General features: G+C 40.8%; 49 protein-coding genes and 1 pseudogene (1 of these 50 running past the window's edge). 17 read left to right on the top strand and 33 right to left on the bottom strand.

The genetic code is table 11. The features are described 5' to 3' along the window. From PSI23_RS06180 to pntA, 5 genes are all read right to left on the bottom strand, one after another. On the bottom strand, positions 1-1,063 hold the 5' portion of the coding sequence (locus PSI23_RS06180) for a tryptophanase (RefSeq protein WP_273554263.1). 341 nt of this gene lie to the left of the window's left edge; 1,063 of the gene's 1,404 nt are visible here — the first part of the coding sequence; the start codon lies at positions 1,061-1,063; its stop codon lies off the left edge, out of view. 99 nt (positions 1,064-1,162) lie between these two features. Next, positions 1,163-1,267, bottom strand: coding sequence for a tryptophanase leader peptide (gene tnaC, locus PSI23_RS23165; RefSeq protein WP_370688843.1), 105 nt, complete (start codon positions 1,265-1,267; stop codon positions 1,163-1,165). Between the two features lie 284 nt (positions 1,268-1,551). Then, positions 1,552-1,791, bottom strand: coding sequence for an SPASM domain-containing protein (locus PSI23_RS23160; protein ID WP_373567286.1), 240 nt, complete (start codon positions 1,789-1,791; stop codon positions 1,552-1,554). A 491-nt stretch (positions 1,792-2,282) separates the two neighbouring features. Continuing rightward, positions 2,283-3,671 carry a Re/Si-specific NAD(P)(+) transhydrogenase subunit beta gene (pntB, locus tag PSI23_RS06175; protein ID WP_273554262.1) on the bottom strand — a complete coding sequence of 463 codons (1,389 nt, stop codon included), beginning with the start codon at positions 3,669-3,671 and terminating at the stop codon, positions 2,283-2,285. Between the two features lie 10 nt (positions 3,672-3,681). Beyond that, positions 3,682-5,217 (bottom strand): Re/Si-specific NAD(P)(+) transhydrogenase subunit alpha, encoded by a 1,536-nt coding sequence (gene pntA / locus PSI23_RS06170; protein ID WP_273554261.1) that lies wholly within the window; start codon positions 5,215-5,217, stop codon positions 3,682-3,684. Positions 5,218-5,607: 390 nt separating this feature from the next. Here pntA and ydgH point away from each other — a divergent pair, with 390 nt between their 5' ends. The 6 genes from ydgH to PSI23_RS06140 all read left to right on the top strand — a co-directional run bounded on the left by ydgH (position 5,608) and on the right by PSI23_RS06140 (position 14,398). Continuing rightward, the gene (ydgH, locus tag PSI23_RS06165; RefSeq protein ID WP_273554260.1) at positions 5,608-6,576 is read left to right on the top strand and encodes a DUF1471 family protein YdgH; all 969 of its coding nucleotides are present in this window, start codon (positions 5,608-5,610) and stop codon (positions 6,574-6,576) included. A gap of 359 nt (positions 6,577-6,935) precedes the next feature. Continuing rightward, positions 6,936-8,327, top strand: coding sequence for a basic amino acid/polyamine antiporter (locus PSI23_RS06160; RefSeq protein ID WP_273554259.1), 1,392 nt, complete (start codon positions 6,936-6,938; stop codon positions 8,325-8,327). 949 nt (positions 8,328-9,276) lie between these two features. Next, complete coding sequence (locus PSI23_RS06155) at positions 9,277-9,807, top strand: fimbrial protein (protein WP_273554258.1); 531 nt, start codon at positions 9,277-9,279, stop codon at positions 9,805-9,807. A 153-nt stretch (positions 9,808-9,960) separates the two neighbouring features. Beyond that, on the top strand, positions 9,961-10,686 hold the full coding sequence (locus PSI23_RS06150) for a fimbrial biogenesis chaperone (protein ID WP_273554257.1): 726 nt from the start codon (positions 9,961-9,963) through the stop codon (positions 10,684-10,686). A 98-nt stretch (positions 10,687-10,784) separates the two neighbouring features. After that, the gene (locus PSI23_RS06145; protein WP_273554256.1) at positions 10,785-13,346 is read left to right on the top strand and encodes a fimbria/pilus outer membrane usher protein; all 2,562 of its coding nucleotides are present in this window, start codon (positions 10,785-10,787) and stop codon (positions 13,344-13,346) included. 53 nt (positions 13,347-13,399) lie between these two features. Continuing rightward, positions 13,400-14,398: a fimbrial protein gene (locus tag PSI23_RS06140; protein ID WP_273554255.1), complete on the top strand. Its 999-nt coding sequence runs from the start codon at positions 13,400-13,402 to the stop codon at positions 14,396-14,398. Positions 14,399-15,770: 1,372 nt separating this feature from the next. Here PSI23_RS06140 and PSI23_RS06135 read toward each other — a convergent pair. Then, positions 15,771-15,854: pseudogene (locus PSI23_RS06135) on the bottom strand (IS200/IS605 family transposase); the annotation flags it as partial. 262 nt (positions 15,855-16,116) lie between these two features. Next, on the bottom strand, positions 16,117-20,031 hold the full coding sequence (hrpA, locus tag PSI23_RS06130; RefSeq protein WP_273554254.1) for an ATP-dependent RNA helicase HrpA: 3,915 nt from the start codon (positions 20,029-20,031) through the stop codon (positions 16,117-16,119). Between the two features lie 369 nt (positions 20,032-20,400). Here hrpA and PSI23_RS06125 point away from each other — a divergent pair, with 369 nt between their 5' ends. Beyond that, positions 20,401-21,039: an FMN-dependent NADH-azoreductase gene (locus PSI23_RS06125; RefSeq protein WP_273554253.1), complete on the top strand. Its 639-nt coding sequence runs from the start codon at positions 20,401-20,403 to the stop codon at positions 21,037-21,039. A gap of 60 nt (positions 21,040-21,099) precedes the next feature. On the opposite strand, the gene PSI23_RS06120 is transcribed toward PSI23_RS06125, so the two are convergent. From PSI23_RS06120 to PSI23_RS06110, 3 genes are read right to left on the bottom strand one after another with little or no spacing between them, the layout of a single operon-like run. After that, entirely contained in the window at positions 21,100-21,420 is a 321-nt protein-coding gene (locus PSI23_RS06120; RefSeq protein WP_273554252.1) for a YdbL family probable chaperone protein, read from the bottom strand. Between the two features lie 10 nt (positions 21,421-21,430). Next, positions 21,431-21,616 carry a YnbE family lipoprotein gene (locus tag PSI23_RS06115; RefSeq protein WP_273554302.1) on the bottom strand — a complete coding sequence of 62 codons (186 nt, stop codon included), beginning with the start codon at positions 21,614-21,616 and terminating at the stop codon, positions 21,431-21,433. A 35-nt stretch (positions 21,617-21,651) separates the two neighbouring features. Further along, positions 21,652-24,288, bottom strand: a complete 2,637-nt coding sequence (locus tag PSI23_RS06110) for a YdbH family protein (RefSeq protein ID WP_273554251.1) — start codon at positions 24,286-24,288, stop codon at positions 21,652-21,654. A 247-nt stretch (positions 24,289-24,535) separates the two neighbouring features. Here PSI23_RS06110 and PSI23_RS06105 point away from each other — a divergent pair, with 247 nt between their 5' ends. Next, a complete protein-coding gene (locus tag PSI23_RS06105; protein WP_273554250.1) occupies positions 24,536-25,531 on the top strand; it encodes a 2-hydroxyacid dehydrogenase in 996 nt (331 codons plus the stop codon). 620 nt (positions 25,532-26,151) lie between these two features. Here the strand turns inward: PSI23_RS06105 and ghoS are convergent. The 5 genes from ghoS to PSI23_RS06080 all read right to left on the bottom strand — a co-directional run bounded on the left by ghoS (position 26,152) and on the right by PSI23_RS06080 (position 29,365). Continuing rightward, positions 26,152-26,463, bottom strand: a complete 312-nt coding sequence (gene ghoS, locus PSI23_RS06100) for a type V toxin-antitoxin system endoribonuclease antitoxin GhoS (protein ID WP_273554249.1) — start codon at positions 26,461-26,463, stop codon at positions 26,152-26,154. Positions 26,464-26,765: 302 nt separating this feature from the next. Further along, entirely contained in the window at positions 26,766-27,200 is a 435-nt protein-coding gene (gene ycgN / locus PSI23_RS06095; RefSeq protein ID WP_273554301.1) for a cysteine cluster protein YcgN, read from the bottom strand. 18 nt (positions 27,201-27,218) lie between these two features. Continuing rightward, entirely contained in the window at positions 27,219-27,875 is a 657-nt protein-coding gene (locus tag PSI23_RS06090; protein WP_273554248.1) for a fumarylacetoacetate hydrolase family protein, read from the bottom strand. Between the two features lie 67 nt (positions 27,876-27,942). Continuing rightward, a complete protein-coding gene (locus tag PSI23_RS06085; protein WP_273554247.1) occupies positions 27,943-29,040 on the bottom strand; it encodes a lytic murein transglycosylase in 1,098 nt (365 codons plus the stop codon). Between the two features lie 43 nt (positions 29,041-29,083). Continuing rightward, positions 29,084-29,365, bottom strand: coding sequence for a YcgL domain-containing protein (locus PSI23_RS06080; protein WP_273554300.1), 282 nt, complete (start codon positions 29,363-29,365; stop codon positions 29,084-29,086). Positions 29,366-29,525: 160 nt separating this feature from the next. Here PSI23_RS06080 and minC point away from each other — a divergent pair, with 160 nt between their 5' ends. From minC to minE, 3 genes are read left to right on the top strand one after another with little or no spacing between them, the layout of a single operon-like run. Beyond that, the gene (gene minC, locus PSI23_RS06075) at positions 29,526-30,209 is read left to right on the top strand and encodes a septum site-determining protein MinC (RefSeq protein WP_273554246.1); all 684 of its coding nucleotides are present in this window, start codon (positions 29,526-29,528) and stop codon (positions 30,207-30,209) included. A 23-nt stretch (positions 30,210-30,232) separates the two neighbouring features. Next, the gene (minD, locus tag PSI23_RS06070; RefSeq protein WP_273554245.1) at positions 30,233-31,045 is read left to right on the top strand and encodes a septum site-determining protein MinD; all 813 of its coding nucleotides are present in this window, start codon (positions 30,233-30,235) and stop codon (positions 31,043-31,045) included. Positions 31,046-31,048: 3 nt separating this feature from the next. Further along, positions 31,049-31,318 (top strand): cell division topological specificity factor MinE, encoded by a 270-nt coding sequence (gene minE / locus PSI23_RS06065; RefSeq protein ID WP_045970705.1) that lies wholly within the window; start codon positions 31,049-31,051, stop codon positions 31,316-31,318. Positions 31,319-31,539: 221 nt separating this feature from the next. Here the strand turns inward: minE and rnd are convergent, their stop codons facing one another. From rnd to yoaA, 5 genes are all read right to left on the bottom strand, one after another. After that, complete coding sequence (gene rnd / locus PSI23_RS06060; RefSeq protein ID WP_273554244.1) at positions 31,540-32,667, bottom strand: ribonuclease D; 1,128 nt, start codon at positions 32,665-32,667, stop codon at positions 31,540-31,542. A 176-nt stretch (positions 32,668-32,843) separates the two neighbouring features. After that, positions 32,844-34,535: a long-chain-fatty-acid--CoA ligase FadD gene (fadD, locus tag PSI23_RS06055; RefSeq protein WP_273554243.1), complete on the bottom strand. Its 1,692-nt coding sequence runs from the start codon at positions 34,533-34,535 to the stop codon at positions 32,844-32,846. A 454-nt stretch (positions 34,536-34,989) separates the two neighbouring features. Beyond that, a complete protein-coding gene (locus PSI23_RS06050; RefSeq protein WP_273554242.1) occupies positions 34,990-35,580 on the bottom strand; it encodes a Slp family lipoprotein in 591 nt (196 codons plus the stop codon). A 131-nt stretch (positions 35,581-35,711) separates the two neighbouring features. Then, a complete protein-coding gene (gene tsaB, locus PSI23_RS06045) occupies positions 35,712-36,407 on the bottom strand; it encodes a tRNA (adenosine(37)-N6)-threonylcarbamoyltransferase complex dimerization subunit type 1 TsaB (RefSeq protein ID WP_273554241.1) in 696 nt (231 codons plus the stop codon). A gap of 107 nt (positions 36,408-36,514) precedes the next feature. Beyond that, on the bottom strand, positions 36,515-38,431 hold the full coding sequence (gene yoaA, locus PSI23_RS06040; protein WP_273554240.1) for a DNA repair helicase YoaA: 1,917 nt from the start codon (positions 38,429-38,431) through the stop codon (positions 36,515-36,517). Between the two features lie 101 nt (positions 38,432-38,532). Here yoaA and PSI23_RS06035 point away from each other — a divergent pair, with 101 nt between their 5' ends. Next, entirely contained in the window at positions 38,533-38,877 is a 345-nt protein-coding gene (locus tag PSI23_RS06035) for a RidA family protein (protein ID WP_273554239.1), read from the top strand. 103 nt (positions 38,878-38,980) lie between these two features. On the opposite strand, the gene mdtI is transcribed toward PSI23_RS06035, so the two are convergent. From mdtI to zwf, 3 genes are all read right to left on the bottom strand, one after another. Continuing rightward, entirely contained in the window at positions 38,981-39,313 is a 333-nt protein-coding gene (gene mdtI, locus PSI23_RS06030; RefSeq protein ID WP_273554238.1) for a multidrug/spermidine efflux SMR transporter subunit MdtI, read from the bottom strand. A gap of 1 nt (position 39,314) precedes the next feature. Further along, entirely contained in the window at positions 39,315-39,710 is a 396-nt protein-coding gene (mdtJ, locus tag PSI23_RS06025) for a multidrug/spermidine efflux SMR transporter subunit MdtJ (RefSeq protein WP_273554237.1), read from the bottom strand. Positions 39,711-40,776: 1,066 nt separating this feature from the next. Beyond that, entirely contained in the window at positions 40,777-42,252 is a 1,476-nt protein-coding gene (zwf, locus tag PSI23_RS06020; protein ID WP_273554236.1) for a glucose-6-phosphate dehydrogenase, read from the bottom strand. Positions 42,253-42,711: 459 nt separating this feature from the next. Here zwf and PSI23_RS06015 point away from each other — a divergent pair, with 459 nt between their 5' ends. Continuing rightward, positions 42,712-43,563 carry a MurR/RpiR family transcriptional regulator gene (locus tag PSI23_RS06015; RefSeq protein WP_273554235.1) on the top strand — a complete coding sequence of 284 codons (852 nt, stop codon included), beginning with the start codon at positions 42,712-42,714 and terminating at the stop codon, positions 43,561-43,563. Positions 43,564-43,859: 296 nt separating this feature from the next. Next, a complete protein-coding gene (gene pyk, locus PSI23_RS06010) occupies positions 43,860-45,302 on the top strand; it encodes a pyruvate kinase (protein WP_273554234.1) in 1,443 nt (480 codons plus the stop codon). A 114-nt stretch (positions 45,303-45,416) separates the two neighbouring features. On the opposite strand, the gene lpxM is transcribed toward pyk, so the two are convergent. From lpxM to znuA, 3 genes are all read right to left on the bottom strand, one after another. Continuing rightward, the gene (gene lpxM, locus PSI23_RS06005) at positions 45,417-46,385 is read right to left on the bottom strand and encodes a lauroyl-Kdo(2)-lipid IV(A) myristoyltransferase (RefSeq protein WP_273554233.1); all 969 of its coding nucleotides are present in this window, start codon (positions 46,383-46,385) and stop codon (positions 45,417-45,419) included. Positions 46,386-46,524: 139 nt separating this feature from the next. Beyond that, positions 46,525-47,853: a murein DD-endopeptidase MepM gene (mepM, locus tag PSI23_RS06000; RefSeq protein ID WP_273554232.1), complete on the bottom strand. Its 1,329-nt coding sequence runs from the start codon at positions 47,851-47,853 to the stop codon at positions 46,525-46,527. Between the two features lie 20 nt (positions 47,854-47,873). Then, positions 47,874-48,833, bottom strand: a complete 960-nt coding sequence (znuA, locus tag PSI23_RS05995; RefSeq protein ID WP_273554231.1) for a zinc ABC transporter substrate-binding protein ZnuA — start codon at positions 48,831-48,833, stop codon at positions 47,874-47,876. 52 nt (positions 48,834-48,885) lie between these two features. On the opposite strand from znuA, the gene znuC reads away from it, so the two are divergent. Together znuC and znuB are read left to right on the top strand one after the other, a co-directional pair. After that, positions 48,886-49,668 (top strand): zinc ABC transporter ATP-binding protein ZnuC, encoded by a 783-nt coding sequence (gene znuC / locus PSI23_RS05990; protein ID WP_273554230.1) that lies wholly within the window; start codon positions 48,886-48,888, stop codon positions 49,666-49,668. Beyond that, a complete protein-coding gene (gene znuB, locus PSI23_RS05985) occupies positions 49,665-50,450 on the top strand; it encodes a zinc ABC transporter permease subunit ZnuB (protein ID WP_273554229.1) in 786 nt (261 codons plus the stop codon). Before znuC ends, znuB begins: the two co-directional genes overlap by 4 nt. A 141-nt stretch (positions 50,451-50,591) precedes the next feature. On the opposite strand, the gene ruvB is transcribed toward znuB, so the two are convergent. The 6 genes from ruvB to aspS all read right to left on the bottom strand — a co-directional run bounded on the left by ruvB (position 50,592) and on the right by aspS (position 56,002). Beyond that, on the bottom strand, positions 50,592-51,602 hold the full coding sequence (gene ruvB / locus PSI23_RS05980; RefSeq protein WP_273554228.1) for a Holliday junction branch migration DNA helicase RuvB: 1,011 nt from the start codon (positions 51,600-51,602) through the stop codon (positions 50,592-50,594). Between the two features lie 16 nt (positions 51,603-51,618). Next, positions 51,619-52,236: a Holliday junction branch migration protein RuvA gene (gene ruvA, locus PSI23_RS05975; RefSeq protein ID WP_273554227.1), complete on the bottom strand. Its 618-nt coding sequence runs from the start codon at positions 52,234-52,236 to the stop codon at positions 51,619-51,621. A gap of 79 nt (positions 52,237-52,315) precedes the next feature. Then, on the bottom strand, positions 52,316-52,837 hold the full coding sequence (ruvC, locus tag PSI23_RS05970) for a crossover junction endodeoxyribonuclease RuvC (protein ID WP_273554299.1): 522 nt from the start codon (positions 52,835-52,837) through the stop codon (positions 52,316-52,318). 179 nt (positions 52,838-53,016) lie between these two features. After that, positions 53,017-53,760, bottom strand: a complete 744-nt coding sequence (locus tag PSI23_RS05965) for a YebC/PmpR family DNA-binding transcriptional regulator (protein WP_273554226.1) — start codon at positions 53,758-53,760, stop codon at positions 53,017-53,019. Positions 53,761-53,798: 38 nt separating this feature from the next. After that, positions 53,799-54,233 carry a dihydroneopterin triphosphate diphosphatase gene (nudB, locus tag PSI23_RS05960; protein WP_273554225.1) on the bottom strand — a complete coding sequence of 145 codons (435 nt, stop codon included), beginning with the start codon at positions 54,231-54,233 and terminating at the stop codon, positions 53,799-53,801. After that, positions 54,233-56,002: an aspartate--tRNA ligase gene (gene aspS / locus PSI23_RS05955; RefSeq protein ID WP_273554224.1), complete on the bottom strand. Its 1,770-nt coding sequence runs from the start codon at positions 56,000-56,002 to the stop codon at positions 54,233-54,235. The genes nudB and aspS overlap by 1 nt, the downstream gene beginning before the upstream one ends. A gap of 765 nt (positions 56,003-56,767) precedes the next feature. Here aspS and PSI23_RS05950 point away from each other — a divergent pair. Further along, positions 56,768-57,322 (top strand): Ail/Lom family outer membrane beta-barrel protein, encoded by a 555-nt coding sequence (locus PSI23_RS05950; protein WP_273554223.1) that lies wholly within the window; start codon positions 56,768-56,770, stop codon positions 57,320-57,322. 54 nt (positions 57,323-57,376) lie between these two features. Here the strand turns inward: PSI23_RS05950 and PSI23_RS05945 are convergent. After that, positions 57,377-57,671: phage tail fiber protein (locus PSI23_RS05945; RefSeq protein ID WP_444876148.1), on the bottom strand; the 295-nt coding region annotated here is incomplete at its 5' end.

The following is a 57,671-nucleotide window of genomic DNA, read 5'->3' as shown; positions in this document are numbered from 1 at the left end:
CAGCATGTCCTCCAGTAGGATACTGAATAGGAATGCCTTCTTCCCGCAGGCGATCTCCCAAATATTTCACCTGACCGATACGATAATGCAGATATTCTTCCTTCGTTCCTTCTTCTAATCCTTGAACCATTGCTGCCATATCACGCCCAGCGAGTCCACCGTAGGTGACAAATCCTTCCATAGGAACACAACGTTGTCTTGCTAAAGTAAAGATATTTTCATCATTTTTAATACATACCAATCCGCCGATGTTTAGTAATGGATCTTTTTTCGCCGACATGGTTAATGCATCAGCATATTTGTACATATCAAGAATAATTTCTTTAATTGTTGCGTTTTTATATTGAGGATCGCGCTCTTTAATAAAATAGGCGTTTTCACAGAAACGGGCAGAATCCATGACTACAAAAATATTATGTTGTTTGGCTATTTCATAGATTTCTTTTAAATTACTCATTGCGATCGGTTGACCTCCTGCACTATTACAAGTCACCGTTGATACAATGGCAACCACATTATCTTCACCGTGTTCAGCAATAATGGCCTTTAATTTTTCAATATCAAAATCGCCTTTCCAATCATAATAATTTTCAGAGTCAAATGCTTTTTCAGTGACAATGTTAATTGCCTTACAACCATTTAATTCTACGTGTGCAGCGGTTGTATCAAAGTGGAAATTAGAAATAAAAACGGGATTTTTTGCTTTACCTTCTTGTTGTTTTGTCTTTAACAATATTGGAAAAAGAATATTTTCCGCTCCACGTCCCTGATGAGCGGGAATTACATAATCGTAATCAAATAATTCTTTTACCTTATCTTTTAAATCGTAATAATTTCTGGAACCCGCATAAGCTTCATCACCCGTCATCATCGCAGCCCATTGCTGGTCACTCATCGCATTTGTGCCGGAATCGGTTAATAAATCAATATATACCGCACTGCTAGGAAGTAAAAATGGATTATAACCGGCTTCTTTTAATGCGGCTTCACGCTCTTCTCTTGATGGAATACGGATATTTTCTACCATTTTAATGCGGAACGGTTCTACGATTCTTTTAGCCATAACAATACCTTTAATATGAAATTAAATAAAAATTTCCGACTCTTTTTGCATGAACAAAAAAAGCGAAATCAAAATAGATAGAGTAAAATAAAACAGGTATTATTTCTGAGGGAAAAAGAAGGCAAGTTCAGTGTCAATATTAAACCATTTCTTCATATTGAAGAAACCTCTTAATACTATTAATACATCATAAGATGAGTACATACTTTTATCCTTCCACTCTGGAATCAGTATACTATTCATAATAATGTATATAACAGTTAAGACTATTTAGTAATAGTATCAATGTATAAATTGGACAATAATCACATTATTGGTAAGTTTTTCATAAATAAATTAGATATTCGTCACATTAATTTTACTGATGATTACTCCTGTTTATTGATAGTGATGAATTCAAAAGTAAGTTGGCTATACACTACAGCGAGAGATTGACCAGCAATCGAGGCTGACCCGATTCGCGGTAGGAGAAGCGAAATGGGACAGCTTTAAAGCCCGGTTTTACCGGGCGGTGAATCAGGAACACTCCCGTCAGGTAGCTGCATCCCTGCCCTTTTCGGCCACACTGCTATCCTATACAAAGTAGCCCGTGTCCCAGTCATTAATTCTAGAATGGAGTTATTCTGAAGATTGCCATATTTCATATCAGGTTGGGTAGAAAAGCTTGCACATAGATATACATCTCCTATAGGATCAACAGAGAAAGTAGTGTTACCGCATTGAGATATTCCTAGACAATCTGCGGCTCTTCCTGCTAATATTGTCTGAGTTTTTCTTACAAAATCAGAAATAAATATACAGTTCTCAGGGGCTGCATAAAACCATTTGTCGTATAATTTACTCCAAGGTATATAGTATTCATCAGGATCTAATCCTAGATCTGTATAATTATCTACAACGTTCCCTGATTTATTTAATGGGATAACAATAAATGGTAACTTGTTTTTTTAGCATGAAATTGTATATTTCATCTATGTAACCTAGGCTTGATTTTCTATATAAATATGCCACAAAATATCATATGCGAGCTGAGTTATAACCCGGAACTGTATACATAAGAGACAATTAACGATCTAGCTAAAATCCATTTTATATGGCATGGCGGTGAACCAATGTTACCAGGCATTAAGTTTTATGAAAATATAATAAAAAAGAGCCTCGCGTTATAACATGAAGCTCTTGGTTATTTAGAATGCTTAAAATCTATTAGGCATAGCAGTTATAAAGCTTGAAGAATTGCTTCTACACTCTCTTTAGCATCACCAAACAACATTTGTGTATTCTCTTTGAAGAATAATGGGTTTTGTACCCCAGCATATCCTGTATTCATAGAACGCTTAAACACGATGACGTTTTGGGCTTTCCAAACTTCCAATATCGGCATTCCAGCAATAGGGCTTGAAGGATCTTCCTGAGCGGCCGGGTTTACGGTGTCATTTGCTCCGATGACTAAAACCGTATCGGTTTCAGAAAAATCATCATTAATTTCATCCAGTTCTAAGACAATATCGTAAGGAACTCTAGCCTCTGCAAGCAGTACGTTCATATGCCCCGGCAAACGTCCCGCAACAGGATGAATACCAAAGCGAACTTTGATACCTTTATCACGCAATTTCGCTGTGATGTCATGAACGGGATACTGCGCTTGTGCAACTGCCATGCCGTAGCCTGGTGTAATAATTACTGATGTGGAGTTTTTCAGCAGTTCAGCAACGTCTTCCGCTGTTGTTTCACGATGCTCTCCTATATCGTGTTCATCACTGGATGAAGCACCATCTGTACCGAAACCGCCAGCGATGACGCTGATAAAAGAACGGTTCATCGCCTTGCACATAATATAAGAAAGAATTGCTCCCGAAGACCCCACTAATGCACCAGTGACTATCAGCAAGTCATTACTTAGCATGAAACCTGCCGCAGCCGCCGCCCAGCCTGAATATGAGTTCAGCATGGAAATAACGACAGGCATATCCGCCCCACCAATGGAAGCAACTAAATGCCAGCCAAAAGCGAGTGAGATGGCTGTCATCACCAGTAAAGTGAAAACTTGTAGGCCAACACTTTCTGTTTTTATAAAAGTGAACATTAATATCAGAGATACAATCAATGCTGCCAGATTAAGTTTATGGCGGTGTGGCAACATCAATGGCTTAGAAGAGATTTTTCCACGCAATTTACCGAATGCCACAACCGAGCCAGTAAATGTTACGGCACCAATAAATACCCCAAGGAAGACTTCTGTCAGATGAATATTTTCCATAATGGGAGTGGCGAAAATATCATGGGTAATGAAGCTATTGAAACCAACCAAAACCGCTGCCAAACCGACAAAACTGTGCAGGATAGCAACTAATTCTGGCATTTCGGTCATTTCGACTTTTTTGGCGAGGCGAATACCAATGACCGCACCGATGACCATCGCTAAAATAATCCAACCCATTTTACCCGTATCAGGCCCTAAAATAGTGGCAATCAAAGCAATCGCCATACCAACGATGCCAAAAATGTTACCGCGTTTGGCGCTTTCGTGGCGGGAAAGCCCGGCAAGACTGAAAATGAACAAAATGGCGGCAACAATATATGCTGCTGTAACTATTCCGTTTGACATAAGTTACCCCTTATCCTTTACGAAACATTTTCAGCATACGTTGGGTGACAGTAAAGCCACCAAAAATATTGATGCTGGCAATTAACACGGCAATGAATGAGAAGAAACTCACCCATCCCCCTTCACCAATTTGTAGTACGGCCCCAACCACAATAATTCCGGAAATAGCGTTGGTGACAGACATCAATGGTGTGTGCAATGAATGGCTGACATTCCAGACAACGTAATATCCCACCACACAAGACAAGGCAAAAACGGTAAAATGAGATAAAAATTCTTTCGGTGCAACATGTGCCAACCAGCCATACAGGATTATTGCTAGCGCGAATATTCCATACTTCAGCCACGAAGATTTGGGCTTTTCTGTCGGTTTTTCCTCTTTTTTTGCTGATGTCGGTTTGGCCGTTGCTGGCTGAGCTGAAACTTGGATCGGTGGCGCGGGCCATGTGATTTCACCTGCTTTAATGACAGTGACACCGCGAATAACGACATCATCAAAATCAACAACGATTTCTCCATTTTTCTCTTTGCACAGTAGTTTCAACAAATTGACGAGGTTTGTTCCATAGAGTTGTGATGATTGAGTGGGTAGTCGGCTAGGCAAGTCGGTATAACCGATAACTTTCACGCTATTTGGTGTCACGATTAGCTTATCAGCCTCCGTATATTCACAGTTGCCTCCATTTTGGGCAGCCAGATCAACAATCACGCTGCCAGGTTTCATGGAATCAACCATTTCTTTTGTAATAAGCCGTGGTGCAGTTCTTCCCGGAATCAAGGCAGTTGTAACGATAATGTCGACTTCTTTTGCTTGTGCAGCAAACAATTCCATTTCTGCTTTGATAAAGGCTTCTGACATCACTTTTGCGTAACCGTCGCCACTGCCTGCCTCTTCTTTGAAATTCAATTCCAAAAACTCAGCTCCTATGCTTTGTACTTGTTCCTTAACTTCCGGACGTGTATCAAAAGCACGGACAATCGCACCAAGGCTGCCTGCTGCCCCAATGGCAGCCAATCCAGCAACACCTGCTCCAATAATCATCACCTTGGCTGGTGGTACTTTGCCTGCTGCTGTAATCTGCCCCGTGAAAAAACGACCAAACTCGTGAGCAGCTTCAACAATGGCACGATAACCAGCAATATTCGCCATTGAGCTAAGAGCATCTAAAGATTGAGCACGAGAAATTCGTGGAACTGCATCCATGGACAAAGCAGTAATCTTGCGCTCTGCAAGTTTTTCCATTAACTCCGAATTTTGCGCTGGCCAGATAAAACTAATCAGCGTAGCACCTTCTTTCATCAATGCAATTTCATCATCTTCAGGGGCGTTTACTTTTAAAATGATATCTGATTGCCAAATCTGGTGGCTTTCTGCTATATCAGCCCCTGCTTTTTGATAAGCCATATTATCAAAACTGGCAAGTTGCCCTGCTCCCGTTTCAACTGTGACGTTAAATCCCAATTTACGCAATTGCTCCACGGTCGATGGTGTGGCAGCAACGCGTGCTTCGTTGGAAAGTCGCTCTTTTGGTACACCAATGTGCATAATGTTTCCTTCTTTAAGAATGAAATATTACTGATTATTACCTTGTTGAAGCCTATTTAACGATTAGATTGATTTTATTTCTACTATCAGCAAAACCTATCAATAGAATATAAAATAGTAACGTAATGAAAATTATATTCACGAATTATCATGATAAAGTCAGAAAAATCAAAATAACCTGTTAATGTAAACAATTATTCAGCTCGTATAACTTACTATATTTATTAAAATTCTCAGTGTCATATACTAAAAATTAGTAATCGTTTCTTTAGAAGGCATAATTTCTTGCGACAATTAGCATTATTACATGTAATAATTGCGATCTATGTGATGCATAACAATGTTCAGCACGTTATAAATATTTTAATGCGCAAGGCGAAAGGATTTTTTATGAAGCTGAAGACAACGATCATCGCTACTGCGGTGTTCTCGTTAACTACTATTTTAACTACTACTATTACTGCTGCACATGCGGCTAAAGAATTGACTCCAAAACAAGCCGAAGAGCTTAAACCCTTTGAGCGGATCGCAGTCACTGGGCGTTTTAATGCAATTTATGAAGCTGCTGATGCGGTTTCCCGTCAGGCGGATAAAAAAGGCGCTGAGAGTTTTTACATCCAAAGTCTCGACGATCTCAATGGACGTGGTAATTTACGTGTTGTAGCCGATTTGTACCATAAAGATGCAGAAAAAGCAGATAAAACACCTAATTATCGCATCTATCGTGGCATCAAAGAGTTACCTAAGACAGAAGCAACCACTTTGGAACCTTTCGATACTGTAACAGTAAATGGTTATTTCCCTACTGATCCTGACCTGAAAGAAGCCATCGCTAAAGCGGCGAAAAAGAAAGATGCAGCATCTTTCTTTATTGTTCGTGATATCGCACCAAATAATGGCGGCAACCAAATAGTCACAGCATATGTTTATAAAGAAGATGCGCCAAAACGTAAGGTTCAATCTAATAAAGCCGTGATTCCGGCCGATTCTGAATCAGGGCGCCAAGCTTTGGCACAAGGTGGAGAAGAAGCCAGGAAAGTCGAAATTCCGGGCATTGCTTCTTCGACTTCAACAAGCAATGTGGTTGGTCAATTTTTTGAAACCCAGTCATCAAAAGGTGGACGTTACACGGTAACTTTACCTAATGGTATAAAGATTCAAGAGTTAAATAAGGCATCAGCAGCTCAGATGGTTCCATTTGACTCTGTTACCTTCTCTGGTTATTACACTACCGCACCTGAGGTTTCTTATCAGATTGCTAAGCGTGCCGCAGAGAAAGGAGCAAAATACTACCATATCACTAGAGAATGGCAGTCTAATGGTGGTAACGTTACCATCAGTGCAGATTTATTCAAATAATCACAATCGTGTAGTTCAGCAGTTCATAAAGAAGGCATAAAGAACATTTGTGCCTTCTTTATTGGTTTTTTTTGAATTTTCCATGTTTATTAAGGTAATAGTACGCATTTGGAAAATTATTTTTAATTTGTTTTCTCAGTGACAAACACAATCTTATGCATAAAATTTATGTTTTTTTGCATAGTCAACCATTGCATACAATCCTTTCACTCCGTAGAATCGCCCTGTTTTTAGATTTATCTACTAAATCTTTCCTGCAATCCATAGCATGGATGCAATAAATGTCCAATATGTATTCGATATTCAGGACAACTGTTCTGGCTAATCGTGTTGATTATATTATTTTTAGGAACGTATCTTTGGAAAAGAAATTAGGCCTGACGTCTCTGACAGCACTGGTACTCAGTTCTATGGTCGGTGCCGGTGTATTCAGTTTGCCGCAAAATATGGCACAGGTAGGTAGCCCTGCTGCATTAATGATTGGTTGGGGAATAACAGGCATAGGTATTCTCTTTTTAGCCACTTCCTTACTTTTACTTTCACGACTTCGCCCTGATTTGGATAGCGGCATTTTTACTTATGCAAGAGAGGGTTTTGGAGAGTTAGTTGGGTTTTGTTCTGCATGGGGATATTGGTTCTGTGCCATTATTGCCAATGTTTCTTATTTGGTTATCGTCTTTGCTGCATTAAGTTTTTTCACTGATACCGAACACTCCATAATTTTTGGTGATGGCAATACTTGGCAATCTTTGATAGGTGAATCCATCTTATTGTGGTTTGTTCACTGGCTGGTACTGCGTGGTGTACAGACGGCTGCAGGAGTCAATCTGCTGGCTACAATGGCAAAATTATTGCCATTGGGCATGTTTATTATCTTAGCTGTCATCGCCTTTAAAATGGATGTGTTCTCTTTTGATTTCAGTGGCATTGAAATGGGCATTCCTGTCTGGCAGCAAGTTAAAGACACAATGTTAATTACGCTATGGGTTTTCATTGGTGTTGAAGGCGCAGTTGTTGTTTCAGCCAGAGCCAAAAAACGCAAGGATATTGGTATTGCAACCGTATTGGCTGTTATCTCTGCATTAGGGGTATATGTGCTGATTACTCTGCTTTCATTAGGATTGGTTTCCAGACCTGAATTAGCAGCCATGCGCAATCCTTCAATGGCAACGCTGATGGTAGGATTAATGGGTTCCTCTGGTCAAATTGTGATTATTACGGGTTTGATCATTTCTGTTTGTGGTGCATATCTGAGTTGGACAATCATGGCGGCAGAAGTATCATTCATTGCTTCCTTACATGGTTCATTCCCCAAAGTGTTCAATAAACAAAATAGTAAAAAAGCACCTGAGTCATCACTTTGGATCACAAACAGTGCAATTCAACTTTCTTTGATTTTAATTTGGTTAAGTAGCTGCAATTACAATACATTGCTTTCCATAGCGTCAGAAATGATTCTTGTGCCCTACTTTCTTGTCGGTGCATTTTTAATGAAGGTTGCTTTTCAGCGTAGTAGTCGAGCTTTATTTACTATTGCCTTAGGAGCTTGTGTTTATGGGTTATGGTTACTGTATGCTTCTGGTTTAATGAATCTTATGCTGTCAGTTGTGCTATATGTCCCCGGATTGTTGGTTTTTTTGTATGCACGCAAACAAGATCAGGAAAAACCCCCTTTGGATGTAGTGGAAAAATCATCCATGGTGGTTTTGTTTCTGATAGCGATTCCATCTATGTGGTTGTTAATACACTGATAGTAATTCACATCATCAGATTGTTTTGATAAAGAAAAACAGCTTTAATCTTAATTTAGTTTACACTCAAGTGGGTAGTTTAAGAGGAGAAACGTATTTCTCCTCTATTTACTAAAGATATATCACATTTATCTTTAGATAGCCTTTTTCTTGACAAAACCCCCTTCTTTTTAGCCTGAATTATTCTTATGGAAAGTGGTTTATTAGTAAATTTTTTGAGTTTGGGTGAAGTGTGATAGTTTAGAGTTGGAGATAATGATTACAAGTATGTTGTAACTAAAATAAGAAATATAGATCATTACATGATCAATACATAAGAATTAATTCTATTTTTACGGGGTCGGTATTTTTGGGTGAAATGATAATTCTTCTGTGAATAGGTGTTTATCTGAAAAGTGTTAATAATATTAAGTTAACTTTGTATGGATTAAAATTTCCTTAATTTGATTTAAGGATAGATTTAACAACCGACATAATCAGAATGATTGATATAAAACCATGCAAACAAATATCGGTTACAAATAAACAACATTTAGTTAAAGATATAGCAAAAAAAACAAAACACATATATATGTGTAGCTTACATCATCTTTATTTTTACAGGATATCATCAATTAATAGTAAATCTTATAAAACAGAATAAAAGTTCATTAGCATTCGAAAAAAACCATACCTTATGCATAACAATTCTATTAATAATAGCTTAACAATTTAAAAACTCTGAATAATGAGATTAGTCGAGTTATTATTTTAATCTTTGTTAATTACTCGCTACTATATTCTTTACCTTATCCTTAATAAGGAAATAGGAATTATTGTTATTTATTTGTTGTTTTTTCAGATGTAAACCTAAGCAATCCACTTGCTGTATTAACGTACAGCCTTAACGTTAACTTAATAATTTATTTCTCTGTCGAATAAGTTCGTCTGAGATGGGATGTATTAAAAAATGAAAACAAAATTACTTATTTCATCTTTATTTGTATCATCTGTATTTATGTCCACAGCACACGCTGCCGATGGACAAATCAAGTTTACGGGAAAGATTACCGATATTGCGTGTAAGATTGATTCAAGCTCAGCTAATCAAACCGTAAATATGGGGACTATCAGCTCAAATGCATTCAATGGGACTTATAGTACCTCCGCCCCTACCCGTTTTAGTATAAAATTGTCCGACTGCCCAGCAAATGTTAAACATGCACAGGTCAAGTTTGATGGTCAAACGGATAGAGCCAGTAGTTATCTTTTGGCATTAAACAATAGTAATGGTGAGAGTGTTGCGCAGGGTGTCGCTATTGCTCTTTATGAAAATGATGGTAACACAAGAATTAATATGGCTGAAAATTCTCGTCCTCAGAGATTGAGCGGCCAAAAAGTTGATGAGATGAATTTTGTTGCCAAGTATATAGCGACAGCTGATAAAGTGACTCCTGGTTCGGGTGATGCAGTAGCTAACTTCACTATCACCTATAACTAAGTTACCTAGTTATCTATATAGTTAAGGCACTATTTAGTTTAAGTACTATTAACTAAGTTATTATAACCAATGGAATTCACGGCAAGGAAGCCAAAACAATATATAGACAATCTAAATATGCCTGTTTGTTAATAAATATAAAAACAAAGTGCATTGGAAAAAATTTTATTGTTTGGAGCAACCATTTTGAAATACTTTCGAATTTTAATTCTTATTTTTATCTGCATTTTCAGTACCAATATTGCTCTTGCGGGTGTTGTCATTGGTGGTACACGCGTTGTTTATATTAGTGATCAAAAAGAAGCATCCATCTCTATTAACAACCCAGAAACTGATATTTCTTATCTCATTCAATCGTGGGTTCAAGGCAAACATGATGAAACTGAAACTAAAGTGCCTTTTATTATCACTCCCCCGCTTTTTAAATTAACCGCTGGAAATGAGAACATTTTACGCATTGTTAAATCTGGAAATGATTTACCAAATGACAGAGAGTCCTTGTTCTGGCTTAACATAAAATCTATTCCTGCTACAACCAAATCAGAACAAAACCAGTTGCAAATCACAGTGAAATCTCGGTTTAAATTATTCTATCGTCCAGCCAATTTAGCGGACAACGCCAGCATGGTTTATAAAGAACTGAAGTTCAAAACTGATGGACATAAACTGATCGCCGAAAACCCAACACCCTACTATGTCTCTTTTTCTGAGCTATCTGCCGGCAATGGTGCAAAAAATTATGAAATCCAATCCGCTGGAATGATTCCGCCTTTTGAACAAGCAATTTGGGATGTCCCTATTAAAAACATCAATCAAGTGACCTGGAAAACGATTAATGATTTCGGCGGTGTAACGCCAGAAGAAAAACGCACGCTCTGATCAAAAAATTATAAAATCTATATACCTAATAATTTTTAAGATACAGATTGAAATATTGCGGGTATATCAAAATTAGAAAACTATCTTAGAAAACCATCATGGATAAATATCGTCATTATCTTCAACAAAATATTTCTGATAATTGGGTGTTATTTATCAAGCTAAGCTTACGCTATTTACACAGAAAATTTTTTATCTGTATATTGTTAACCACATGGTTTTGGGTGCATACCAATAAAGCTTATGCTGAAGAGTATTTCAATATCAACGCATTGGAAACCCATTCAGGATTTCCTGAAGATATTGACTTATCTGTTTTTACTCAAGATGATCAACAACCACCTGGGCGTTATTGGGTAGATATCTATCTAAACCGAGAAAAAATAGATACCGGGAATATTGATTTTGTTATTGTAAACAATAAGCTTTTTCCCAAACTCAAGATACAGCAGCTCAAGGAAATGGGAGTGAATATTGACTCATTCCCATTATTGCGCGCTCTGCCGCAGGAAACAGAACTTACTGATCTTGGTCAGTATATTCCATCCGCGTCGTCTTCTTTTGATTTTAAACACCAACAGCTGGATATCAGTATTCCACAAGCTGCATTGAACTATCAAACCAGAGACTATGTTCCTCCTCATTTATGGGAACAGGGATTAACCGCTTTGTTGGTTAATTATAATTATAGTGGTTCCATGACTTGGCAGGATAATTACCCTGGTTCGACAACTAATCATTTTCTTAACCTCAGAGCAGGTGCGAACTGGGATGCATGGCGTTTACGAAATTATTCTACCTATAGCAGTCAGAATAAAAAATGGCAAAGCCTCAATACTTATCTCCAACGAGATATTCATGCATTAAAAAGCCAGTTGACACTAGGAGATAGTTATACACTTTCCCCTATTTTTGATAGCTTCCAATTTCGTGGAATACAGTTAGCTTCTGATGACAGCATGTTGCCTGATAGCATAAAAGGTTTCGCTCCGACAATTAGGGGAATTGCACAAAGTAATGCCCAGGTTACCATTAAACAAAGTGGTTACATTATTTATGAAACTTATGTTTCTCCCGGGCCTTTCGTCATTAACGATCTCTATCCAACTATTGCCACTGGCGATCTGGAAGTCATTGTCAAAGAAGCCGATGGAAAAGAACATCGTTCTGTGCAAACCTTTTCTACTGTGCCCATCATGTTAAGGGAAAACGGCCTGCGTCATTCACTGACTCTGGGAAAATACCACTCTAATTCCCCGCGTGGTAAAGAACCTTATTTTATGCAGGGTTCGGTGATTTATGGTATTTCCAACCGTGTCACAGCATATGGTGGAACAACCATCGCAAAGGACTATCAATCCATCGCTTTGGGGACAGGTTACAATCTTTCTGATTGGGGGTCCCTGTCCTTTGATGCAACTTATGCCAAAACTAGTTTTATCTCTAACTCCAATGGTTATGGGCAATCCTATCGTTTCCAATATGCCAAAGATATTTCTAAAACCGGCACTAATGTTACTCTAACGGGTTATCGTTATTCGACTCAAAATTTTTACGATTTCAAAGAAGCCAATGAGTTAGACACAATCAATAATGACCATTACAACGCCAATAAACGAAGTAAATTGCAACTACACATCAACCAAAACCTGAGTGATTGGGGCAGCGTTTATTTATCTGCTTTTCAACAAGATTATTGGTATCAAAAAGGTTATGAGAGGAATATCAGTGCCGGCTATGGTACGAATTACAACTCCATTAATTATAATCTGAACTATTCGTACAGTGCCCTTCCCGGTTCAAATCGCAATGAGCAGATTGTATCATTCAGCATTCAAATCCCTTTTGAGAACTGGCTAAAAAACAGCTGGGCAAGCTATAACATGACCAGTAGTAAAAATGGTGATACTTCTCATCAGTTTAGTTTAAATGGTAGCGCTCTTGAAGATAACAATCTGATTTATAGCATTCAGCAAAGTTATTCCAGTCACAATAAAACCAGTGGTGGGAGTATCAATGCCGAATATAAAGGAGCATTTAGTCAGATCAGCGCAGGTTACAGTTATGACAAACACTCCAAGCAGCTAAACTATGGGTTAAATGGCGGGTTGGTTGTCCATCCTTACGGAATTACCCTTTCTCAATCTCTTGGTGATACGTTGGTGTTGGTGCGTGCTAATGGCGCTCAGGGAATTAAAGTACAAAACCATACCGGCATTAAAACTGACTGGAAGGGTTATGCCATTGTGCCTTATGTCAGCAGCTATCGAAAAAACCGTATTTCTCTGGATACGTATTCAATGGGCAATAATGTTGATATTGATATCAACACACAAACTATTATCCCAACCCGCGGTTCACTAAGTCTGGCCAATTTCCAGACTCGCATCGGGCATCGTGTTTTGTTAACGCTTTCTCACAATGGTAAAGAGGTTCCATTTGGTGCAATAGCAACGTTAGAGCAGAAAAATAATATAGATGAACCCAATAGCGCGATTGTCAGCAATGATGGGCAGGTTTATCTCAGTGGAATTCCCAAATCCGGTAACATATGGGTGAAATGGGGACATAAAGAAATACAAGAGTGCCGTGTTAATTATCAACTATCTGATGAAGAACCTGCTTCAGGTTTGTATATGGTTGACACCTCTTGCGAATAACAAGAGCGACACATTCATTTGATATGCAATTAAAAAATAGTGGAAATTATTCTATGGCCAACAAATTAAAATTATTATTGGCAAGTACATTTTTCATCGGCACGATGAGTAGCTTTGACAGTTTAGCGAATTATTATTGCCAATATTCTACGGGTTTTGTACCCGGCAGGACTCAGGTTTCTTTTGGTACAATTACGGTTCCTCGAAGTCATCCTATCGGAACAACCATTAAAGAAATACGTCTGGATCAAGTGGATGAAAAAGGTAATATCGCTCTCTGTAATACTCCCACGCCCACAACATGGGAAGCACCTGATCTTGCACCTGCAAACTATAACTATGATGCTATTTATGAATCTGGTGTTCCGGGAGTTGGCATCCGCATTAATACGTGGGCATCGGGCTATGGTATTGATTGGCTACCCAGAACAGCGACCAATCCAGTCACTTGTCCCTCACCGTGGCAATTTCAACACAAAACACAATATTGTGGTAAATCATGGGGTTATTTAACAGTGCAGTTAATCAAGATTGCGCCAATAACCGGTTCAGGAACCGTCAGACGGGTGAACCTAACTCATGCCAAATTAGGTTACAATACTCTTGTTCACACTTTCTATTTGTCGAATACATATATTATGACTAAAGGCTGTTCTCTCAGTCAAAAAGTGGTTCCAGTCAATATGGGAGACATTAAAAAAAGTGATTTCCGAGGTATTAACAGTACGGCAGGTATGCAACATTTTAATATAAAAATAGAGTGTGATGCTGATGTCAATGTTGGAGTGACTCTGGATGGAAAACCTGCAAGTTGGAATACCAAAAATATTTGGGCATTGGATTATAGTGACAACGTCACAGCAATAGGAGTCGGTTTGCAGATATTGTATCTAAACCGCCCTGTATCAATGCACTCTCCGTTTGTATTTGGTTCCAGCCAGTCAGGTGGAAATATAACAATTCCATTGCAAGCTCGTTATGTCCAGACAGGCGCGGAAATTACACCGGGCAAAGCAAATGCCACAGCAACAATCACATTAACCTATCAATAAACCCTCTCCCTCCATAACAGCAATATTATTGTTATGGAGGGCTATTATAGGCAGCTCTATAAACGCCGTAATGAAGTCGAACGTCTTCTCTGCACGCATTTCGCACCGCTGATCCTGATATTATTTATTTTTTACTCATGCATTGTTTATATTCAATATCCATACATATGGCATATAACCAAGATTTTAAAATGTATGGCCGACATATGTTTTGAGCCTGTATGTTGCATTGAGGATTTGGGTATGGATTATTTTGATATAAACTTTCAGCGAAGCTAATATTACTTAGCGCAAAAATTGATATACAAATAAATATGATATAAGATAATTTTTTCATTTTTAAATCTCCCATATTTAATACGCTTAATTCATTAATATATTAAATATTTTTTAGGACGTGTTAACACTAAATTATGAGATAAATAAGTGCGGGGTTAGAAAGTCCTTAAACATTAAGTCCAGTTTTTCGACGTGTATGAAAATCCAATCCTCCTGAATCCTTTTAGTATGTGAGAAAGACGTTCGACTTCATTACGGCGTTTATAGAGCTGCCTATCATAGTCCCACGATGCATAACGGGGAATAAAAAAGACCCCTTCTATTGAGCGTCAGATCCCAACGCTTATAAACCCTCTTAGATAACCGTCAATGCCTTGTATTAATTTTAATTTTATCTATATAATCCCACATTACTTTAGTGATGTTTTTTATTAAAACAGCCCTGTTTTTCTGCATTATACTCTCAATGGCGTGAACAATCTCGTTTACTGTCATTTCACTCGAAAAAAACTTTGTGTATCTTTAATTGAGCCATCCCAGAAACAAGGATGATGCCGTTCAAGGATGTGTTTCATTTCTTTTCTATCTAATTTAATCGGTTGATTTCCAAAATGATAAATTTTTCCTTGAAATGATCTGAGTTGATTAACAACACGATGTTTACACGCTTTCTTATCGGGACGTCCATTGAATTTGCATGAGACAGCGAACCGAATGCCACACAAAAGATTGTCATAATGACGATGAGTACTCTTTTTACTGATAACATCTTCTTTTAAATAAAAAATTAGTTATGTCATTTTGATATGGGATACTTACCATTATACAGTAACTAGGAATATACAGAATACGCAGATGTTAAATTGGAAACTACAGAATTAATTTAAATAGAGAAAATGGTTTTTAGATTAATTTTCAAATAACCAACTGAATTTAACTTATAAAATATTAATGATTAACTGGTTTATAAATATAACTATTTTTATTTATAATGATTTTAATTACATTTAATAACTTAACAACCACCGACTAAAGTCGGCGGGTTAGTGATTAACGGACTGAAAGACCGGATACGCATCGGCTGAACGATGCGTCAATTATCCACCCTGAAGTTATCATTCGGGTTCGGTTCAAAATGATGCGCCAAATAGATCTTTATCATCTCTTCCGTTAACCTACACAAAATGATACTCAATCTTAAATACTGTGTGGCTGTCATATCTGTACCTTTCGTGCACCATAGTATTGTAGCTAAAGTTGATTGACTAAAGTTGGTGGTTTTAACTTTTTGTGTGGAAAAATAAATAAGTATGTTGTAACTAATATAATGATAATCGAAAAAAGAGATAATAAAAATATTATCCACCTTTTTTCAAACAAAATTTTTAAGTAAAACTCACGATTAGGATTGTAGCCACGTAACTACAACCCTATACATATCACGGCACGATATTTTCCATTACCTGCAAAATACGCTTGTCTGATATTGGATATGCAGTACCCAGTTGTTGAGCAAACAAACTAATCCGAAGCTCTTCAATCATCCAACGAACTTCTTTTACTTCCGGCAATTTTTTCTGTTGGATTGAGAGCTTTGCCAACCATTGTTGCCATTGACGCTGGATATTCTCAATCCGGCTCATATGTGTCCTATCCTTGTTAGGATCTATCGCCAATTTTTCCAATCGACGTTCGATTCCATTCAAATAGCGCAGAACACCAGCCAAGCGTTTCCAGCCGTGGGAAGTCACGAATCCATTAAAGACCAAACCAGAAATTTGTTCTTTGATATCCGATAATGCCAATGCAAGAGAAAGATCGACCCGCCCTTTCAGACGCTTATTGATATTAAAGACCGCAGTCAGAATCTGCTCTACTTGTTTGGCAATATCAACCACTGCATCATTCAAATCAGCGCGAACTTTATCCTGCAAACTGGAAAATTCCTGTTCACTCCATACCGGGCCGCCATTTTCTGCAATCAACCTATCAACACCACAGGAAATACAATCATCAATCAAATCCAACACTTTTCCATATGGATTGAAATACAGCCCCAGTTTGGATTTGTTCGGTAATTTTTCATGCAGATATTTAATCGGAGATGGAATATTCAGTAATAGCAAGCGGCGCGTTCCTTCCCACATTGCATACTGCTGTTCGGATTCGGTTTCGAACAATTTAATTCCGATGCTGTCCTTTTCATCAACCAATGCCGGAAATGCCTTAACGGAATAGCCCCCGCGCTTCTGCTCATAGCAATCAGGCAATTCACCAAAACACCAGATATGTAATCCACTTTGCTCTATACCATCGTCTGCAACCGCCGAAAGCGTTTCCTGAACTTTTCCTTTCAATTTCATTTTCAGTGCTGACAGATCTTTCCCTTCTGCTAACGGTTTATTTTTTTCACCTGTTCTTTTCTCTCCAAGAATGCGGAATGTGATCTTTAGATGATCAGGTACTTGTTCCAACTGCCAGTCATCACGTGACACCGTCACTCCCGTCATGCGACGTAATTCTTTCTCAAGGCTATCCAGTAAAGGAGCCTGAGGTTGTGTAACCCGCTCCAGAAATGCCTGCGTATAGTTAGGGGCCGGGACAAAATTACGGCGTACTGGTTTTGGTAGTGATTTAATCAATGCAACAACCAATTCATGGCGAATGCCCGGAATCTGCCAATCAAATCCTTCATCCTTGACCTGATTCAATATCGGTAAAGGAATATGCACGGTAACCCCATCAGCATCAGTTCCCGGTTCAAATTGGTAACTCAAGCGGAATTTCAAGTTATCTTGATACCAATAATTCGGGTAATCCAATGCGCTGACTTTGTTTGCATCTCCCTTGATCAACATACTCTTTTCAAAGTTGAGTAATTCTGGTTGATTTTGACTGGCAATCTTCCACCAGCGATCAAAGTGACGCGATGAAACAACATCTTTGCCAATTCGCTGATCATAGAAACTGAACAAAATTTCATCATCCACCAGAATATCTCGTCGACGAGATTTATGTTCCAGTTCTTCTACTTCTTCACGCAATTTCAAATTAGCGCGGAAAAATGAATGGCGAGTTTGCCAATCACCTTCTACTAAAGCATGACGGATAAACAATTCGCGGCACAGCATAGGGTCTATTAGGCTATAATTGACCAGTCGTCCTGTCACAATTGGCAGTCCATACAAAGTAACTTTTTCTGTTGCCATCACCGCTCCCTGAGACTTCTGCCAGTGCGGTTCACTATAGTGCTTTTTGATTAAATGATCAGCCAGTGGTTCTACCCATTCTGGTTCGATCCGTGCTGCAATACGTCCCCACAGGCGGCTAGTTTCCACTAGTTCAGCAACCATCCCCCATTTAGGTGGCTTTTTAAATAATCCAGAGCCAGGAAAAATAGAAAAACGGGTATTGCGTGCACCAGTATATTCCTGTTTATCCGTATCTTTCTGACCAACATGGGATAATAACCCTGTCAGCAAAGCAATATGGATATTGCGATAATCAGCTTCCTGACTGTTGATCGGTAAACCAATTTCTTTTACAACTTGCCTGAGCTGAGTGTAAATATCCTGCCATTCTCTAACACGAAGATAGTTCAGATAATCTTGACGGCAAAGTTTGCGGAATTGAGAATTGGAAAGCGCTTTTTGCTGTTCTACCAGAAAATCCCACAATCTCAAGAAAGCGATGAAATCTGAATCCTTGTCCGCAAAACGGCGATGTTTTTCATCAGAAGCCTGTTGTTTTTCCAACGGCCTTTCCCGTGGATCTTGAATCGATAGTGCTGAAGTAATCACCATCACTTCGCGAACGCAACCATGGGCCTTGGCTTCCAGTACCATGCGAGCCAACCGGGGATCGATAGGCAACAGGGCCAATTGTCGTCCCATTGAGGTCAAGCGATAAGTCGCATCTGACAATGATTCTGGATCAATAGCTCCCAGCTCTTCCAACAGACGAACACCATCTTGAATATTGCGTTTATCCGGTGCTTCAACAAATGGGAATGCGCTGACATCTCCCAAACCAATAGAAGTCATTTGCAAGATAACAGAAGCCAGATTGGTACGCAGGATTTCAGGATCAGTGAATTCCGGGCGTGACAAAAAATCATCTTCTGAATAAAGGCGAATACAAATCCCGTCTGAAACACGACCACAGCGCCCTTTTCGCTGGTTGGCAGATGCCTGCGATATAGGTTCTATCGGCAAGCGTTGCACTTTGGTTCGATAACTGTATCGGCTAATACGTGCAAAACCTGTATCGATCACGTATTTAATGCCAGGCACAGTTAATGATGTTTCCGCCACGTTAGTTGCCAAAATAATACGGCGGCCAATATGAGGCTGAAAAATTCTGTTCTGTTCGCTATTAGACAACCGAGCAAAAAGTGGCAGAATTTCGGTATGCAGGAAATTTTGTTTATTAAGTGCATCCGCCGTATCACGAATTTCTCGTTCACCGCTCATGAACACCAATATGTCACCTGAGCTTTCACGTCCCAATTCATCTACTGCGTCAATAATAGCTTCAAGCTGATCCCGATCACTGTCATCACCAGCCACGGGACGATAGCGCACTTCAACCGGATAAGTACGTCCAGATACTTCAATGATCGGTGCATTGCTAAAATGGCGGGAGAAACGTTCAGGATCAATGGTGGCAGAGGTAATTATGACTTTCAGATCAGGACGCTTTGGCAGTAATTGACGCAGGTAACCGAGAATAAAATCGATATTTAAGCTGCGTTCATGAGCTTCATCAATAATTAACGTATCATATTGCAATAACAAACGATCTTGTTGCAATTCTGCTAACAAAATACCGTCAGTCATCAATTTTACTAAAGTATTTTCACTGACCTGATCATTAAAGCGGACTTTATAACCGACCGTCGAGCCAAGTGCTGTTTCCAATTCATCCGCAATGCGATTGGCAACTGAACGAGCCGCCAAACGACGAGGTTGGGTATGGCCGATCAGCCCTTTGACTCCTCTTCCCAATTCAAGGCATATTTTGGGGATCTGGGTCGTTTTACCCGAACCGGTTTCCCCTGCGATGATAACAACCTGATTATCCCTAATGGCTTTATAAATATCGTCTTTTTTCTGGCTAACCGGTAGATTTTCAGGATATTGAATCGAAGGGCATGCGGCCTGACGATTTATAACTTTCTGTTTTGCAGTCGCAATATCCTCAGCAATGGATTGTGCTACAGCCTGCAAGGAGACTTGATTCTTTATTTTTGCTGCTCCATGCAGACGTTTTCTTAAACGGAACTGATCACGCAGCGATGTGTGATCAAGTTCAGCGAATAATTCAGCAAATGGTGCTGTCAAAGGTGATTCCACGTGATAAATCCTTGTGACGTTTTTAACTGAGTAGCGCTGTCTTTGCAGGCTCAGAGGATCGTTCTTTATGATTTAAATATTAGAAGTGTAACATATCTTATGCAATTCCATGTACTCCATATATCGCGCCCAAAAGATGCCATCTGCCTGTAACGATAATGTGCTTCCTGCATTGCTTCAATGAATTTGAATGAATATCTCAAAATATTGAGCTGTTGACTGAACAACTCTCTATATAAAATATGATGCACAAGCAATATTATCAATGAAGTTATTAGTATTTCAGATAATTCGTGCTGCAACTGACGAGAATTACAGATCACACGAATTGTAAGTAGCTAGAATTGTAAATAAATAAGGAAGTAAAGAATGAGTAAAGTACTGGTTCTGAAATCCAGCATCCTGACGCAATATTCCCAAAGCAGTCAACTGGCCGACTATTTTGTTGAAAAGTGGTTAGCCGATCATTCAGAGAACAATATCACTATACGCGATCTGGCTGAAAACCCAGTTCCAGTACTAGATGGAGAATTAGTCAATGCCTTACGCCCAAACGGTTCTGAATTGACAGAGCGCCAACAATCAGCATTGGCGCTGTCAGATGGGCTGATTGCAGAGTTACAAACACACGATGTTATTGTAATCACCGCACCAATGTATAACTTTACTATCCCTACTCAACTAAAAGCTTATTTTGATCTAATTGCCCGTGCTGGTATGACTTTCCGTTACACTGAAACAGGTCCTGAAGGGTTGTTGAAAGGCAAACGCGCTATTATTTTAACCAGCCGTGGCGGCATCCACAAAGACAGCCAAACAGATGTGATGACACCATACTTACGCATTTTCCTCGGATTTATCGGTATTACAGATGTGGAATTTGTATTTGCTGAAGGTTTGGCTATGGGTACCGAATCCGCCAATCAAGCACATCAAGATGCCCATAGCGTAATGAATGGGATCATAGAGAAAATCGCACAAAAACAGCCCGAAGAAATCGTTGCTTAATAAAGATTACTTTAATAAAAATGTTGTTTAATAAAGAAATAAGCGCGCCATATAACGCGCTTATTTCTGTACCCAATTACCATTAATGCCGAGTACATATTCTCCTGAAACAGCACGACTCACCAATTTTTCTCCCGCTATTTTGGCAACTTGCTCTGTCGTCATATTATTTTGAGCCGCGATCTCAGCATATTTCTTTTTACGCTCATCGTTAATTTTTTTAACCATTAATTGAGCATTTTGGGTATTTTTTACTGGTGCCAAATAGCCACTGAATGTCTCCCCCACCAGCCTTTGTTGTTTTGCTTCATTCAGCGTCATGCTCACAGCAAAAGAGCTGTACAGCAAACTCAACAGAAGTATCACTCCGACTTTTTTCATATTCTAGCCCTTAGAATAAGTTAGAGTTATTTTTGAGCATGTCTTCAATTTGCCTGTCGACCTTAATATGAATTTCATGCTCGATTTTTACGTTCATGTTTATATTGATGGGCTTATCCGGTGTTGCTACTTCCAGTCTGATACAACCCACCAATGTCATATTGAGTAAAGCCACGCTGACCAACATCACACTCATTTTAAATGTCAGCAACTTGAATCCAAAATTCATTATCATTTATCACTCCCATCCATTGCAGATATATTTTTCTGTAACCATTCTTCCAGATTACTGCCGAAACGTAGGCTACGCCATAATTGAAAAATATTCTCCTCATGATGATAATTCAGCCTGACTTCACGTTTTTTATCTACCACGGGATTCACTCCACTAATTTCTGAATGCAATGTCAAGATCCCTAAATTATCGAGGGTAACATAAGCTTTTGAATGACTGATCTCCAAATAACGCAGCCAATCCATTGCCATACCTGCTGATAAGTCATTATTCCCTATAGAGTCAACTGTATCCTTATCCAATCTCAGTGTCAGATAACCTTCATTGGACACCCATCCTCGCGGAATAATCCAACGTTTATCATTTAATAATACGGGTAATTCACCGCTAATCCTCCCTGACATCGCCATTTGTTTAACTTTTAATACGCCAAACAACTTACTCAAATTCAGTTTGTTAAACCGTAATACGGTGGCTTCTTTTTGTGGAATCTGTAATCGCTCTATGTCTAATTTACCATCCAGTATATCCACATTTACATTGGTCAACTTCAATGGCTGATTATCAGTTGGCGGATAGTAGCCCAATAGATCGGCTGCCACATTTTGCATATCAAACAACCCTTTAATTGTTTTGATCCGCAACTGGACGGGGGATGCCAGTCCTAATTGCCATGTTTGTTCTTGTAAACGCCAAGGTAAAATAAAATTCAGGCCATCAACTTCTCCATTTTTCAGCCACATACCTGCATTCTTTACCACCCAATGACCACCAGCACGCAATCCCTGCCCCTTTGCTGCCGAAAAAGCAGCTTGGGCGTAAATATTTCCACCACGTACAGTAATACCCAAACCTGGCGGAATCAAAGATTGAAAGGCTAATAAAGATTGTCTCGGCCAATGAGCTTTTCCTCTCAATCGCTCCCCATCCCAACGGCTATAAAATGGAATGGGACCAATGCCCTTAGAATACAGCTTGCCATTCAAAATAAAACTATTCGGGGATTCTCCTGCAAGTGTGGCATTAAAATCAAAAGAAGGAAGAAAACCTCCAGAGTGAAATTCTGTTTTCTGAACAGATAACTGTAAATCTCCGGTTAAATTGCGGTGATCTACCGCACGCTCCCAAATTAACGGTTTGGTCAGTTTTAGACGCGGTACTTGCATCTTCACGAGGCCATACTGAATAAGATCAAAGCCGGTATTTAATGCATCTACCGTTATCTGTGATTGGTTCCAACTTCCTTTACCCGCGATATCCCATTTGGCTTGTAACGGAGGTAAGTTCCCACCTCCCCAATAACGCCAATTCCAATTTCCTTGATCGGGTATAAAATCTTTTGCGGAGCCATCCATATGGAGTTTAAATTTTCCCCAATAACTGTCTTGTGCCATCAAAATGGCCTGAAGACGACCAGTAAAGCCATTACGAGTTAAATAAGTACCCGCCAAAGGTAGCCGGGCTTCTTTGACAGTAAATGTTTCACTTACTTTTCCCCATGCCCTAAATAAAGCTCCTGAACGAAAAGTAATTTTGGGGTCAACCAAAGGCCCTGTGACAACAGCAGGTAATGACATGACCATGACCATCTGACCACTATTCATTTGCCCAGTTAACTGAAATGGAATATGAGCGTTAGCTATATTGATTGGAGTTGGTTTTATGGAAAGAACAATATTGCCTTTACCCTGATCATTTTGAGTGAGCAGATTAATACGCCCACTGACAGACATATCAGACAAGCCTTTTTTCCATTGTTCAAGCATAATATTCACCCCACCAGATAATACTTGGTTAGCCTTTAACCATTGCCATTTACCATTAACTATCTGGAACTGCGATTCGTCGAATGACCAGGGTAATTCTGCCAGCATCTGCTTATTTTTTTCTTCAATAACAGTGAGCAGCCCACTCTGCCCCTGCCATTTCAATGCCAGTTGCAATAGATCTGGATATTGACTCAGAGATAAGCGCGTTATAATTTGTCCTTGCTCTGGTAGCATTGCAATATTCAAGGGCAATGTAATATTGCCATTCAGGGAAACCACCTGTTCAGGTAACTTGATAAAAAAACGCTGAATAATGAGATCTAGTTTATCTGTAACATGCGCATTGAGTTCTAACTTTTCGCCTTGATAAGAGAATATTTGCCCCTGAGGTGATGAACTGAATTGGAGTTTGCCAGCAAACTCCATCCAAGGCGTGAGAGACAGATGATCAACGGCAAGATTAATCGAAGGTATCACGGATAAAATCTCTTGAACCGATAATGGAGTTGATTGCTCTTCCCCGGCAGGTAATTGCGTCAAACACTGACTCTGACTATCAATATTGGCAGCATGAATATTCCAGTAGCGATTTTCACTATTTCCCTTGGATCTTTCCCTGAAAAAATACTCTACAGACAACCCTGAAACATTGATCCACTCACACTCTTTTGCCTTTAATGACAATTCATCTAACCATAATGCATTCTTTGCCCATCGAGGCTGACTCAAAGAAAGAGTGACTCCCTGTGGCAACCAATAACTGGCAATCAATGGCAACCAACGTGGAAGTGTATACCATCCCGACAACACCGATAAAACCAGCAGTATCACCACCACTGCAAACACCTTGAGTATTTTTGCCATTAAATCCTTATTCCTTCTTTATCAACCTGAGAACAACTTCCTGTTATGATAATCTCATATCAGGCTCTAAGCCGGTTTATTATATAAGCTATTGCTATGAATAGCTTATCAGGCGATTTATTCGAGTATAGCGAAAGATTAACGCTTAGGACCTTCAAAAGACGTCATTATTGCAGGCAATGCAGCAAAGTGAATTAAATGAATGGCTCGAATGGTTTTATAGTTACTGTATGGTGGAGATGTTGTTATGAAATTAGTTGTTTACAGTACAAAGCAGTATGACCGTAAACATTTTGAAATGCTCAACCAAAAACTTGGTCTTGACTATCATATCGAGTTTTTTAATTTTCCCTTAAGTCCACAAACCGCCAAAAATGCCGTTGATGCGGATGCTGTTTGTATCTTCGTCAATGATGATGGTGGACGCGAAGTGCTGCAAGAATTGGCAGAGATGAACATCAAAGTCTTGGCATTACGCTGTGCCGGATTTAACAATGTTGATCTAGATGCAGCGAAAGAATTGGGCATTCAAGTTGTTCGAGTACCTGCTTATTCTCCTGAATCTGTTGCCGAACACACGGTTGGCTTAATGTTATGCCTTAACCGACGTATTCATCGTGCTTACCAACGCACCCGCGATGCCAATTTTTCCCTTGAAGGATTAACCGGTTTCAATATGTATAAACGTACCGCAGGCATTATCGGAACGGGAAAAATCGGTCTTGCAACTTTACGGATTCTGAAAGGTTTCGGTATGCGTTTACTGGCACACGATCCCTACCCCAATCCCGAAGCCTTGAGTATGTGTGTAGAATATGTGGACTTAGACACCTTATATGCTGAATCTGATGTAATCTCCCTGCATTGCCCCATGACACCAGAAAATCATCATTTATTAAATGAAACCGCATTCAGCAAAATGAAAGATGGCGTGATGATCATCAATACCAGCCGAGGCGCTTTAATTGATTCCATTGCGGCCATTAATGCGCTGAAACAACAAAAAATTGGGGCATTGGGCATGGATGTTTATGAAAATGAAAGAGATTTATTCTTTGAAGACAAATCAAATGATGTTATTCAAGATGATATCTTCCGCCGCTTGTCTTCTTGCCATAATGTCCTGTTTACTGGTCATCAAGCATTCTTAACCGAAGAAGCATTAACCAGTATCAGTGAAACGACTTTGCAAAATATTCAGCAATTAATTTCAGGAGAAGCTTGTCCGAATATTGTTGGATAATCTTCAATATTTGGAAGCCATATGTAACAGATTGCCCAGTATCAACTGGGTAATCGAAGAATACCAATAAATTCAAACAATAAAACCCCGCCAAGGCGAGGTTTAGGGTTGATTTTCTCTTGTATTCTTATGACAACATAATCCCGATCATCAGTGTTACGGTAATCCAAACCCCTACAAACGTTACATAGCTTATCCATCTGTTATTCATTTTGCTTTCCCTCATTATCAAACAAACGTCCATAGCTGCACGGTAGTGGCCCTAACTGCCTGATATAGAAAAACTACAAACAGTATTTCATATATATTTGGTATGCAGCATAAGTTCCATTCTAATATTTATTACAACAGGTATAAAATTAGCTAATTTGTTGTAATAGTAAGACAATGCTTAGGTAATATAGATAATAAATGACTTCATTTAAGATTGGTTTTTTCGAATTAACAATAGACGTAGGTAGTTGTATAAAATGATACTGATTGTAATGTTAAGTCATACATTGATTAACTCCCGAATTAATATATTTCAGAAAATATCAACAACAACATAAAAGAAAACTCCATATTTGATGGCAATAAAAAACCCCACAAAGCGAGGTTTCTTTCAATGTCTCAATAAATCACTCACCTGAACCGGATTCAGTACGCTGTTTTTCGGGATATAATGATGCACTCCAGTTACTGTAGGTACAGACGAATATCGAAGGATCTCTGTTTGAAAATGGCGTAGCCATAGATTTGATTTTTTCTGCCAACTCAATAGATTCCATCGTCGAATTTCCGATATAAGTCCCACTAGGCAGGTGATGCCATTTCCCGTTAGGAAAACGGATAGATTGACTAAATTGATTCGCCGTCATCCTTTTATGTAGTTTTTCATAACCATCAGAACCTGTGCCATAAAGTTCCACGCGAATCAAATAACTTGCCATTTTTCTTTCCTTGTTTTGACTATTGCCTTGTTATGACTATTGAACAAACAAGTTATCAGTTTTTCTTTACTATTTAAAGTCAGAAAAACGAGAGAAAAATCCGATATTTATAGCAATTTCAGCGCTAGCGTTCTAATACCCCTAGGATTAATATTCTAATAAATTAAATCAAGTGTGGAATAGTTAATCGTTGAAAAAGTGCCATCAAGAGTAACCTTTTTGTTCTTCTTCATAGCACTTTTCAGTTTATTAGCAGCAAAATCCCTTTTAGATCAACTAATTTATATCAAAAAACAAAATAACTATTCTGGTCTTAAGATGTGGTCTTCCCAATTCACCACATCCGCTTCATGTACAGCAATATGCCTAATAGAAATACGTTCCACATGCATTGCCGATTTTGAACCGCTGACCAATGGATGCCACGGAAGAAGTTTCCTCCCCTCACCAACCAGACGATAAGCACATGTCTTTGGCAACCATTCAAAAGTATTCATGTTCTCACGGGTCAATTTAATACAGTCAGGTTCGTATCTGAAACGATCCTCATAATTCTTGCACTGGCAGGTTTTAATATTCAGCTGATTGCAGGCAACATTAGTGAAATAAATTTCATCTGTATCCTCATCCATCAACTTATGCAGGCAGCACTGACCACAGCCATCACATAGTGCTTCCCACTCTTGGTCTGTCATTTGTTCTAAGGTTTTCACCTGCCAGAAAGGTTGAGACATAATTTCTGTCATTCCTCGTGGTTAAATCACTCTGGTTGTCAAAACGTGTTCATTGAGAGAAACGTTTAATACATCACCAGATTGTAGTGGCCCTACGCCTTCGGGTGTTCCCGTCAAGATAATATCGCCCGGGCGCAAGGTAAAAAAACGTGACATATAACTAATCAGCGGGATGATAGGCGTTCGCATGTCACTCGTATTGCCGTTTTGGCGCAATTCGCCATTTACAGCCAAAGAAAGCTGGATATTTTGTGGATCCTCAAAAGTACTAACAGGAATGAACCCTGATATCGGGCATGATCTGTCAAATGCTTTGCTTTTTTCCCAAGGCTGCCCTGACTGTTTAAATACACGCTGCAAATCACGTAATGTCAAATCCAGTGCAACCGCAAAGCCTGCAATCGCCTGACTGACTCGCTCTTCATTCGCATTCTTGAGTGTTGAACCAATCAAGACTGCCAACTCTATTTCGTGGTGCACAGAACCCAATTCCTGTGGAATGAAAATAGGCTGACACAAATCACACAGCGCCGTTTCAGGTTTGATAAATACCATCGGCTCTTCAGTGGATTGGGATCCCATCTCTTTCATATGTTTGTCATAATTACTGCCGACACAAACAACTTTATTAGCAGAAAAATCCAACAATGCGCCCTGCCAATCCCGATGCTGGTACATAACATTCTTCCTTTATCTTGTTTTCAAACCTGATAATCTCAAATGTGATACTTTCAAGATCCGATTTTCAGTGATTGAGGAAATGCGTGCGTTGCATAATGCCGTCCGCCATCATACCAACACTGAGTGCAAAATAGTAAGAACGATTCCAGTGCATAATAGTGCGGAAATTTTGTGTTACCCAGAATGCTCGGTGTTCCAGATCATCAGGGATGACTATCCAACCTTTAGTATTTGCAGGCAGATTAGTAAAATGCGGGGATGAAATCCCCAATGCCTGCCATTGGGCAATGGTTTTTCCCTGTGCGGGCTTAATGCCTTTCAATGCGGTATTAAAGCCTACAGGTAACGAAATGGCATATCCCCAAGGTAAATCTTGTTGCCACCCTTCTTTATGCAGATAATTGGCAGTCGAGGCAAAAACATCTTCTTTATTGTTCCAAATATCAATTTTACCATCACCATCACCATCAGCCCCATACGTTAAGTAAGATGTTGGTATGAATTGACTTTGCCCCATGGCACCTGCCCAAGAGCCTTTTAACGTTTGATCTTCATTGATATATTGATTTTCAATTATTGTTAACGCTGCCAATAACTGTTTTATAAAAAATGCTTCCCGACGTCCCTCAAAAGCCAGAGTAGATAATGCCGAAATGACATCTTCTTTTCCCTGAATTTTCCCAAAACCACTTTCTAAACCCCACAAAGCAACAATGTAGGCTTTGGGTATACCGTATTCGCGGCTGATCCTTTCTAACTGAGGTTTATTGTCTTCATATTGTTTGGCACCCTGTTCGATCTTCCAGGCTGGCAAGGCGCGCTTCAGGTAATCATCCAGAGTGACTTTTTTTTCTGGCTGGTTACGATCAGATTTAATGACACGCGGAATAAAATGAATATTGGCAAATGCCCGATCCAATGTTTTTTCACTGATTCCCTTCTCCCGAGCTTGCTGTTTCAGCAAAGCCACATAAGCAGGAAACTGTGATGACTCGCGGGAGTTCAATGGAAAATCGTGCTCCAGTGCCCTGACTTCTGCTTGAGATAGCGAAGTCCGCATGGATTGATTGTATAATTGTTTACTATTTGATTTACCACTTGATGTACTACACCCCACCAACAGAGTTGCTGTCAATAAAGTTAGCCCAGTGATTAATTTCATAAATCAGCTCCTCAATTCTGGATCAGGCAGTCGCCAGCAATTATTATTGCTTGGATGGCTTATTTGAAGCCAGATGTTTATTGATCAAACTTTCTACAGGTGGTGGTACTTGCAGATAAAAACCTTGTTCATTCAACGCGGTTTTTACTTTTTCAATATCAGCATTCGCCAATTTTTTTCTTTTAGATAATGAAATCATCATTAAATATTGAGGTTCACCAAATGTCTTTAACAGATCTTCAGGAACGCGTGAAAAATCATCTTTTTTTTCAATATACAGATATGTTTGGTCACGTTTTGGACTTCTGTAGATTACACAAATCATTGTCATAAACTCTTTTAAATTAACTCTGCGACTTGCTTGAATAATTCACTAACTATAACATGCTTATTATATTTAAGAATATCGTCTCCCAGAGACTGTTCTAGGAAAATGTTTGTGTAAACTACTTTGGGAAACTTAACCTTACTGAGTCAAAATATCGATGTCACAGTCGCCAATTGAGCTAAAAGGCAGTAATTTTACGCTTTCGGTCGTTCATTTGTATGATGATCAGCCAGAAGTTATTCATAGAGCCATGCAGGAAAAAATGGAGCAAGCACCTGAATTCCTGAAAAATGCTCCCGTTGTTATCAATATATCAGCTCTCCCTGTTGGTGCAGATCTTCCCGCACTCCACCGAGCTATTGAATCAGTTGGGTTGCGCATTGTTGGTTTCAGTGGTTGTCAAGATGAAGAACAACGAAACATTGTTCTAAAATCAGAACTTCCTTTATTGAAAGAAGGTAGAAGTCAGAAAGTTCTTACTCAAGAAAATAAACCGACCGAACCTATTTTCAAAAAAACTCTTATAATTAATACACCTGTTCGTTCAGGACAAAGAATTTATGCGCCAAACAGTGATCTCATTGTGACAAATAATGTGAGCGCTGGTGCAGAATTAATCGCTGATGGAAATATTCATATATATGGTGTGCTGCGTGGACGAGTATTGGCAGGTGCATCTGGTGATCAAGAAAGCCAGATTTTCTGCACCCATTTAAACGCTGAACTCACCTCTATTGCAGGTCAATATTGGCTCAGCGAAAAAATCCCGGAGAGTTTTGTTGGTAAAGCAGCAAAATTACGTCTGGTGAACAATGAATTAACTATTGAAACCTTAGTCTAGCCCTTATAACAAGGAATCGCTTCATGGCACGCATTATTGTTGTTACATCTGGTAAAGGTGGCGTTGGCAAAACCACTTCAAGCGCGGCCATTGCTACCGGTCTCGCCCAAAGAGGGGAAAAAACCGTCGTTATCGATTTTGATATCGGCTTACGAAACCTCGACCTAATTATGGGCTGTGAACGCCGAGTGGTTTTTGACTTCGTGAATGTCATTCAAGGTGATGCTAGCTTGAATCAAGCACTTATCAAAGATAAGCGCACAGAAAATCTATACATTCTGCCCGCTTCCCAGACTCGTGATAAAGAAGCCCTCACCCGAGATGGCGTCGAGAAAATTCTGAATGAATTGGATCAACAGGGATTTGATTTCATTATCTGTGATTCACCTGCAGGTATTGAAAGCGGCGCATTGATGGCACTCTACTTTGCCGATGAAGCAATTATTACAACAAATCCGGAAGTTTCTTCTGTTCGTGACTCTGATCGCATTTTAGGTATTTTAGCGTCCAAATCACGCCGAGCAGAGCAAAGTAATGATCCTATCAAGGAGCATCTTCTGCTGACACGTTATAACCCCGGACGCGTAAACCGTGGTGATATGCTTAGCATGGAAGATGTACTGGAAATTCTGTGTATCCCTTTGCTTGGTGTTATTCCAGAAGATCAATCAGTTCTCCGCTCATCCAACCAAGGAGAACCCGTCATTCTGGACAAAGATTCTGACGCGGGTAAAGCATACGAAGATACTGTTTTACGTTTACTCGGTGAAGAACGGCCTTTCCGTTTCATCGAAGAAGAAAAAAAGGGCTTTTTAAAACGCCTGTTTGGGGGGTAACGCATGGCTTTGTTAGATTTCTTCCTGTCGAGAAAAAAACCGACAGCCAATATCGCCAAGGAGCGGCTACAAATCATCGTGGCAGAACGGCGCCGTGGTGACTCTGAGCCTGCCTATTTGCCCGAAATGAAACGGGATATTCTGGCTGTAATTTGTAAATATGTACAAATCGATCCAGATATGCTTTCTGTACAGTTTGAGCAAAAAAATGATGATATCTCTGTACTGGAACTTAATGTAACATTACCTGAGGTTGAGGAATCGCCAAAATAACAGCCTTAAACGACGCTATTTAATTTAAGACGATGATTTTTCAAGAATAATAAATCGGGATCATTAGTATCCCGATTTAACATTCAGACACACATTTGATCGATATCTTTTTATGATGAGGTTGTTAATAATTTCACTTCTCTATCTTCCCTACCTGATATACAGGCAGGGAATTTAAATTACATATTAAAATCACATATCCAAAAGAGCTGTGATCGTCACTATTCTGAATAGCTTGCCAATATTTCAGCGATAGGTTCAGCCAACAGTATGCCACGCCAGCCCTTGATTAACTCAGGTTGATACTCCGGCAATTTCAATTTCCAATGCCAGCAAAGTAATTGATTAATTTGACGGCGGGAAGCCAACAGCTCTGCACTGAAATGATGGGATTCCCCCACTTGAGTGACTAATGATTTAATTTCCTTGAACGCTTTGCGATAATCAGGGTAATCAATCAAATTTATAATTTGAGCCGGGCACTCTTCTTCTGTAATATCCCTGCACTCCACAACCATCGCCAACAATCGGCGGCCATGACAACGAATTTCTTGCCCACTCAATCCCAAAGCATCCAATTCTCCCAAAGAAGTTGGCATATAACGGGCAACCTGCCATAGATTTTCTTCACGGATCACGAAATTGACCGCCAGATCACGCTCTCGTGCCTGATTTAATCGCCATGCAGCCAATTTTTTCAAACAAGCTAATTGCCTTGGACGCAATTGCCATGCGTTACCAATATCTTTATAAGCAGATTCCGGCACCTGTATTTCTTTGCGGCGTTGGGCTATCAGATTGCTTTCATCTTTTGCCGCATCCAAATATCCCGCCTGCTCTGTTTTTTCTATCAAAATATCGGCGAGCGGTAATAAATAGTAGACATCTGCCGCAGCGTATTGACATTGCTTTCCACTCAATGGACGAGCCAACCAATCAGTGCGGGATTCACTCTTATCCAATTCAATCTGTAAATACTCAGCAACCAATGTTGCAAATCCACATGATATGGGGTGACCAATAAACGCTGCCAGTACCTGAGTATCAATCATGGGTTCTGGCAAGCACTGGAAGCTATTACTAAAAACCTCCAAATCTTCACTACCAGCATGGATAAGTTTCAATACATTTGGATTAGTTAATAGCTCCCTAAAGGGCTGCCATTGCGAAATTTCGAGGGGATCAATCAGAGAAAGCTGTTCACCATCAAACAGTTGTATCAAACCTAATTGGGGATAGTACGTCCGTGTACGTACAAATTCAGTATCTAGTACAATTCTTGCGTGTTTCTTTGCCTGCTCACAGATTGACTGCAATTGGGCGTCGGTAGTTATCAGCTGGTAATTCAAAACATCATTCTCTTAGCATTCATAAGACATGCACAACAACGCCGGTAAAAACCGGCGTTGTTGATGTAATAGGCAATTTTAAAACATTTCATTTATCCCTATACCCACCTCTTTCAAACGGTTGCAGTGTTGGCTGCCTATATATGAAATCGATGGGGGTATAGCAATAAACATAATCAATTTGTAGTAACATTATTCACTTTTGCCAACTCTTCATTGCGTAGCTCTTTACGAAGAATTTTACCTACATTGGATTTTGGTAACTCATCGCGAAATTCAATGCGTTTCGGCACCTTATATCCTGTCAGGTAACGACGACAATGTGTCTTGAGTTCATCCTCTGTCAGGCTGGGATCTTTACGAACCACAAATACTTTGACCATCTCTCCTGAGTTTTCACTCGGAACGCCCACTGCTGCCGACTCTAACACTTTAGGATGGGAAGAAACAACATCTTCTACTTCATTTGGATAGACATTAAATCCGGAAACAAGAATCATATCTTTTTTCCGATCAACAATGTGGAAAAAACCTTTTTCATCTATGTTAGCAATATCCCCAGTTGCTAACCAGCCGTCTTTCAGCACCTCGTCCGTTGCATCAGGGCGGTTCCAGTAACCTTTCATTACCTGTGGCCCACGTACCCACATTTCACCTGCTTCACCCAGTGAAACTTCATTATGATCACTCCCTACCAGCTTAATTTCTGTTGAAGCAACGGGGAAACCAATACTGCCACTGTAATAAGACAAGTTATGTGGATTAGCTGCAACCAGAGGAGAACATTCTGTCAGCCCATAACCTTCCAGTAAATGGCAACCCGTCAGGTTTTGCCATTTTTCGGCCACCACTCTTTGCACAGCCATGCCGCCGCCAACAGATAAACGTAATGAGGAGAAGTCCAGCTTCAGGAATTCTGGATTATTCAGCCAGGCATTGAATAGTGTGTTAACACCCGATATCGCAGTAAAGCGATAACGAGATAGTTCCTTGACCGTACCGCTTACATCACGAGGATTGGTAATCAACAGATTTTGCCCGCCCAATTCAATGAAGAACAAGCAGTTTATTGTCAAAGCAAAGATATGGTACAACGGCAATGCAGTTACCACTAACTCTTGTCCATGCCTTAGCAATGGAGAATAACTGGCTTTGGCCTGTTCGAGGTTTGCCAGAATATTACGATGAGTCAGCATTGCACCTTTGGCTACGCCTGTAGTTCCCCCCGTATATTGCAGAAAAGCCAGATCCTCACCTTTCACATCCGGTTTGACATACTGCATGCGGTAGCCTTTTTGCATCGCACTACGAAACGAAATGGCATCCGGTAAGTGATACTTAGGCACGAGCCGTTTGACGTATTTAACAACGAAATCAACAAGAGTTCCTTTGGGACGGGAAAGTTGGTCGCCCATGCGTGTTAAAATAACGTGCTTGACCTGCGTGTTGAAGACAATCTTTTCTAGAGTATGTGCAAAGTTAGAAACGATAACAATAGCAGATGTCTCACTGTCATTAAGCTGATGTTCCAATTCACGCGGGGTATAGAGTGGGTTAACATTTACAACAATCATGCCTGCACGCAGAATGCCAAATAATGCCACGGGGTATTGCAGTAAATTTGGCATCATTAATGCCACGCGATCCCCTTTTTTCAACCCCAATCCATTCTGTAAATAGGCAGCAAACGCGCGGCTACGCTCTTCCAATTTACGGAAAGTCATTACCTCGCCCATATTGATAAATGCGACTTGATCGGCATAACCCGCCACAGCATTTTCAAACATTTCAATCAACGACGAATAACGGTCGGGATCGATCTCTACCGGAACATCTGCCGGATAATGTTTTAGCCAGACTTTTTCCAAGTTGAATACTCCTGAAATCTAATTGCGATGTAATCACTGACCATAAAACAAACCAGATCTGTATATTTAACAAATTATTAACTCAGCGTACCAGTTTGAAAAGAAACAATGTTCAGGTTGGCGATACACATCACTAATTTAATACAATCAATTACTGCAAAAAAATAAGGCAGCTTTTGCCGCCTGAATATTTTTTGTTATTTATCAATGGATTAGTCAATTTATTAACACTTTGATTTCTAATCCATTGATTATACACTGATTTGCTAATTTTTGACTTAAAGTCTTCCATTATTCCTAATGGTTATAAACAGAATACTCCAATAAAAGATAATTATTGAGAATAGAATTTATAATAGGGTTTAGCTTATAAGATAGACTTATAAAAAGTAGGGGTACTCATGTTGTTTTTATCAACTTTGATTAGAAATATGACTTTCTTAAAATTAAAAAATTATTCAGTTAAAATCGTTTCAACTGATACAGGTTGAAGTGGCGAATAACCGCGCCAGAATGGAGCATAAGGATTGCCATAATAACCCCATGGATCAGCGTTCATAGCAGAAGGAAAAATCATTCTCTGGGATTCATGCCAGCGTTTCACTCCCGTGACATTCACTGCAACATAATTATACGAACTATTACCTACTTTTCCTTTCTCAAGACCAGTAATCAAACCTACAACAGTCACATAATGATCTTTAAAATCACTGGGTTCTAAAAAAGTATTCACGTAGGCATAAACTCGCCCCAGAGAAGGTGTATCCAAACGTGGGGCTGCATTACCTGCCAATGGCATGGCAGATATTTCCAATCGAGTCTGGTCTTTTTCATTTAAGACATTAAGTACTTTTCCACCAAAACGCCCTTCATGCCCAGTGTATAATTCAGATGCATTTTTGACAGAAAGCAGATTTTCCACCGGCGTTTTGGTTGTTCCTTTAATAACGTCAGGAACTGATACACAGCCCGCGAGAACTAAAGTTCCCGACAGTATCGCCGCTTGCAATATGCTTCGATAGTATGAGTATGTTGCATTGAGCATAAATCCTCCAACCCAGAAAAACCTTGTTAAGCTAACTATACATCCAGTTAACCACACGCTCGCTCTCTATACTCATGGACACCGCTTCCTGCCACAAGTTGCATGAATTTTATTTCACCAGACAGAACTCCTTAACGGCCCGGCAATCTTTTCCATGTAACTTCATTACGTAGATAGACAGGCTCAGCATATTCAACCGCTGTCGATTTCCCCGCTTTCCACATTTGAATCGCCAATGGCAGCATATCTTCTGCATGGGGCAAAGTGATATCACTTGCTATCAGTGTTAAGTGACTGTGCAATAATTGAGGGTAAGCTTCCCACCCTGTTCCAGCAATCGTCCACTCACCTGACAGAGAGTTCATGATCTCCTGCACCTGTTCAGGTTTCAAAACGGCTTCTGTTTCATCACCTTGCCATTCACCTTGCGAATTACGGGTATATTGCCCCCAGTAGACTTCACCCATCCGGGCATCAATGGCAACCAGAACGTTTGTTGCCCCTTTCAAACGAAAAGCCCCTTGAGCCATCGTTTTCAGGGAAGAAACCCCAATCAGCGGTAATTCAGCGCCCAATGCCAGACCTTGAGCAATGCCAACACCAATCCGTACACCGGTAAAACTACCCGGCCCACGTCCAAACGCTAACGCATCCAATTGTTGTAGACTCATATCACCTTTCGATAATACGTCTTGAACCATCGGTAAAATACGTTGAGTGTGTTCTCGTGGGGAAATTTCAAACTGTGCCTCAACAGCACCTTCATTCCAAAGTGCAACAGAACAGGCTTCAGTTGCAGTATCAATAGCTAAAATCCGCGTGAACATGCCTTAACTCCGGCAAGAATAAAATCCAAAACAAGGGGCTATACTACCATAGCCCCAACATCATCGCCCCGACAATTTTACTCCGGACAATTTTACACCAGACAATTTTACCCTGACTGTAATGGACGTGATTTCAGAAACGCTATCGCTTTTGATAAATCACGGGTACGGGGAGCAGGAGGCAGACTATTCAGAAAAACCTCACCGTATGGACGCATCACTAACCGATTATCACAAATGACCACAACACCATAATCGTCGATATCACGAATCAGCCGTCCAACGCCCTGTTTCAAATCAATCACCGCATCGGAAAGTTGAACTTCATTAAAGGCATCTCCCCCCTTAAGTTGGCAATCCTCAATACGCGCCTTAAGCAATGGATCATCCGGCGCAGTAAACGGTAATTTATCAATAATAACGCAGGATAACGCATCACCACGGACATCGACCCCTTCCCAAAAGCTGCCTGTCGCCACCAGCAAGGCATTACCCGCAGAGATAAATTGTGTCAGCAATTGTGTCTTGCTCGTCTCACCCTGCACCAATACTGGCAATGTCATACTGGCACGGAACTCTTCTGCCAAACTGCGCATCATTTGATGAGAAGTACAGAGGAAAAAACAACGTCCTTTATTACTTTCAATCAATGGCTTCAACATACGAGCCAACCATTTTGCGCCGCCATTCTGATTAGGTGATGGCAAATGACGAGGAACACACAATAACATTTGACGTTGATAATCAAATGGACTGGGCAGGAGCAGTGTTTGTGCTTGTTTCAGCCCCAAACGTTCAGTGAAATGGCTTAGTTGTTCATTGACCGATAATGTTGCCGAGGTAAAAATCCAACAACCCGATTGTTCACTGATCATCTCGCTGAATTTGTCAGAAACAGATAATGGTGTCAGTGCCAGCAAAAAGTGTCGTCCATAACTTTCGAACCAATAGCTGTAATTGGGTATGCTGACATCAATCAAACGCTTAAGACGATTGCGGTAAACGGTTGCTCGCTCAAAAGCCGCATCCAGCATGGTTGAACGCCCCAAAGAGAGCTTCATCACGTCATAGCAAAGCTCAAGAGCATCATCCAACCGTACTAACGCCCGCTGAACTTGTTGCTGCCGCAAGGCTTCGCGGAGATTGCCTCGATAGCTGTTTTCACCCAATGACAAACGAAAATCTTGCGCACTTTGGCTAAGGCGATCTGCACTTTTTTGTAATTGTGCCTGATCGCGCGCTTCAATACGGTAAGCCATGATGATATCACGCGATAAATCCATCAATTGGCGGCTACTTAACTGCTGACCAAAGTATTGACTGGCAATATCAGGAATTTGGTGAGCCTCATCGAAAATCACGATATCTGCCTGCGGAATTAATTCACCGAATCCGGTATCCTTAACCACCATATCAGCCATAAAGAGATGATGGTTAACTATTACAATACCTGCTTCCATCGCTTTTCGACGAGCTTTCAGAACAAAACATTCCTTATAGCGAGAGCAGTCACTACCAAGACAATTGTCATTGGTACTTGTGACCAGCGGCCAGACAGTGCTGTCTTCCGCCACTTGATGGCAGCTGCTGATATCGCCATCTTCTGTATGGGCTGACCAATGCCTCAATTTGATGACTTCCGCCAATATTTCAGCTTCGAGCTGGGAATTACCGATTGACTGTTGTTCAAGACGCTCAAGGCATAGATAATTTGAGCGCCCTTTTAATAGCGCCAGATCGCCTGTAAAACCTAAAGCATCAACGATGGTAGGAAGATCTCGATTGTAGAGCTGATCCTGCAACGCTTTGGAACCCGTAGAAATGATGACTTTTTTACCGGAACGTAAAGCAGGCACCAGATAAGCAAATGTTTTACCGGTTCCTGTTCCTGCTTCTACAACCAGTTGTTGCTGTTTTTTGATCGCAACAGTAATAGCCGAAGACATCTCCCGCTGAGCATCACGTGGCTTAAAACCCGGTATGGCTTTGGCAAGTACGCCATTTTTCGCAAAATCGTCTGACACGAACTGTCTCTTTCAATAAATTGTGGCAGAATTATGCCAATACTGAGTTGTAATAACCACCCAATTCAGCAAATAAACTGTATATATTAACAGGAGATTTAATGACTATTAAACGCATCGACCCAGATACTCGTTGGTCAGAAGCGGTCGTTTACAATGACACTATCTATTATACCAGCGTGCCAGAAAAGCTGGACGGCGATATTACAGAGCAAACTGCCGATACTCTGGCTGCCATTGATACCCTGTTACATCGTCTTGGCTCAGACAAGAGCAAGATTTTGGATGCTACAATTTTTCTGGCAGATAAGGCCGATTTTGCAGGTATGAATACTGCTTGGGATGCATGGGTTGTTGCGGGAAGCGCTCCCGTCCGTTGCACTGTCCAAGCGGCATTGATGAATCCTAAATATAAAGTAGAAATCAAAATTATCGCCGCTTTATAAGCTTCTTCATCAAAAAAACATGGCATTGAACGAATTATCTCTCGTTCAATGCCATTTTGTAAATGAATGTATAAAATGAAGTTTAAGGTATGAAACGTAAAAATTAAGCCATCTTAATCATAATCATACCGATTAACAGCAGTACAATACCGCCCCATCCCTTAAAATTCAGTCGTTGATTAAACATGATCCAACCTGCTGCTACTGTAGCAATAATGCCGAACGCTCCCCACAAAGCATAAGCAATGGAAAGTTCAATCCCTTTTACTGCCTGAGCCAACGAACTGAATGCGCCTAAAACAGCAATCAGGGATAAAATACCAATCCAGAAGCGCTGAAAGCCATTGGATAATTTCAATAAAATATTTGCCGCAATTTCCAAAACAACCGCCAGAACCAAGAATGCACCATGCCACCATTCAAATTGGGTTAGCATATCATGCCTCCTTGACTTGCTTGTTCAAAACATTATTTGATGGGGTTGATGTATTGTTTGAAGCATGGTCCGGGGCTTTTTTTGACCCTACCTTGATCAAAGCAATTCCTGCTATCAATAATGTCAATCCACCAATTTTCATCAATGACAGTGACTCGTTGAACCACACTACACTAAAAGCAGTAATAAACAGGATCCCAATACCTTCCCATAGTGCATAAGCCACACCTAATGCCACTTTTTTTATAGCAATTGCCAGCAAAATATAAGAAGTTATGATCATGGTGTACATCACAATCATGCCTGCAAAATCACCTGAAACGCTGGCTTGTTTCATCGACAGAGTGCCAATTACTTCCGCCACAATTGCCAGTGCAAGAAATATCCAATAAATCATTTTTTTCTCCTGAACATGCTGATAAGTATGCCAAGATATCAAGCTATAAATGCCAACAAGATCGGCTGTAAATGCAACTACGCAATGTCAAAATCAACCTGACGTTTTAGCGAAATATTTTGGCAAAAGGGAAATGCCGGTAAAAAACCGGTTAACAGGAGAAGGCCCTAAAGGGCGCCGCACCAATAGTGCTCACTGGATAAGATAGTTGATAGGAAAAAAACGTGGGTACAACGTTGAATTTTTTTACTATGTTGAATGTTGACGCTTTTGGCGCTATTCATGATATTTTATTCTTTCATCACACGATGTTCACTGTGTGATATACTACGAACCCTCATATTTATAGTGTTAGTGGCACATTTCTACCATAGTTCAAAATAAAAAGCAACGTATTGTATTTGCTTATTATTTTTATTCATCACATTCTCCGCTGTTCCAAAACAACCAAACATGTACCATCAAATACCGAGTTTAATTTGCAAGGCTAATATTATTTTAAGAAATACAGCCTATATTACATCCCAGTAAATAAAAACCACTTACTCCACTTTTATTATTAAAAGTAGAGTAACGAAAAATTCCATTATTCAGATATCAAATTTGGCATCTCGCTTGATGACATTGGATAAGATATTGGTGCAATAGCATTGAGATCAAAATCATTAAAGGAAATACAACGTAATACCGGCTCGGTATAAGTTTTGATATAATATTTCAAATTGAATATTTTTGACAACTCATATCTTGACGACAAAAATAACAATGTCTATTTATACTAATTTTATTTTTTAAGCAATAATCAGTTTTTGATAAATTTCATCATTTAATTAAAAAAGAAAACTCTCCTACATCAATTTTTATTATGTTATTTTTCGATATAAATTCAAATTTAAAAACATGCCTTCAGCACGGATTAATAATTTATTTTGGAATAGTGGTTTAATTTTAAATAATAAATTAATGGCGCTCAATAACATCGCATTATTTAATAAACATCAGCCGGACATTAAGCCCGGCTGTTATTTTAATGAGTAGATTTAGTACAAATCAAATAACACACAAATTACTCAAACTCATTCCACGAACGCCCATCACGGGTAATCATGGCAATAGAAGCAACTGGTCCCCAATTACCTGCCTGATAAGGCTTTGGTGGTTCGTTATCCGCAGCCCATGCTTCCATAATGGAATCCACCCATTTCCATGCTTCTTCCACTTCATCGCGGCGAACAAACAGTGCCTGAATACCGCGCATCGCCTCCAACAACAATCTTTCATAAGCATCAGCCAAGTGCGTCTGATTGAATGTTTCAGAGAAACTCAGATCCAGTTTGGTCGTTTGCAAACGATGTTTATGCTCCAGCCCCGGCGCTTTATTCAGCACTTCAATATCAATACCTTCATCTGGCTGCAAGCGGATCGTCAATTTATTCTGAGGTAATTTTTGGTAGGATTCAGCAAACAGATTCAGAGACGGCTCTTTGAAATAAACAACAACTTCAGAACACTTAGCTGGCAAACGTTTCCCTGTTCTCAGGTAGAAAGGTACACCAGACCAGCGCCAATCATCAATATCAACACGAATCGATACAAATGTTTCCGTTTTGCTGGCTTTATTTGCTCCCTCTTCTTCCAGATAACCAGGAACTTTCTTACCATGTACAAAACCCGCCGTATATTGTCCGCGAACAGTTTTTTCCCGCACATTGGTGTGATCAATTCGACGCAATGAGCGCAGCACTTTTACTTTCTCATCACGAATACGATCAGCTGTTAGGTCAGCCGGTGGCGACATAGCAATCATGGTCAGGATTTGCAAAAGATGGTTCTGGATCATATCCCGCATCTGACCTGCCTGGTCGAAATAGCCCCAACGTCCTTCAATACCAACTTCTTCAGCAACAGTGATTTGCACATGATCAATCGTGTGATGATCCCAGTTATTGACAAAAAGTGAGTTGGCAAAGCGCAATGCCAACAAATTCAGCACGGTTTCTTTACCTAAATAATGGTCAATGCGGTAGATTTGGCTTTCATTGAAATATTTTGCAACTTCATCATTAATCGCTCGGGAAGAAGCAAGATCCGTTCCCAATGGCTTTTCCATCACAACACGGTTGGGTTCCGCATTCAGTCTTGCAGCTCCCAGCCCATGACATACTGAGCCAAACGTACTTGGTGGCATCGCAAAATAGTGAATCGCTGGCAAGTTATCCTTATTAAGTATTTTTGCCAATTCGGTGAAATGTTCTGTTTCATTTACGTCCAAATTACAAAATTCCAGACGTGAACTGAGCTTCTTCCACAATTCTGAATCCAATTTCTCGGACATAAATGTAGCCAACGCTTCTTCAACGACTTTGATATAGGCTTTTTTATCCCAGTCTGCGCGACCGACACCGATAATTCGGGTATCAGGGTGGATATAACCCGCTTTTTCTAACTGATAAAGGGAAGGCATTAATTTCCGGCGTGCTAAGTCTCCTTTCGCCCCAAAAATTACCAAATTACAAGCCTGAGCTGTAGACATCACCGCCATGTTGCATCTCCTCAATTACGGGATATTGTAATTTTTTTACAGAATCTGTGGGTAATGTACTCCTTTGGTTATATGCAGTAAACACTGATTATTCATGTCTTCTTTCGTATTTCACGTTGCTTCTGTATTGGTTACAAGGTGAACTTATTGAATGCAGGCTATTAAATAACCTTATGCCCGTTTTCTATACGCTGTTTTCACATTCATATTAGTGCTATATTCACTAATAATATGGTCAGGGTTTATACCGAATAGTAACTATCAACTGAAAATTTACAACGATTAAGAAGTAATCTTACCAAGTTGAAAGTTAGATACCTGTCATATTTTCATGAAAAATCTCAAGTTATCCGGTTGTTCCCACTGCCAGCTTTCCATAACAAGTAGTATATTTCCATGAAAATGAAATAGATTTCTCCTGTTAATGAAATCGCTAAAACCGAGGTTGAACTGCGTTTTATGAACACACTGGAACGGCTCCAAAATAGTCTTGATGTTTTGAGTAAGTCAGAAAAAAAGGTTGCGCAGGTCATTCTTGCTTCACCACAAACTGCCATCCATTCAAGTATTGCCACTCTGGCTAAAATGGCGAATGTGAGTGAACCGACGGTTAATCGTTTTTGTCGACGCCTCGATACCAAAGGTTTTCCCGATTTTAAATTACATCTGGCACAGAGCCTCGCCAATGGTACACCTTATGTGAACCGCAATGTAGAAGAAAGTGACAGCGTCACCTCTTATACAAACAAAATTTTTGAATCAGTTATGGCGAATCTGGAAACGGTCAAAAGTAACCTGGATATTGCAGCAGTTAACCGTGCCGTCGACCTTCTGACACAAGCCAGAAAGCTCTCTTTTTTCGGTTTAGGAGCATCAGCGGCTGTGGCCCATGATGCCATGAACAAATTTTTTCGCTTTAATATTCCGGTTACCTATTTTGATGATATTGTGATGCAACGCATGAGCTGCATTAACAGTATCGAAGGCGATGTTGTCGTACTGATATCCCATACAGGAAGAACAAAAAGCCTCGTAGAAATTGCCAAACTGGCCCGCAAAAATGATGCAACCGTAATCGCCATTACCTCAACAAGCTCCCCATTAGCGCAGGAAGCTACCCTTTCCATTTTGCTGGATGTTCCTGAAGATACGGATATTTATATGCCGATGGTTTCAAGAATTGCTCAATTAACCATCATTGATGTACTGGCAACCGGTTTTACACTACGCCGAGGCTCAAAATTCAGGGATAACTTGAAGAGGGTCAAAGAAGCGTTACGTAATTCACGGTTTGATAAGCATGAATCATAAACCAGAAAATAGACTGTGTTTTTGTTCACTATTTATCAACTCTCCAGACTGATAGCATATGTAGACTTTTCCCTATCTGCATATTCGCAGCACGGGGTTAATACTCAACAAATAAAATGGTTATTCTAAGGTAATTAAAAACTCATATACCCAATGGATTTCGGGTTACAGCATAACGACAAGGGAACGAATCCCTGAAAACATAGATAACTATGTGACCAGAGTGAACTCAGTCAATAAAGCTGCAACTTGAAAAACGCAAAGTATATATACTTCACAAGTCAACGGAGTAATACATGTCCAGACGGCTCAGAAGAACAAAAATCGTCACTACACTCGGCCCGGCTACAGATCGTGACAACAATCTAGAAAAAGTTATCAGCGCGGGTGCCAACGTCGTCCGCCTTAATTTCTCTCATGGCACTGCGGAAGATCATGTCCAACGTGCGAATAAAGTGCGCGAAATTGCCGCCCGTTTAGGCTGTCACGTTGCTATACTTGGTGATCTTCAAGGGCCTAAAATACGCGTATCCACGTTTAAGGAAGGAAAAATTTTCCTGAATGTTGAGGATAAATTCCTGCTGGATGCCAATCTGGGTAAGGGAGAAGGAAATAAAGAAAAAGTCGGTATTGACTATAAAGGTCTACCGTCTGATGTAGCGGCCGGTGATATCCTGCTATTGGATGATGGGCGCGTTCAATTGAGAGTCCTGAAAGTTCAGGGCATGCAAGTCTTCACAGAAGTAACCGTTGGAGGCCCACTTTCCAACAATAAAGGCATCAATAAACTGGGCGGGGGATTATCAGCCGAAGCACTGACCGAAAAAGATAAAGAAGATATCATTACAGCCGCCAAAATTAGTGTTGATTATCTTGCTGTTTCTTTCCCCCGTTCAGGTGAAGATTTGAATTACGCCCGTCGTCTTGCACGAGATGCAGGCTGTGAAACCCAAATTGTCGCAAAAGTTGAGCGAGCGGAAGCCGTCAGCAGCGATGAAATTATCGACGAAATCATTCTGGCGTCTGATGTTGTCATGGTTGCCCGTGGTGATCTTGGTGTTGAAATCGGTGACCCTGAACTGGTCGGCGTACAGAAAAAACTGATTCGTCGTGCCCGCCAACTGAATCGTGTCGTGATTACTGCTACACAAATGATGGAATCCATGATCACCAACCCAATGCCGACGCGTGCTGAAGTTATGGATGTTGCTAATGCGGTACTGGATGGTACTGATGCGGTTATGCTTTCTGCCGAAACTGCGGCGGGTCAATACCCAGCGGAAACCGTTGCTGCTATGGCAAAAGTCTGTATCGGGGCGGAAAAAATGCCGGGTATCAATGTCTCCAAACATCGCTTGGATATTACATTTGATAGCATTGAAGAAGCAATTTCAATGTCTACCATGTATGCAGCCAATCACTTAAAAGGCGTCAAAGCAATTATTGCCATGACCGAATCTGGTCGCACGGCTCGCATGATGTCTCGTATTAGTTCTGGCCTGCCCATCTTCTCCATGTCACGCCATGAATCGACCTTAAACCGTACCGCACTTTATCGTGGTGTAACACCTGTTTATTGTAGCTCACACACTGATGGGATCGCTGCGGTAAGCGAAGCTGTTAACCGCCTGCGTGATAAAGGCGACCTCACCACCGGAGATTTAGTGCTGGTGACTCAGGGCGATCAGATGAGAACAGTTGGTAGTACCAATACCTGCCGCATACTTGAAGTTGAATAATAAATAACTGAATAATAAATAGTTGAATAACGAATTATTCATAAAAACAGATGATAAGTGGTAGTGTACTGCCACTTATCATCATTAACCGGAGGGCTGGAAATTATTCAAGAATCAAAGTTCTTTCCTTTTATAAGGCTCAATATCCCCTTCTTTCCGCGTCTTGAGTAATTTTAAGATCCAAGTATATTGTTCAGGATTAGGTTTAACTAATTCTTCTAATTCCTCATTCATGCGACGAGCAATATAAGCATCATCTTGCCCTGCAATATCGTCCATTGGTGGACGTATATAAATATCCAACTGATGGGTTTCGTAATTATAAACCGGAAATAACGGAACAACGGCTGCCCGGCAAACTTTCATCAAACGCCCAAGTGCTGGCAGTGTCGCTTTATAGGTGGCAAAAAAATCGACAAATTCGCTATGTTCTTCACCATGATCCTGATCGGGCAAATAATATCCCCAAAAGCCTTCACGTACCGATGCAATAAAGGGCTTAATTCCTGCATCACGAGAATGCAAACGTCCACCAAAATGCTGACGCGCTTTATTCCACAAATAATCAGCTACAAGGTTGCTCTGATGGTTAAACATACCTGATATTTTGTAACCACGTGCTGACAAAAGCATGGCAGGAATATCAATTGACCATCCATGAGGAACCATTAGGATGACATTTTTCCCTTGTGCTTGTAATGTCTGAAAAATTTCCTCACCGTGCCACTGAGTACGCATCAACGTTTCTTCAGCGCCTTTTAGGCAAAGCTCTGCCAGCATGACAAATGACTGAGGCGCACTAGCAAACATTCTATCAATCAAGTCTTCGCGCTGTTGTTCCGTTAACTCAGGAAAACAGTAAATTAAATTGATTTTCGCCCTGCGACGAGCGCTTTTCGCTTTTTTACCCGCCCAAACACCTATCTTGGCTAACAATGGATCACGCCATTTTGCTGGAATATAAGCCAATCCGGCCAATACTCCTACACCAGCCCAAAGCCCCCAATAACGAGGATGCAAATAAGATCGATGAAACCGAGGGACATATCCCAATTTACTATCTGTATCTTTTTCTCTATTCATGAGCTAACTCTGATGATTCCAACACTCGCTTTCAAGGCACAAGTTTACAACAAAAAATAATATAAAAGCGGATGATAGCAATCATCCGCTTTTATGTCTGTCAATAATCTGGAGCAGGAGTACTTAATCCGGCAACAACTTAATCTAGCAACAATTGAGGTTTAATCTCCTTAATCATTGCTACATATTCTGTACGCTCTTTGCCACTTAACCCGCCAGAACGCGGTAATTTTGCGGTGAGCGGGTTAACCGGTCGCTGATTATCCCAGAATTCAAAGTGCAAATGTGGGCCTGTTGAACGTCCTGTACTTCCTGATAGCGCAATACGTTCACCTCGTTTCACTTTCTGACCCGGTTTTACCAATAATTTCCGCAAGTGCATATATCGAGTGGTATATTGACGGCCATGTCGAATGGCGATGAAATTACCCGCTGCACCATCAAATTTGGATACAATAACTTCACCATCACCAACCGCCAGAACAGGAGTTCCTACAGGCATAGCGAAATCAACCCCTCTGTGTGCAGTAACTCTGCCAGTGACCGGATTTAACCGATGTGGATTGAAAGAAGAAGACACTCTGAATTGTTTAGTTGTAGGCAAACGCAAGAAACCACGCTCCAGACCGGAAGCATTGCTATCATAAAAACGGCCATCATTGGCACGGAAAGCATAATAATCATTACCTCCGCTCTGTAAGTGAACACCTAACAACTGGCTCTGTTCACTTTTTCCATCAAGCATTTCACGGGACATCAGCACAGAAAAACGATCGCCTTTACGTAATTTACGGAAATCTATCTGCCATTGCAGCGCTTTTGTCACTTCTCTGGCTTCACTGCTGGTTAACCCAGCGGTCAGGGCGCTACCATTAAAACTACCATCGACTGTGCCTATAATAACTTTATTTTTCCATTCCCCTTTCTGGAATTCTTGTACTTCTTGGAAATCACTACCTTCGCGGGTATAAGTACGAATTTCACGACGCGAAATATCCCACGTCAGTGTTTTTAAATTACCGTTATCGTCAGTAGTCCACGATAATGATTGACCAATATTTAAATTACGCAACGCGCTATATTGATTTGCCAACAAAGCAATATCGGAAGAGTTAATGCCAAACTGATTTAAAATCGAACTCAGGCTATCCCCATTGGAAACAACATACTTATGCGGAACATTTGTTGCTGCATCAGAACTGCCATCTTCATCCCCAATGCCTTCATTGGGAAGTTGTTCATTATCATCCCCTGCTACATCATCTGTCGCATCTGGATATGCTACTTCCGGAACACTATCGGAAATATTGAGAATAATGTTACCTGTCCGTTCTTCTCGTTCATGGTAAATAACCGGCCGCCATATCGCGATAGCCAAAGTGACCAGCGTTAGGGATCCAAGCATGATCTTATGTGGTTTGGGCAGGTTGTTGTATACCAGAACGATAGTTTTAGCTATTTGCTGCACTAATAAAATTCCTTATTGTACTAATTCAGGCAGCTCGCATATTGTTGTGACAGCTGAGTTATAAATTTCATATAGCTATCTTTGTCCAATGCAATGCCACTCCCTAAAGGGTCAAGTATTCCGATGCGTACATCTGTGCCTTTTGCTACGGCATGAATAACAGCTGGCCTGAATTGAGGTTCAGCAAAAATACATCTCGCTTTCTGCTCAACTAATTGTGTTCGTATATAGTGTAATCTCTGGGCTCCGGGTTGTATTTCAGGATTAACCGTAAAAACACCCAACGGGGCCAGTTGGTAGTGTTTTTCAAAATAACTATATGCGTCATGAAAAACGAAATAACCCTGTTTTCTTATAGGCTTTAAAATATTAGCAATATTCTTATCAGTTTGTGCAAGCTGTCCATTGAATTTACGTAGGTTTACTTCTAATCGCTGTTTTTGCTGAGGATATTGTTCAATAAGCTGATCATATATTGCCTGAGCGACTTTCTTCGCAATCTCTGGAGAAAGCCAAATATGCATATTATATTCGCCGTGATGATGATGTTTATGATCTGTATCATATTTATGATTATGTAATTCACTATCGAAATCATTATCATCTTCATTATTCTTCAACAACAGTGGTTTGATGGTTAATAATTCAGCCAGTGCCAGCTGTTTTTTCCGTTCAATTTTAGCTATCGGTTTTGCCAAAAAAGTTTCCATATCCGGGCCAATCCAGACAACCAAATCAGCCTGATTAATTTTTTGTACATCCAGAGGCCGTAACGCATAATCATGTGGAGAAGCGCCATTGGGCAAAAGTACCTGAGTATCTGTTACACCATCAGCAATGGCGGTAGCAATAAAACCCAATGGACGAATAGATGTAACGACATCTGCCTGCGCAACGCCATTCATCCCTGCTACTAATGCAGTAGCTAGCGCGATTTTACGAAAAAATTTATGCGCGTATTTCTGTGGCTTGTGTAACATAATATGAATATTCCATGCAAAAAAAACAATTTTGTTATATTATAACATCTCAATGATTCTGCAAGATTCTTTTAACACGTTAACTATGATAACCCTAAAAAATATTACGGTTGAATTTGGTCACCGCAAGGTATTGAACAATATTTCATTTAATCTCAAGCAAGGTAAAATTCTGACCCTGATCGGCCCGAACGGAGCGGGGAAATCGACTCTGGTTCGTGTCGTTCTTGGTTTAATCCAAGCTACTTTGGGCACTATCGAAAAAAGCCCTGTGCTGAGAATTGGTTATGTCCCACAGAAACTTAACCTTGATCCCACTCTGCCCATGACTGTTAAACGTTTCATGATGCTAAGACCCAACGTGAAATCAGCAGATATCATGCCAATATTAAATCGGGTCAACGCGACCCACTTGCTGGAACAACCCATGCAGAAACTGTCAGGTGGAGAAACTCAACGAGTGTTACTCGCCAGAGCCTTACTGAATCAACCTCAACTTTTGGTTCTTGATGAACCAACACAAGGTGTTGATGTCAATGGCCAACTGGCGCTTTACGATTTAATCAATCAAATCAGGACAGAACTTAATTGCGCTGTACTTATGGTATCTCATGATCTGCACTTAGTAATGGCGAAAACAGACGAAGTTTTATGCCTTAACCAACATATTTGCTGTTCTGGAACACCAGAAGTGGTGTCAATGCATCCAGAATTTATTGCAATGTTTGGACGTCATGGTGCAGAGCAACTGGCAGTTTACCGCCATCACCACAATCATCATCATGATCTTAGAGGGAAAATAATTTTGAAAAACGTTGGAGAATCGCGTCGATGATTGAATTATTGCTTCCCGGCTGGCTAGCCGGTATTTTTTTGGCCATTGCCGCAGGGCCTCTTGGTTCTTTTGTCGTTTGGCGCAGAATGTCCTATTTTGGCGATACACTTGCACACGCATCACTGCTTGGTGTCTCATTCGGCTTCTTACTGAATGTAAATCCATTTTATGCAGTTATTGCCGTTACACTCATCCTGGCAATTATTTTAGTTTGGCTGGAAAAACGTCCGCAATTGGCGGTTGATACATTATTAGGCATTCTGGCTCACAGTGCTCTATCGCTCGGTTTAGTCGTCGTCAGTTTTATGACCAATGTCAGAGTCGATATGATGGCTTACTTATTTGGTGATTTACTGTCTGTGACTTATGAAGATCTCTGGTTGATTGCGGTCGGTGTCGCGATTGTTGCTGGATTGCTGATATGGCAATGGCGCGCTTTGCTATCAATGACAGTTAGCCAAGATCTGGCTTTTGTCGATGGCATTAAAATCCAACGCCTACGTGTTCTCCTGATGTTAGTGACAGCATTGACCATTGGGCTGGCGATGAAATTCGTCGGAGCATTAATTATCACTTCCTTGCTGATTATCCCTGCCGCTACCGCTCGTCGTTTCTCCCGCACACCTGAACAAATGGCATGTTTTGCAATTATTCTCGGTATGCTTTCTGTTACGGGAGGGTTAACGTTATCGGCGTTTTATAACACTCCGGCAGGGCCTTCTGTTGTGCTTTGCTCAGCAATATTATTTGCATTGAGTTTAATGTGTAAGGCAAGAAGCTGATATTTATCCTCATCACTTTTTATTTTACTGCTTTTTAACCGCCCAAATGCGACCAACAAGGGTTACAATTTAACTAGTTGTAACCCTTTTATAATTTGGGAGTAATTGGCTTACACATTTATCGAATTACACTTTCATAGATTATGATCCACTTTCCTTGCTTAATCCAAAATGCTGATAAGCATGATTGGTCGCAATTCTCCCTCGTGGTGTTCGTTGGATAAATCCTTGTTGAATCAGGAAAGGCTCCAATACATCTTCGATAGTTTCTCGTTCTTCACCAATCGCCGCTGCCAAGTTATCCAATCCAACAGGACCACCCATAAATTTATCAATAATGGCCACCAGCAACTTACGATCCATATAATCAAACCCGGCTGAATCCACATTCAGCATATCAAGGGCTTGGGATGCAATAGTGTTATCCACCGAGCCATTACCTTTCACCTGAGCAAAATCACGCACACGACGCAATAATCGATTAGTTATACGGGGAGTCCCACGGGAACGCATCGCGATTTGCCTTGCACCGTCATCTGAAATACTTAATCCCATATAGTGCGCGCTGCGGGAAACGATACTCTGCAAATCATCAACATTGTAAAACTCAAGGCGTTGTACGATACCGAATCGATCACGTAATGGTGAAGTTAAAGAACCCGCGCGAGTGGTTGCTCCAACCAAAGTGAATGGCGGGAGATCAATCTTGATTGATCGGGCGGCAGGCCCTTCGCCAATCATGATATCCAGTTGATAATCTTCCATTGCGGGATAGAGAATTTCTTCCACAACTGGCGATAAGCGGTGAATTTCATCAATGAATAGCACATCATGCGGTTCCAGATTGGTAAGCATGGCCGCGAGATCCCCCGCTTTTTCCAACACTGGCCCCGATGTTGTTCGGAGATTAACCCCCATTTCATTTGCAACAATATTTGCCAGCGTGGTTTTACCCAATCCGGGAGGCCCAAAAATTAACAGGTGATCCAATGCATCACCACGTTGACGAGCCGCTTGAATAAAAATTTCCATTTGCTCACAAACATGAGGTTGACCAACATATTCAGACAGAAATTTCGGCCGAATAGCACGATCAACAGCTTCATCATCTTGCAGAACTTCTGCTGAAACCAGACGGTCAGCTTCAATCATCACTCAACTCCTGTGATTACAGAGCCGCACGAAGCGCTTCTCGAATAAGGGTTTCACAATCTGCGCCCGGTTTAGCTACTTTGCTCACCATCCGGCTGGCTTCCTGTGGTTTATATCCCAGAGAAACCAATGCCGCTACTGCTTCTGCTTCAATATCGGCAGAGGAGTTCGCTTGTTTGGTAGCAACAGGCAAATTAATATCACTACTTTGGTTAAACAGATCGCCATTAAGCCCCTTAAAGCGATCTTTCATCTCAACAACGAGTCTTTCAGCCGTTTTTTTACCGACACCCGGTAATTTAACCAATGAAGCAATGGCTTCCTGTTCTATTGCCGTAACAAATTGCTGGGCAGACATGCCGGAAAGGATCGCCAAAGCTAGTTTTGGTCCAACGCCATTCACTTTAATCAGTTCACGGAAAAGTGCCCGCTCTTGTTTATCATTAAACCCATATAATAACTGAGCATCTTCACGTACAATAAATTGCGTAAATAAAATGGCTTCCTGACCAATTTCAGGCAGTTCATAAAAACAGGTCATTGGCACATGAACTTCATAACCGACACCATTAGTTTCCAATAAAACCAACGGCGGCTGTTTTTCCAACACGGTTCCTCTCAAACGCCCTATCACTGTTTACCCCCTGAAAATAAAAATAAATCGTTCCGCTAGCTTATAGCACAAAAAAAACTGGACGTATATCCAGCATCAATTATTTCAAGCGGCCTCGAGTTAAATTTAACCGCACATCACCTACCCGGAGTAAATTTTGATTGAAATGACAATGCGTGATGGCAATAGCCAGAGCATCGGCGGCATCAGCCTGCGGATTAGCAGATAATTTCAACATCGAACGTACCATGTGCTGTATCTGGCTTTTTTCCGCCGCCCCCGTACCGACTATAGTTTGTTTAACCTGACGGGCTGCATATTCAAATACAGGAATAGACTGGTTAGATGCAGCGACAATCGCCACGCCACGCGCCTGCCCCAATTTCAAGGCGGAATCTGCATTTTTTGCCATGAAAACTTGCTCTATTGCAAAAGCATCGGGCTGAAATTGAGTGATAATTTCAGTCACTCCGGCATAGATCTTTTGCAAACGACTGGGTAAGTCATCTACTTTTGTTCGAATACAACCGCTACCAAGATAGATAAGTTGTCGTCCCTGTTGGCGGATAACGCCATACCCCGTAACTCTGGAGCCGGGGTCAATACCAAGAATAATCGCCATAATCGCCATATCAAGCTATTCACCATATCGAACAATTCACCACACGAGCTATTCACAAGATCGAATAATTCGCCTAAATCTTGCCCAAGTCGGTTCGCTTGTGATATGGGATAAAAACGTTAGAGAAAGTGCCCTGATATCAAGGAACACTTTCTCTACGCTGTGAACCCTAATGCTAATTACAGCAGTGCTGCAACCTCATCAGAGATTTCACCATTATGATAAACTTCTTGAACGTCGTCAGAATCTTCAAGCATATCGATCAGACGAAGTAATTTAGGTGCAGTTTCTGCATCCAGTTCCGCTTTGGTGGAAGGGATCATAGAAACTTCTGCGGAATCTACCTTGAAGCCCGCCGCGCCCAGGGCATCTTTAACATCACCAAAAGTCTCTGGTGTAGTGTAGACGTCAATCGCCCCATCGTCATAAGTTTCAACATCGTCAGCACCTGCTTCCAACGCTGCTTCCATCACCGCATCTTCATCCAAGCCCGGTGCGTAGGAAATAACCCCTTTCTTGGTAAACAGATAAGAAACAGAACCATCAGTGCCCAAGTTCCCACCCGTTTTGGTAAACGCGTGACGAACATCAGAAACAGTACGGTTACGGTTATCACTCAAGCACTCAACCATAACCGCTGTACCACCCGGGCCGTAACCTTCATAAATGATGGTTTCCATATTATCGGAATCGTCGTTGCCAACACCGCGGGCAATTGCACGATTCAAAGTATCGCGAGTCATGTTGTTGGACAGCGCTTTATCGATGGCAGCTCGCAAACGTGGGTTAGAATCTGAATCGCCACCGCCCAATCGTGCAGCTGTTACCAATTCACGGATAATTTTAGTAAAAATCTTACCGCGTTTTGCATCCTGTGCAGCCTTGCGGTGTTTCGTATTGGCCCATTTACTATGACCTGCCATGAAAATATCTCCGATAAAACGTCTTGTAGACTAATGAACTAAATTACAAACTCTTCAATTGCTTGCCGATTGCTCCACGACTTTGTCAATTTAGCGGCTTCTTCCGCCGCCATCCATTGATAAGCCAGATGTTCAGTCAGCAAGATTTCTCGCTCCTCGGGCAACGCCAGAAAGAACCAATGCTCTTTATTCCGCGTTACTCCCGGAGCATATCGATGTCGTAAGTGTGAGAAAATTTCATAATAAAGACAGCGTTGACAATCCATCAGTTCAAGATTTTCATTGATAATATCAATGCCTATCTCTTCCTGTACTTCGCGTAACGCTGCCTCCCTCGGTTTTTCGTCCTTTTCAAGGCTACCTGTTACAGATTGCCAGAATTCAGGATCGTCCCGTCGCTGTAACATCAGCACCCTTTTGCTGTCAAAGGCGTAAATCATAACCAGTACAGATTCAGGGCGCTTATAAGCCATTATTCGCTCTCTTTTTTAACCACTGAAATAGCCAGCTCTTCCAATGCTGCCGAATTCGCCTGACTTGGAGCATCAGTCATCAGACATGCTGCTGCCGTTGTTTTCGGGAAAGCAATCACATCACGAATATTATCTGTATTGGTCAGCAGCATGACGAGGCGATCCAAACCGAAAGCCAGACCTGCATGCGGAGGCGCACCGTATTTCAGGGCGTTCAGCAAGAAGCCAAATTTCTCCTGCTGTTCTTGCTCATTGATACCCAAGATGCGGAATACAACCTGCTGCATTTCATTGCGATGGATACGGACGGAGCCTCCACCTACTTCATAGCCATTGATAACCATGTCGTAAGCATTCGCTATAGCTGCTTCTGGGTTGCTTTCCAACTCAGACGCCGACAAATCACACGGAGCAGTAAATGGATGGTGCATTGCAGTCAAACCACCTTCGCCGTTGTCTTCAAACATTGGGAAGTCAACAACCCAAAGCGGTTTCCAGCTTGCCAGATCCGTGATGTTCAAATCGCGGCCCAGTTTCAAGCGCAACGCACCCATCGCATCAGTGACAATATTTTTCTTGTCAGCACCGAAGAACAGAATGTCACCATCCTGCGCATTGGTACGGGACAACAAGCCTTCGACAACTTCTTCGGACAGGAATTTGGCAACCGGGCTTTGTACTCCTTCCAAGCCAGCAGCACGGTTGTTAACTTTCATCCATGCCAGCCCTTTCGCTCCATAGATGCCAACAAATTTACCGTACTCATCAATTTGCTTGCGGCTCAGTTCTGCGCCACCGGGAACACAAATCGTTGCCACACGGCCTTTTGGATTATTTGCCGGTTCTGCAAAAACAGAGAACTCCACGTTTTTAACCAGATCAGCAACATCCACCAATTCCAGAGGGTTACGCAGGTCTGGTTTATCCGAACCAAAGCGACGCATGGCTTCTTCAAATGTCATAATTGGGAAGTTACCCAAATCGACACTTTTTACATCCAGCCAGAGTTCACGGATCATTTTTTCCATGATTTCGCGGACTTGTTCAGCAGTCATAAACGAGGTTTCAACGTCGATCTGGGTGAATTCTGGCTGGCGATCTGCACGTAAATCTTCATCGCGGAAGCATTTTACAATCTGGTAATAACGGTCAAAACCCGACATCATCAACAATTGTTTGAAAAGCTGAGGAGACTGCGGTAGTGCATAAAATTCGCCTTTATGAACACGGCTTGGCACTAAATAGTCACGCGCACCTTCTGGTGTTGCCTTAGTCAGCATTGGCGTTTCAACATCGATGAAACCCGCACCATCCATAAAACGACGCACAAAACCGGTGATTTTTGCACGAGTCTTCAAACGCTGAGACATCTCAGAACGACGCAGATCAAGATAGCGGTATTTCAGACGTTGCTCTTCGCTATTGTTCTGGTTGCTATCCAGTGGCAATGGCTCTGAGCGGTTGAAAGCCATCAGGCTTTCTGCGAAAATTTCAATTTCGCCGGTCGCCATGTCTTTATTGATTTGGTTATCAGGACGCGCACGCACGATTCCTGTGATTTGAATACAAAATTCATTACGCAGTTCAGAAGCCTGAGCAAAGACTTCTTCCTGGTCTGGGTCAAAAAATACCTGAACAATACCCTCGCGATCTCGCATATCAATAAAAATCAAACCACCCAAATCACGGCGTCGATTTACCCAACCACAAAGAGTCACTTTTTGGCCTTCATGGGCTAGGCTCAACTGCCCACAATAATTAGTACGCATACAATATCCTTTTACTCAGCTTGTTATGCTTTCTGCTGCGGAAATTTTGGCATTGTTCTTTTAAAAAAGAGTATTACACTTAATTTAATCCAATTAAAACATGCAATTAAATAAATTATACAACTTGATAAGATAACAAATGTACACCAGTATGTACAAACAGAAAACATACTCACTATAGCATATAGCAATGAATTTCACGCTCGTTAAATAGGGGAAATGAAGAGGATAAAGAACTGCGTCGCTACAGGGCAGAAATCTGCCCTTTAACTTATGGGATACCTGCACAATAAAAGGTGTGGTGATTTCCTCCATACCCAAAATGGGATGTCACACCTTGCGGCAACTATAACGATTTCCGTTACAATTGATTAACTCACTGATTTGTCCGAGGTCGTCACTTTGACCCCGTAGGGGATATCGATACTCCTTTGCGTCGAGGGTTATCACGTACCCAACACACGAAAGCACAAGGTATCCGAAAAATTTCTCACACACTCACCTGTGTGTACAAAACCAAAGTAGGCATTCCCACTTAGATGGGCTTTCAAATCCCAATTAACAATGCTGATTGAATTTTAACCCACAACTTTCTGCGGGTTCATCAACTGTCAATGTTTCATGGCGCTTGCTTGGAAATAAAAAGACATAACTAATTAAAATTTCTTTATATAAATTAATTTATTTGAGTTATTTTTTCCATTGTATTTTTTCGGAGTTTCTGTATATTTACGCCCGATTTATACAACAAACGAGATATTAATAATGAAAAAAGCTCTATTGACCTCAGCGATTGTAGCTGGATTATCTATCGCGTCATTCACAGCAAATGCAAGTGGCAAACACACCATTTCAGTAGGCTACGCTCAAAGCGATGTGAAACTGAAACTTGAAGGAGATAAACTGGATAAAAATCCAAAAGGTGTCAACTTGAAATATCGTTATGAAATTAATGATAATTGGGGAGTTATAAGCTCGTTCACATTGACTAGGGAAGAAGAGAAAATGTTCCTTGGCAATATAGGAAAACTTACCAGAGAAATTACTTATAGGTCATGGATGGCAGGTCCGACATATCGCTTTAATGAATATGTCAGCACCTATGCCTTGATTGGTGCGGCTAATATTGAAGATTATAAGACTGGATCTGGCTTAGGCGTATATATGACAGACAGAGAAAATAAAACAGCCGTTGCCTACGGTGCGGGATTACAATTTAACCCTATCTCAAATGTAGCTGTTGATGTTACCTACGAATACTCTGATTTGGAGAAGGCTAAAGTAGGAACATTTGTAGTTGGTGTTGGCTATCGTTTCTAATATGCAAATATCATAGCCCTCCCCACGAGGGCTTTTCCCCATCACAACTCCAACTCACCCTCTCCCCTGCCCCAAATTCCACACCGAATCCTCCGGCATCTGGACGCGGACAGAAATAGACCGACCGACAGGGATGTCAATCAAATCACCGTCAGCGTAACCGCTCCGTATATTTCGGGCGAATTCTGGCGCGTTTGGGTGCTCTCGGTGATAGGTCATTAATTTAATGGCACCATCCGGCAGCACTTTGTAATCCACCCAAATCAACGGTAATTTATTTTTGCACATCGGTATCTCAACGCCGCCATCGACACCACCCCATGCCGCATCGGCATTAAATCCCAGCACA

It is taken from the genome of Xenorhabdus yunnanensis (genome assembly GCF_028598805.1).
Lineage (GTDB): Bacteria > Pseudomonadota > Gammaproteobacteria > Enterobacterales > Enterobacteriaceae > Xenorhabdus > Xenorhabdus yunnanensis.
Note: the sequence above shows the minus strand (reverse complement) of the source record. Positions and strands in the feature narration are given on the sequence as shown.

What these genes read in the sequence shown, in the direction of transcription:
- PSI23_RS06105 (WP_273554250.1), top strand. Translation starts at nt 24,536, where the DNA reads ATGAAATTAGTTGTTTACAGTACAAAGCAGTATGACCGTAAACATTTT.
- nudB (WP_273554225.1), bottom strand. Translation starts at nt 54,233, where the DNA reads ATGGCTTATAAGCGCCCTGAATCTGTACTGGTTATGATTTACGCCTTT.
- PSI23_RS06085 (WP_273554247.1), bottom strand. Translation starts at nt 29,040, where the DNA reads ATGAAATTAATCACTGGGCTAACTTTATTGACAGCAACTCTGTTGGTG.
- PSI23_RS06120 (WP_273554252.1), bottom strand. Translation starts at nt 21,420, where the DNA reads ATGAAAAAAGTCGGAGTGATACTTCTGTTGAGTTTGCTGTACAGCTCT.
- mdtI (WP_273554238.1), bottom strand. Translation starts at nt 39,313, where the DNA reads ATGCTAACCCAATTTGAATGGTGGCATGGTGCATTCTTGGTTCTGGCG.
- PSI23_RS06090 (WP_273554248.1), bottom strand. Translation starts at nt 27,875, where the DNA reads ATGTACCAGCATCGGGATTGGCAGGGCGCATTGTTGGATTTTTCTGCT.
- PSI23_RS06155 (WP_273554258.1), top strand. Translation starts at nt 9,277, where the DNA reads ATGAAAACAAAATTACTTATTTCATCTTTATTTGTATCATCTGTATTT.
- znuB (WP_273554229.1), top strand. Translation starts at nt 49,665, where the DNA reads ATGATTGAATTATTGCTTCCCGGCTGGCTAGCCGGTATTTTTTTGGCC.
- tsaB (WP_273554241.1), bottom strand. Translation starts at nt 36,407, where the DNA reads ATGTTCACGCGGATTTTAGCTATTGATACTGCAACTGAAGCCTGTTCT.
- ghoS (WP_273554249.1), bottom strand. Translation starts at nt 26,463, where the DNA reads ATGGCAAGTTATTTGATTCGCGTGGAACTTTATGGCACAGGTTCTGAT.
- PSI23_RS06050 (WP_273554242.1), bottom strand. Translation starts at nt 35,580, where the DNA reads ATGCTCAATGCAACATACTCATACTATCGAAGCATATTGCAAGCGGCG.
- PSI23_RS06140 (WP_273554255.1), top strand. Translation starts at nt 13,400, where the DNA reads ATGGCCAACAAATTAAAATTATTATTGGCAAGTACATTTTTCATCGGC.
- PSI23_RS06035 (WP_273554239.1), top strand. Translation starts at nt 38,533, where the DNA reads ATGACTATTAAACGCATCGACCCAGATACTCGTTGGTCAGAAGCGGTC.
- lpxM (WP_273554233.1), bottom strand. Translation starts at nt 46,385, where the DNA reads ATGAATAGAGAAAAAGATACAGATAGTAAATTGGGATATGTCCCTCGG.
- zwf (WP_273554236.1), bottom strand. Translation starts at nt 42,252, where the DNA reads ATGGCGGTGATGTCTACAGCTCAGGCTTGTAATTTGGTAATTTTTGGG.
- minE (WP_045970705.1), top strand. Translation starts at nt 31,049, where the DNA reads ATGGCTTTGTTAGATTTCTTCCTGTCGAGAAAAAAACCGACAGCCAAT.
- mdtJ (WP_273554237.1), bottom strand. Translation starts at nt 39,710, where the DNA reads ATGATTTATTGGATATTTCTTGCACTGGCAATTGTGGCGGAAGTAATT.
- PSI23_RS06080 (WP_273554300.1), bottom strand. Translation starts at nt 29,365, where the DNA reads ATGATTTGTGTAATCTACAGAAGTCCAAAACGTGACCAAACATATCTG.
- ydgH (WP_273554260.1), top strand. Translation starts at nt 5,608, where the DNA reads ATGAAGCTGAAGACAACGATCATCGCTACTGCGGTGTTCTCGTTAACT.
- aspS (WP_273554224.1), bottom strand. Translation starts at nt 56,002, where the DNA reads ATGCGTACTAATTATTGTGGGCAGTTGAGCCTAGCCCATGAAGGCCAA.
- pntA (WP_273554261.1), bottom strand. Translation starts at nt 5,217, where the DNA reads ATGCACATTGGTGTACCAAAAGAGCGACTTTCCAACGAAGCACGCGTT.
- znuC (WP_273554230.1), top strand. Translation starts at nt 48,886, where the DNA reads ATGATTCTGCAAGATTCTTTTAACACGTTAACTATGATAACCCTAAAA.
- ruvB (WP_273554228.1), bottom strand. Translation starts at nt 51,602, where the DNA reads ATGATTGAAGCTGACCGTCTGGTTTCAGCAGAAGTTCTGCAAGATGAT.
- znuA (WP_273554231.1), bottom strand. Translation starts at nt 48,833, where the DNA reads ATGTTACACAAGCCACAGAAATACGCGCATAAATTTTTTCGTAAAATC.
- PSI23_RS06110 (WP_273554251.1), bottom strand. Translation starts at nt 24,288, where the DNA reads ATGGCAAAAATACTCAAGGTGTTTGCAGTGGTGGTGATACTGCTGGTT.
- minD (WP_273554245.1), top strand. Translation starts at nt 30,233, where the DNA reads ATGGCACGCATTATTGTTGTTACATCTGGTAAAGGTGGCGTTGGCAAA.
- pyk (WP_273554234.1), top strand. Translation starts at nt 43,860, where the DNA reads ATGTCCAGACGGCTCAGAAGAACAAAAATCGTCACTACACTCGGCCCG.
- tnaC (WP_370688843.1), bottom strand. Translation starts at nt 1,267, where the DNA reads ATGTACTCATCTTATGATGTATTAATAGTATTAAGAGGTTTCTTCAAT.
- PSI23_RS06015 (WP_273554235.1), top strand. Translation starts at nt 42,712, where the DNA reads ATGAACACACTGGAACGGCTCCAAAATAGTCTTGATGTTTTGAGTAAG.
- PSI23_RS05950 (WP_273554223.1), top strand. Translation starts at nt 56,768, where the DNA reads ATGAAAAAAGCTCTATTGACCTCAGCGATTGTAGCTGGATTATCTATC.
- minC (WP_273554246.1), top strand. Translation starts at nt 29,526, where the DNA reads ATGTCACAGTCGCCAATTGAGCTAAAAGGCAGTAATTTTACGCTTTCG.
- PSI23_RS06145 (WP_273554256.1), top strand. Translation starts at nt 10,785, where the DNA reads ATGGATAAATATCGTCATTATCTTCAACAAAATATTTCTGATAATTGG.
- PSI23_RS05965 (WP_273554226.1), bottom strand. Translation starts at nt 53,760, where the DNA reads ATGGCAGGTCATAGTAAATGGGCCAATACGAAACACCGCAAGGCTGCA.
- PSI23_RS06125 (WP_273554253.1), top strand. Translation starts at nt 20,401, where the DNA reads ATGAGTAAAGTACTGGTTCTGAAATCCAGCATCCTGACGCAATATTCC.
- pntB (WP_273554262.1), bottom strand. Translation starts at nt 3,671, where the DNA reads ATGTCAAACGGAATAGTTACAGCAGCATATATTGTTGCCGCCATTTTG.
- ruvC (WP_273554299.1), bottom strand. Translation starts at nt 52,837, where the DNA reads ATGGCGATTATTCTTGGTATTGACCCCGGCTCCAGAGTTACGGGGTAT.
- PSI23_RS06115 (WP_273554302.1), bottom strand. Translation starts at nt 21,616, where the DNA reads ATGAGTGTGATGTTGGTCAGCGTGGCTTTACTCAATATGACATTGGTG.